Raw genomic sequence first — 56,717 nt, 5'->3', positions numbered from 1 at the left:
CACGTCCGCGTGGGCGCTCACCTGGCGCACGCCCGCCGCGCCGACGGACGCCCGGATCACGCCGTGGTGCTGCTGCGCCTTGCGGAGCTGGCCGGCCGACATGCGCGGTACGGAGAGCATCAGCACTCCCCACACGATCAGTGCGATGCCGATCCCGAGGTCGTCCAAGGGACTGATGACGAGCAGTACCACCCCGATCAGGGCGGCCGTCGCCCCCAGCGCCGGGTGGTACAGCAGCCCTACGAACCCTTTGTGCTTGCGCAGCATCAGCCGGACCGCGTCCGTCATGTCCTGCTGTTCGAGGGTGTACTCCAGCTCGACCACGTCGTCCTGAACGACGTCCCGCCCCATGTCCATGACCATGAGGCGGGATCGTACGGCACCTGCGATCAGCCTTCCTGGCGGCCCTCCATCGCCAGCAGCTCCTCGTTGGGGATGGCGCCGCCGAAGCGGCGGTCGCGGGAGGCGTACTCCAGGCAGGCCCGCCACAGGTCGCGGCGGTCGAAGTCGGGCCACAGCACGTCCTGGAAGACCATTTCGGCGTAGGCGGACTGCCACAGCAGGTAGTTGGAGGTGCGCTGCTCGCCGCTGGGCCGCAGGAACAGGTCGACGTCCGGCATGTCCGGGTAGTACAGGTACTTCGCCAGGGTCTTCTCGTTGACCTTCGACGGGTCGAGGCGGCCCGCCTTCACGTCCTCGGCGAGGGCCTGCGCGGCGTCGGCGATCTCGGCGCGGCCGCCGTAGTTCATGCAGAAGTACAGGGTGAGCCGGTCGTTGCCCCTGGTCTGCTCCTGGGCGATCTGGAGCTCCTTGGCGACGGACTTCCACAGCTTGGGCATGCGGCCCACCCAGCGCACCCGCACACCCAGTTCGTCGAGGGTGTCGCGGGTCTTGCGGATGAAGTCGCGGTTGAAGTTCATCAGGAAGCGGACCTCGTCGGGCGAACGCTTCCAGTTCTCGGTGGAGAACGCGTACAGCGAGATGCTGCCGACGCCGATCTCGATGGCGCCCTGGAGGACGTCCAGCACGCGCTCGGCGCCGACCTTGTGGCCCTCGGTGCGGGGCAGCCCGCGCTCCTTGGCCCAGCGGCCGTTGCCGTCCATGACGATCGCCACGTGGCCGGGGACCAGTTCCCCGGGGAGCTTCGGGGGCCGCGCGCCGGACGGGTGCGGCTCCGGCGTCCTGTACTCACGGCGCTGGCGCCCCAGGAACCCGCGTACGGCCATGTGCTTCTCGTCTCCTTCGGTGTTTCTACTGTTCGACGTACCTCAGGGAACGCAGACCGCGCTCCAGATGCCAGTGCAGGTAGGCGGAGACCAGTCCGCTGCCCTCCCGGACGTACCGCGGCTCGCAGGCGTCCGCGCTCTCCCAGTCTCCCGTAAGCAGCGCACCGAGCAGCGCCAGGGTCTGCGGGGAGGGCACCACGCAGCCGGGCACCCGGCAGTCGACGCACAGGGAGCCGCCGGAGGCGACGGAGAAGAACCGGTTCGGACCGGGCATGCCGCACTTCGCGCAGTCGCTGAAGCTGGGCGCGTAGCCGTTCACGGCGAGCGAGCGCAGCAGGAAGGCGTCGAGGACCAGGTTCGGCGCGTGCTCGCCGCGGGCGAGGGTGCGCAGCGCGCCCACCAGCAGCAGGTACTGCTGGACGGCCGGCTCGCCCTCGTGGTCGGTGAAGCGCTCGGCGGTCTCCAGCATGGCCGTCCCGGCGGTGTACCGGGCGTAGTCGGCGACGATCCCGCCGCCGTACGGCGCGATGGTCTCACTCTGCGTGCACAGCGGCAGGCCCCGGCCCACCAGCTCGCTCCCGCGGGCGAAGAACTGCACGTCGACGTGGGAGAAGGGCTCCAGCCTGGCGCCGAATTTCGACTTGGTCCGCCGCACTCCGCGGGCCACGGCCCGCACCCGGCCGTGTCCGCGCGTCAGCAACGTGATGATGCGGTCCGCCTCACCCAGCTTCTGGGTGCGCAGCACGATGCCGTCGTCGCGGAACAGACTCATGGACCCATTGTGCCCTCACGGCGCACCCGCCAGGACCGGTCACCGGCTGTGCACGACCGTTCACCTCCGTGCCGGCCGGACCCGGCGTGCCCGGATGCCCGCCCTGCGCCCGCAGGGGGGTAAACCCCCGCAGGGACAAGGCTGTTGGCCGGATGGGGCGGCGGGCGCGGTTCCGGGAGGCTCGTCGGCATGACATCGATCAAGCGTCCTGCCGCGCTCGCCGCCGCCTCCGCCGTCCTGCTCTCCCTCGCCACGCCGCTCACCGCGGCCGCCGCCACCGCCGCGCCCGCCGGGCGCGCGGCCCTCGCCTGGGGGCCGTGTCCCGGGGCCGCGCCCGACTCGCGGCAGGAGTGCGCGACCCTCGCCGTCCCGCTGGACCACAGCCGCCCGGGCGGCCCGCTGATCGACCTCGCCGTCTCCCGGGTGCGCAGTGAGAGGCCCGGGGCGCGGCGCGGTGTGCTGCTGATGATCCCCGGCGGGCCGGGCGGCTCCAGCCTGAACGATCCCTCGGGCAAGGGGCGGAAGCTGCCGCAGGCGGTCCGTGACGCCTACGACCTGGTGGGGTTCGCGCCGCGCGGGCTGGCGCCCTCGACGGCCGTCGACTGCGGGCTCGACCACGCCGACCTGGCGATCTCGCGGCTGCGGCCCTGGCCGGCCGCGGACGGCTCGGTCGACGGGAACATGGCCACCGCCCGCCGCATGGCCGACGCCTGCGCCCGCAACGGCGGTGAGCTGCTGCGGCACATGAGCACCGTCGACGAGGCCCGGGACATCGACCGCATCCGGGCCGCGCTGGGCGAGCGGCGCCTCTCGGCGTGGGGTGTGTCGTACGGCACGTATGTCGGCGCGGTCTACAGCCAGTTGTTCCCGCGGCGCACCGACCGCATCGTGCTGGACAGCAACGACGACCCCGATCCCGCCCGGGTCTCGCGGGGCTGGCTCGCGGCGCACGAGCAGGGCGTGGAGGACGTGTTCCCGGAGTTCGCGAAGCGCGTGTCGGCGCCCGGCCACCCCTACCGGGTCGCGGACACACCCGAGGGGGTCCGCCGGGAGTTCCTGCGGCTGGCCGCCGAGCTGGACCGCCGGCCGCTGCCCTGGCCCGGCGCCAACCCGCCGGAGCTGAACGGCAACGTGCTGCGCCAGACCATGCTGGACGACCTGTACGACCCCGACCGGTTCGACGACCTGGCGCGGCTGATGACCGCCGCCCGCGAGGGCACGCTGCCGCCGGCGCCGGCCGGGCCGCCGGACGCGGTGCTGCAGAACGTGGCCGCGGTGGGCGCCGCCACCCTGTGCAACGACGTGGCGTGGCCGTCGGACCCCGCGGTCTACCGGAAGGACGTCGACGTCAGCCGCAAGGCGTACCCGCTGACCGCCGGCATGCCGCGCAACGCGATGGTGTGCGCCGCGTGGCCGTACCCGCCGCGGCAGGCGCCGGTGCGGATCACCGGCCGGGGGCCGTCGAACGTCCTGCTCGTGCAGAATGAGCGCGACGTGGCCACGCCGCTCGCCGGGGCGCGCAGGCTCCGCGAGGCGCTGGGCCGGCGCGCGGTCATGGTCACGGTGGACTCCACGGGCCACGACGCCTACCTCGCCAACGGCAACGCGTGCGGCGACGACACGGTCTCGCGCTTCCTGGCGACGGGTGAGCGCCCGGCCGGTGACGTGTACTGCCGCTGACGCCCGGCCGGTGACGTACGCCGCGCCGAGCGTCTTCCGCCGCCCGGGCAACCGAATCCGCGCGATCGGTGGTCTGGGGGGCGAGGAGGGTGCTTGATGCAGGCCGAACTGGAGGACCGGTTCCATGATTTCGTCGCCGCCAGATGGTCGCACCTGGTGCGGACCGCGTATCTGCTCACCGGCGACGCGCACCACGCCGAGGATCTGACGCAGACGGCGCTGGCGAAGGCGTACCGGTCGTGGCGGCGCGTGGCGCGCAGTGACAACCCGGAGGCGTACGTCCGGCGGATGCTCGTCAGCTGCAACAGCGACCGCTTCCGCAAACGGCGGGTCGCCGAGTCGCTGACGTCGGCGCCGCCGGAGCGGGCGGGGCGGGACGACGTGGCGTGGTCCGACGAGCGGGGTGTGCTGATGACGGCGCTGGCCCAACTGCCGCCCCGGCAGCGGGCGGTGGTGGTCATGCGGTACTGGGAGGACCTGCCGGAGGCGGAGGTGGCCGAGGTGCTCGGCTGCTCGCCGGGCACGGTCAAGAGCCAGGCGTCCAAGGGGCTGGCGAAGTTGCGTACGTATCCGGGGCTGATGGAGTTCGCCGGCGGGTCCGGCGGGCGAGGAGGCGGCAGGTGAGCGGGGAACAGCACGAGCGGGACGGGGCGTTCGAGGAGCGGTTGCGGCAGCTGATGTCGCAGGACGCCTACGAGATCCGTCCGGCGCCGGCGCCGTATCCGCAGATCCGGCGGCAGGGTGCGCTGGAGCGGCGGCGCCGGGTGGCGGCGGCCGGGGCGGCGCTGGTGGTGCTGACGGCGCTGCCGGTGGGCGCGTACGCGCTGGGCGGCGACCGGTCGGGCACGGCGGACACCGCGGCGCCGCGTCCCTCGGTCACCGCACCGGTGAGGCCGGCGCCCGCCCAGTCGCGGGCGCCGTCGGCTCCGGCGGAGCCCGCCGAGCCCGGGCGGCAGCTCCTGGACGGGATCACCTTCGCCCAGGCGTCGGACGGGCTGGACAAGTGCCTCGCGTACGACCGGGAGAGCAACAAGGACCTGCGTGGTCCGGCGCGCGGGACCGACCTGGGGAAGGCCGCCGACTACCGGATCATCCTGGCCATGCACGCCACGGGTGACTCCAACACCCCGGGTGACGGGATGTTCGTCGTCGCCGTCAAGGACGCGCCCCGGCTGACCCGGCTGATCTGCACCGTCAAGGGCGGCGAGGCACAGGGGTTGAACACCAGCGGCGGCGGTGTCGGCGCGGACGACTCCGCGCCCGTGTCGACCGACATGAACGGCGGCAGGCTGTACCAGCAGTCCTTCATCGACAAGGGCAAGTGGAAGCTTCCCTTCCGCTGGGGTTTCATCGGCACGGCGAAGCCGTCGGTGGCCCGGGTGACGGTGTCGTACGGCGGTGCCACGGACGAGGCGGTGCTGGACCACGGCTGGTTCGTGGCCTCGGGCACGCTGCACCGCGAGGTCACCAGGGCGCCGCACGTCAAGGGCTACGACGCCGCCGGCAAGCTCGTCTACGACTCGGACCGCGACCCGACGTACGACAAGACGCTGCCGTAGCCCTTCCCCGGTACGGTCGGACGCGAGGAGGCCGGGTCGCGCCCCGCGGCCCGGTCCGCCGCAGCGTCCCAGGGAGCCGCAGATGACCGTGCCCGCCCCGCTGACCGGTGTGATCCCGCCGGTGTGCACGCCACTGACCGAGGAGCGGGAGGTGGACGTGGACTCGCTGCTGCGGCTGGTCGACCATCTGGTGGCGGGCGGGGTGCACGCGCTGTTTGTGCTCGGCTCGACGTCGGAGGCCGCGTATCTGCCGGACCGGCAGCGGCGGCTGGTCGTCGAGAGTGTCGTGGGACACGTGGGCGGACAGCTGCCCGTGCTGGCCGGGGCGGTCGACATGAGCACGGCGCGGGTGCTGGACCAGGTGGACGCGGTGGTGGCGGCGGGCGCGGACGCGGTCGTGGTCACCGCCCCGTTCTACGTGCGCACCCACCCGGCGGAGACCGAGCGCCACTACCGGGCCGTCGCCGCGGGCAGCCCGGTCCCGGTCCTGGCGTACGACATCCCGGTGTCCGTTCCGGGCCGCCCGCCCGCCGACGTCGTGCTGCGGCTGGCCGCCGACGGGGTGCTGGCGGGACTGAAGGACTCCAGCGGTGACCTGGCCGGTTTCCGGGAGATCGCCGTCGGTGCCCGCGCCCACCCCGGCTTCAGCGTGCTGACCGGCTCGGAGCTGCTCGTCGACGCGGCGCTGGCCCTGGGCGCGCACGGGGCGGTCCCGGGGCTCGCCAACGTCGACCCACACGGCTATGTCCGCCTGGACCGGCTGTGCCGGGCCGGTGACCGGGAGCGGGCCCGGCTGGAACAGGAGCGCCTCGCCGCGCTGTTCGGCCTGGTCCGGGCCGGTGACCCGGCCCGGATGGGGGCCGGTTCCTCGGCTCTGGGCGCGTTCAAGACGGCGCTGCATCTGCGCGGTGTGATCGCCTGTCCGGCGACGGCCCGGCCCCAGGTCCCGCTGTCCCCGCCGGAGGTGCGGACGGTGGAGCGGCACCTGGTGGCGGCGGGGCTGCTCTGATCCCTGCCCCCGGAGCCGTCACCCGTCGGACGGCGTGCGCGCCACGGCGGCGGGGTTGCTCCGGCCTCGCGCCCCGGGAGCGGTCAGGAGGGCGTGCGCGCCTCCTCCAGCAGGCGGGTGACGTCCTGCGTGCACAGGGTCAGCGCGGCCCCGACCGTCGCGAGGGTGTCGCGCTCGGCCGGGGTGTAGGAGCCGTCGGCCAGCGCGATACGGGCGCCGGTCAGCAGGATCGATTCGCGGCCGACGCACGCCAGGTGCGGGGCGAGCGGGTCGAGGGCCTCGTGCAGCTCTATGCCGAGTCCGGCGGTGCCGGGCCGGCCGGGCTGGGCGCGGCCGGTGTCCTCCTCGACCGCCTCGACGAGCGCGGCGAGCTGTTCCTCGGTGCAGTCCGGGAATCCGGCGGCGCGCACGGCGACCGCGGCGGTCTCCAGCGCCGTGCGGGAGGAGGTGCCGCCCGCGCAGAGCACGGCGACGGCGACCGTGTGCACGGCGTCGCGCAGCATCGCCGAGAAGCGGGTCGTGGTGGGGTGGTCGAGCACGTCCGTGCCGAAGTGGCGGTGGCAGGCGGCGCATTCGACGACCGGCCCGGACGCGCCGCGCGGCAGGACGGGCAGACCGAGCAGGGTGAGCCGGCGCCGGCCGGTCAGGCGCTGGTAGTTGCGGTCGCCGCCGCAGCCGGGGCAGAAGAACTCGCCGTCGCCGACGGGCGTCCAGGCGATGCGGGTGCCCAGGATGCGCGTCAAAGCGCCGGCATGGCCGTTGTGTCCCCGGACTGGCAGCACGTCGCACCTCCGTAACCCCACGGCAACATCGCCGAGCGCTTGCGTGATGTTAGCCACATCCATGAGGCGGAGTCAGCACCCTGGACGAGACCTTTCCGTGACCTCGGGGCGAGTTGGCGCGAAAACGACGGGGGCCCCGGCCGCCGTTCCCGGCGGTCGGGGCCCGAAAACTCCCGGTGAGGAGGGTCAGCGAGCGGCGCGGTTGACGGCGGAGACGACCGCCTTCAGCGACGCACGCGTCGTGTTCGCGTCGATGCCGATCCCCCACAGGACCTTGTCGCCGATCGCGCATTCGATATAGGAGGCGGCCTGCGCGGAGGCGCCCTCGCTCATCGTGTGCTCCTGGTAGTCCAGCAGGCGTACGTCCAGGCCCAGGCCCTCCAGGGCGTTGAAGAAGGCCGAGATCGGACCGTTGCCGGAGCCGGTCAGGACGGTGTCCACGCCGTCGACCGTCGCCTCGACCGTGAGCGTGTCCACGCCGTCGGTGTCGGTGGTCGACTGGCCGGTCCTGACCTGGATGCGGCCCCAGGGGTTCTGCGGGTTCGGCAGGTACTCGTCCTGGAAGACCGCCCAGATCTCCTTCGGCGTGATCTCGCCGCCCTCGGCGTCGGTCTTCGCCTGGATGATCCGGGAGAACTCGATCTGCATCCGGCGCGGCAGGTCCAGCTTGTGGTCGTTCTTCAGGACGTAGGAGATGCCGCCCTTGCCGGACTGCGAGTTGACCCGGATGACCGCCTCGTACGAACGCCCCACGTCCTTGGGGTCGATGGGCAGGTACGGCACGGCCCACTCGATGTCGTCGACGGTGACGCCCTTGGCCCTGGCGTCGGCCTCCATGGCGTCGAAGCCCTTCTTGATGGCGTCCTGGTGGGAGCCGGAGAAGGACGTGTAGACCAGGTCGCCCACGTACGGGTGGCGCGGGTGGACCTCCATCTGGTTGCAGTACTCCCACGTACGACGGATCTCGTCGATGTCGGAGAAGTCGATCTGAGGGTCGACGCCCTGGGAGAACAGGTTCATGCCCAGGGTGACCAGGTCGACGTTGCCGGTGCGCTCGCCCTGCCCGAACAGGCAGCCCTCGACGCGGTCGGCGCCGGCCATCACGGCCAGCTCGGCCGCCGCCACGGCCGTGCCGCGGTCGTTGTGCGGGTGGACGGACAGGCAGACGTACTCGCGGCGGGTCAGGTTGCGGTGCATCCACTCGAAACGGTCCGCGTGCGTGGACGGCGTCGAACGCTCCACGGTGGCGGGCAGGTTGAGGATGATCTCGCGGCCCGGGCCCGGCTGGTAGACGTCCATGACCGCCTCGCAGACCTCCAGGGCGAAGTCCAGCTCGGTGTCGGTGAAGATCTCGGGGCTGTACTGGTAGCCGAACTCGGTCTCCGGACCCAGCAGCTTCTCGGCGTACTCCATCACCAGACGCGTGCCGTCGACGGCGATCTGCTTGATGTCGTCCTTGGACCCGCGGAAGACGACCCGGCGGAAGACCGGGGCGGTGGCGTTGTACAGGTGGACGGTCGCGCGCCTGGCGCCCTTCAGCGACTCCACGGTCCGCTCGATCAGGTCCTCGCGGGCCTGGGTCAGTACGGAGATCGTGACGTCGTCGGGGATCGCACCCTCTTCCTCGATGATCGAGCGCACGAAGTCGAAGTCGGTCTGGCCGGAGGCGGGGAAGCCGACCTCGATCTCCTTGTAGCCCATCCTGACCAGCTGGTCGAACATCCGGCGCTTGCGCTCGGGCGACATCGGGTCGATCAGGGACTGGTTGCCGTCGCGCAGGTCGGTGGACAGCCACCGAGGCGCTGCGGTGATCCGCTTCTCGGGCCAGGTGCGGTCGGGGATCTCGACCTGCTCGTAACCGCGGTACTTGTGGATCGGCATCGGGCTGGGCTGCTGGCGGTTCGCCATGATCGCGTGGGCTCCTGAGGTGTGCGGGAAGGTCCCGGTGTCCGGAAGGACGGCCGACGACGCAACGCCAAGCTCCGCGGGGAGGGAGTCGGCCTTTCCTACAGGCCCTCGCCGCGGCAGCTAAGAAGAAGCAGCCCGAAACGCATGATGCTCCGCAGCCTAGCCGAGCCACCCCGGGGACGAGAGGCCTGTCCCAGTATGCGGGACCGGCACCACAAAGGGGACAAAAAGTGCGCTGTACCACATCCCCGCACAGGAGGCCGCGCCGCCGTAGCACAGCGTGACGGTGCGCGGCGTTCACTGTCCCGGTATTTCACCAATCATGGTGGCAGGTAGTGACACGCTCATCACGCAGTGCAAAGGTGCCGTGCATGACGACTCACGGGGGCCACCAGCCCAGCCACCAGCCCGTGTTCTGCACGATCGTCCCGCCGCACATCCTCGACCACCTCGCCCGCCACGAGGACCCCGCGCTCTCCGGACCGGCCCGCCGCTCCCTGCAGCGCGACGCCTTCGAGCGCACCCAGCGGCGCCTGACCACCGTGATCGGCGCGCCGGCCGTCGCCGCGCCGCCCGGAGCCCCGGCCGATCAGCCGCACCGCACCATCTACGACGCCCGGCACACCCAGGACCTGCCCGGCACGAAGGTCCGCGAGGAGGGCGCCGAGCCCGGCTCCGACGCCACCGTCAACCGCGCCTACGCCGGCCTCGGCGCCACCTTCGAGCTGTATCTGAAGGCGTACGGCCGCCACTCCATCGACGGCAACGGGCTGCCGCTGGACGCCACCGTGCACTACGACGAGAACTACGACAACGCCTTCTGGAACGGCGAGCAGATGGTCTTCGGCGACGGGGACAACGAGATCTTCCTGGACTTCACCATCCCGGTCGACGTCATCGGCCACGAGCTGACCCACGGCGTCACGCAGCACACCGCGAACCTGGAGTACTTCGGGCAGTCCGGCGCGCTGAACGAGTCGCTCTCGGATGTCTTCGGCTCGCTGATCAAGCAGTACACGCTCGGCCAGACCGCCGCCGAGGCCGACTGGCTGATCGGCGCCGGCCTGCTGGCGCCGCGCGTCACGGGCGTGGCCCTGCGCTCGATGAAGGCCCCCGGCACGGCGTACGACGACGACGTCCTCGGCAAGGACCCGCAGCCCGGCACGATGGACGGCTATGTGCGCACCGGCCGGGACAACGGCGGGGTGCACATCAACTCCGGCATCCCGAACCACGCCTTCTACCTCGTCGCCACCGCGCTCGGCGGTCACGCCTGGGAGAAGGCCGGGCAGGTCTGGTACGACGTGCTCACCGGCGGCGAGCTGAAGGAGGACGCCCTGTTCGCCGACTTCGCCACGCTGACCGTGAAGGCGGCCCGCGAGCGCTACGGCGCCGGGGACGAACTCCAGGCCGTGCAGAAGGCGTGGGAACAGGTCGGGGTGCGGACGCTGTAGCCGGGTCCGGGTGCGGACACCGGCGTTTGGTACTAGACAGTCCCCCATGCGTATTCATGTGCGGCGCACGGGCGGTTTCGCGGGCATCGAGCGACAGGGCGAGGTGGACACCGCGGGCCGCCCGGACGAGGCGGAGTGGCGGTCACTGGCCGAGCGGGCGCTGGCCGCGGGCCGCTCCACCCCGCCGGCGGGGGTTCCCGACGGCTTCGGCTACCGGATCACGGTCGACGGGACGACGGTGTACGCCGCCGATCCCCACCTCACCGAGGAGCAGCGCACGCTGATCTCGCGGGTGCTGAAGGAGGGTGCCTGAACGCCCTTGTCGCGCAGGGGTGTTGACGTGGGTTACCGCCGGTACGGATGATCCGGCCATGGCGACGGATCCGATGCCGCAGTTCCCGCCCGGCTTTCTGTGGGGCGTGTCCACCTCGGCCCACCAGATCGAGGGGGCCGCCGACGAACGCGCCCCCTCCGTCTGGGACGCGTTCACGGCCGAGCCGGGCCGGGTGAAGGACGGCTCGACGGCCGCGGTGGCCTGCGACCACTACCACCGCCACCGCGAGGACGTCGCGCTGCTGGCCGGCCTCGGCGTGGACGCGTACCGCTTCTCGATCTCCTGGCCCCGGGTGGCCTCGCCCGGCGGCCTCGACTTCTACGACCGCCTGGTGGACGACCTGGGCGCGGCGGGCGTGCGCCCGGTGCCGACGCTCTTCCACTGGGACCTGCCGGTGGACCTGGACTGGCTGGAGCGGGACACGGCGCACCGTTTCGCCGACCACGTCACGACGGTCGCCGACCGCCTGGGTGACCGCGTGCACCAGTGGATCACCCTCAACGAACCGGCCGAGCACACACTGCTGGGCCACGCGCTCGGGGTGCACGCCCCCGGCAAGCGGCTGCTGTTCGACGCGCTGCCGGCCGCCCACCACCAGCTCCTCGCCCACGGTCTCGCGGTCCGGGCGCTGCGGGCGTCCGGCGCGGCGTCGGCCGGTATCGCCAACTCGCACGGACCGACCTGGCCGGCGTCCCCGGCGGAACCCGACCGGGAGGCGGCGGACCTCTACGACGTCCTCCTCAACCGCCTCTTCGCCGACCCCGTCCTGCTCGGCACCTACCCGGAGGGGCTGGCCGAGCTGATGCCCGGGGACGTCGAGGCGGACCTGAAGGTGATCGCCGAGCCGCTCGACTTCTACGGCGTCAACTACTACGCCCCGACGAAGGTGGGCGCCCCGCAGGGCACGGACGACGAGTTCGGCGGGGTGCCGCTGCCGGCCGAACTGCCCTTCTCCGTCCGGCCGATCGAGGGCGTCCCGGTCACCGACTTCGGCTGGCCGGTGGTGCCGCAGGCGCTGACGGAACTCCTCACGGCCTTCCACGACCGCTACGGCGCACGGCTGCCCCCGGTCGTCATCACCGAGAACGGCTGCAGCTACGAGGGCGTCGACGACCAGGACCGCATCGCCTACCTGGACGCCCACATCAGGGCCCTGCACGCGGCCATGGACGCCGGGGTCGACGTCCGCGGCTACTTCGTCTGGTCGCTGCTGGACAACTTCGAGTGGGCCGAGGGGTACGCCCGCCGCTTCGGCCTGGTCCACGTGGACCACACCACCCAGCGGCGGACCCCGAAGGCGTCGTACACCTGGTTCCGGGAGCTGCTGCGGGACCAGCGCTGACGGACGCCGTCCTCGGGGCGGCCGGAAGGCCGGGGACCGAGGCGGCGACCGAAAGGACGCGCCTCGGAGCGGCGACCGGCCTCAGAAGCCCAGCTTGCGCAACTGCTTCGGGTCGCGCTGCCAGTCCTTGGCGACCTTCACGTGCAGGTCGAGGTAGACCGGGGTACCCAGCAGCGCCTCGATCTGGCGCCGGGACTTGATCCCGACCTCCTTCAGCCGCTTGCCCTTGGGGCCGATGATGATCCCCTTCTGGCTGGGCCGCTCGATGTAGACGTTGGCGTGGATGTCCAGCAGCGGCCGGTCCGCGGGGCGGTCCTCGCGCGGGAGCATCTCCTCCACGACCACCGCAATGGAGTGCGGCAGCTCGTCGCGGACGCCCTCCAGCGCGGCCTCCCGGATCAGCTCGGCCACCATCACCTGCTCGGGCTCGTCCGTCAGGTCACCCTCGGGATAGAGCGCCGGGCCCTCCGGCAGCAGCGGGATCAGCAGGTCGGCCAGCAGGTCCACCTGCTTGCCCGCGGTCGCCGAGACCGGCACGATCTCCGCCCATTCGATGCCCAGCTCCTTGCCCAGCTGGTCGATCGCGATCAGCTGCTCGGCGAGGGCCTTGGAGTCGACCAGGTCGGTCTTGGTGACGATGGCGACCTTCGGGGACTTCTTGATCCCGGCCAGCTCCTTGGCGATGAAGCGGTCACCGGGGCCGATCTTCTCGTTCGCCGGCAGACAGAAGCCGATCACGTCGACCTCGGCCCACGTCGTGCGGACGACGTCGTTGAGCCGCTCGCCCAGCAGCGTGCGCGGCTTGTGCAGCCCGGGGGTGTCCACCAGGATCAGCTGGGCGTCCGGCCGGTGCACGATCCCGCGTACCGTGTGCCGCGTCGTCTGGGGCTGGTCCGCTGTGATCGCCACCTTCTGCCCCACCAAAGCGTTCGTGAGGGTGGACTTGCCCGCGTTGGGGCGGCCCACGAAGCAGGCGAAGCCGGCGCGGTGGACGTTGTCGCCCGGCTGCTCGGATGACTGGGTACGAACGCTCATGGCGTTCATTGTCCCTGATCCACGAGGCCCCGCCGTACGCGTGCGCCGGGCCCCGTCCCACGGTGAGCTTCCGGTAACGCTCAGGCAATGAAACGTCGCGGAAACACACCCGTACGCGCCCGGAAACGCACATGGGTGAACCTCTGACGCAGCCCCCGCACCGTTGGAGACGCCCGTGACACTCGCCGCCGCGCACGTCGACACCGGCGACACCGCCTGGCTGCTCGCCGCGACCGCCCTCGTCCTGCTGATGACCCCGGGCCTGGCCCTGTTCTACGGCGGCATGGTCCGCGCGAAGAGCGTCCTCAACATGCTGATGATGAGCTTCGTGTCGATCGCCCTGGTCACCGTGGTCTGGCTGGCGGCCGGCTACTCGCTGGCCTTCGGCGACGACGCCTTCGCCGGGCTCATCGGGGGGCTCGGGCAGGCCGGCATGCGCGGCCTCGGCCCGGGCAGCGTCCACGGCACCGTCCCCACCGTGCTCTTCGCCACCTTCCAGCTCACCTTCGCGATCATCACGGCCGCGCTGATCAGCGGCGCCGTCGCGGACCGGACGAAGTTCAGCGCGTGGCTGGTCTTCGTGCCGCTGTGGGCGCTGCTGGTATACGTTCCCGTCACCCACTGGGTGTGGGGCCCGGGCGGCTGGATCGGGCACGGACTCGGCGCCCTCGACTTCGCCGGCGGTCTCCCCGTGGAGATCACCTCCGGCGCCTCCGGCCTCGCCCTGTGCCTGGTCCTCGGGCCGCGTCTGGGCTTCAAGAAGGACGCGATGCGGCCGCACAACCTGCCGATGGTGGTCCTCGGCGCCGGTCTGCTGTGGTTCGGCTGGTTCGGGTTCAACGCCGGCTCGGCGCTCGGTGCGAACGGTCTGGCGGCCGAGGCGTTCCTGAACACCCTCGCCGCCGGCTGCACCGGCCTGCTCGGCTGGCTCTTCGTCGAGCAGCGGCGCGACGGCCACCCGACCACGCTGGGCGCCGCCTCCGGCGCGGTCGCCGGCCTGGTCGCGATCACCCCGTCCTGCGGGACGGTGTCGCTGCTCGGCTCGCTGGTCGTGGGCCTCGCCGCCGGCGTGGTCTGCTCCTACGCGGTCAGCTGGAAGTTCAAGCTGAACTACGACGACTCCCTGGACGTCGTCGGCGTCCACCTGGTCGGCGGGATCATCGGCACCCTCATGATCGGCCTGTTCGCCGAGAAGGCGATGACCGGCGGCGTCGAGGGACTGCTCCACGGCGGCGGAATCGCCCCGCTCGGCAAGCAGCTGGTCGCCGTGATCGTCGTGGCGGGATACGCCTTCGCGGTCACGTACGGCCTCGGCAGGGCGCTCGACAAGGTCATGGGCCTGCGGGCGGACGAGGAGCAGGAGCACACGGGCCTGGACCTTACGGTGCACGCGGAGACGGCATACGATCACGGCGTCCTGGGCCACGGCGCCCCGGTCGCCCACTCGCTCGTCACCGCCGACCGGAAGGTCACCTCCCAGGCATGAAGCTCATCACCGCGATCGTCAAGCCCTACCGCCTCGACGAGGTCAAGACCGCGCTCCAGGAGCTGGGCATCCAGGGCCTGACCGTGAGCGAGGCGAGCGGCTACGGCCGCCAGCGCGGCCACACCGAGGTGTACCGGGGCGCCGAGTACCAGATCGACCTGGTGCCCAAGGTGCGGATCGAGGTGGTCGTCGAGGACGCGCTGGCCGAGGACGTCATCGACGCGATCGTGAAGGCCGCGCAGACCGGCAAGATCGGCGACGGCAAGGTGTGGGCGCTGCCCGTCGACACGGTCGTCCGGGTCCGCACCGGCGAGCGCGGACCCGACGCCCTGTAGCCCTGACGCCCCGCAGACCTTCTCAGCCCGCCGAGACGGTCTGCCGGACCTCGCCGTCGGGGCCCGCCAGCAGCACCGGCGTCCCGGCCCCGCCGAGGTCACGTACGGCGGCCAGGTCCTCCGCGGTCGCCGACTCCGCGTCCGTCACCACCGCCGCCGCCTCCAGCGACTTGGCGCCGGACGCCACGGCCATGGCGACGGCCGTGCGCAGCGCGCTCAGCTTCAGCGAGTCCAGCGCGACGGTCCCGGCCACGTACGTACGGCCGGTGTCGTCGCGGACGGCGGCACCCTCGGGCACACCGTTGCGGGCCCGGGCCGATCGGGCCAGGGTGACGATCTTGCGGTCCTCGGGGTCGAGCGCGTTGGTGTCGGTCATGCCCCGAGCATACGAACAAGCTGACGGCACGTCCGGCCATGGGGTCCCTCGCCGGGGCACCGCCGCAGTTCCGGGGTCAGGGCCGGTCCAGCCGCAGGCGCTCCGCGCGGGGCAGGCCGGCCACGACCAGGTCGTAGGAGTCCTCCACCAGCTCGCGGACCAGGCGGTCGGGGAGGCCGCCGTCCACGGTGACCGTGTTCCAGTGGCGCTTGTTCATGTGCCAGCCCGGCACGATCAGTCCCTCGTGCTCGCGGCGCAGCCGGATCGCGTCCTCCGGGTCGCACTTGAGGTTGACCGTCAGGGGCCGCGCGTCCAGCTGGGTCAGCGCGAACATCTTGCCCAGCACCTTGAACACCGAGACCTCGGGACGGAACGGGAAGTCCTCCTCGGCCTCGTTGAACGACAGGCACAGGGCGCGCAGCTCCTTGGGGGTCACTCCGCCCTCTCCTCCTCGCCGCCGGGCTCGTCCGCCGGGGCGACCGGCTCGACCAGCACCGTGACGATCTTGTTGCGGCGGCCGGCCGCGGACTCGGCCGTCAGCCGCAGCTTCCGGCCGTCGGGCAGTTCGACGACGCTGGAGGCGCCGGCGATGGGCACGCGGCCGAGGGCCTTGGCGAGCAGACCGCCGACGGTCTCCACGTCCTCGTCGTCGAAGGCCTCCAGGCCGTACAGCTCGCCGAGGTCGCCGATGTCGAGACGGGCGGTGACCCGGAAGCGGTCGGCGCCCAGCTCCTCCACGGGCGGCAGCTCCCGGTCGTACTCGTCGGTGATCTCGCCGACGATCTCCTCGAGGATGTCCTCGATGGTGACGATGCCGGCCGTGCCGCCGTACTCGTCGATGACGACGGCGACGTGGTTGCGCTCCTTCTGCATCTCCCGCAGCAGGTCGCCGGCGTTCTTGGTGTCCGGGACGAACACGGCGGGGCGCATCGCCGTGGAGACCAGCTCGCTCTCGGCGTCCCGGTTGATGTGCGTCTTGCGGGTCAGGTCCTTCAGATAGACGATCCCGACGATGTCGTCCTCGTTCTCGCCGGTGACCGGGATGCGGGAGAACCCCGAGCGCAGGGCGAGGGTGAGGGCCTGCCGGATCGTCTTGTACCGCTCGATCGTGACCAGGTCGGTGCGCGGCACCATGACCTCGCGCACGAGCGTGTCGCCCAGCTCGAACACCGAGTGGACCATGCGCCGCTCGTCGGCCTCGATCAGCGACTCGGCCTCGGCGAGGTCGACCAGCGCGCGCAGCTCCGCCTCGGAGGCGAACGGGCCGCGGCGGAAGCCCTTGCCGGGGGTGAGCGCGTTGCCGATGAGGATCAGCAGCGACGGGATGGGGCCCATGACCCGGGCGAGCGGCAGCAGGACGTACGCCGCCGCGGTCGCGGTGTTCAGCGGGTGCTGGCGGCCGATGGTGCGCGGGGAGACCCCGACGGCGACGTACGACACGAGCACCATCACGGCGATGGCGACGAGCAGCGCGGTGGCGGTGCCCTCGAACTCCTGCAGGCAGGCGTAGGTGATCAGCGCGGCGGCGGCCATCTCGCAGGCGACGCGGACCAGCAGCGCCACGTTGAGGTAGCGGGTGGGGTCGGCGGCGATCTGGGCGAGCCTGTCGCTGCCGCGCCGGCCGGACTTGACGGCTTCCTCGGCGCGGAAGCTGGAGACCCGCGCCAGGCCCGCCTCCGCGCAGGCGGCGAGCCAGGCGACGACGACCAGGGCGATCGCGCCGAGCACGAGCTGTGGACTCATGGGCCTACGACACGGTGGGCGCCGGCGACGGGCCGGTCATGCCCCGCTCCGCGCGCCAGCCGTCCACGATGGCCGCCTGCAGGCCGAACATCTCGGCCTTCTCGTCCGGCTCCTCGTGGTCGTAGCCCAGCAGGTGCAGCACTCCGTGGACGGTGAGCAGCTGGAGCTCCTCGTCCATGGAGTGCTGCGTCGGCGCGTCGGCGCCCTGCTTGGCGGCGACCTCCGGGCACAGCACGATGTCGCCGAGCAGGCCCTGCGGGGGCTCGTCGTCGTCCTTGGACGGCGGCCGCAGCTCGTCCATCGGGAAGGACATGACATCGGTGGGTCCGGGCAGGTCCATCCACTGCACATGGAGCTGCTCCATGGCGTCGGCGTCCACGACGATCACCGAGAGCTCGGAGAGCGGGTGGATGCGCATCCGTGCGAGCGCGTAGCGGGCGATGTCGAGGATCGCCTGCTCGTCGACCTCGGTTCCGGACTCGTTGTTGACGTCGATCGACATGGTGCTGTGTGTGTCTACTTCCCCTTGTGCCCGGACTTGCCCCGGCCGGGCTTGTGCCCGCCGTTCTCGGTGCCGTGCGTGCTGTCGTACTTCTCGTACGCGTCGACGATACGGCCGACCAGCTTGTGCCGGACGACATCCTGCGACGACAGCCGGGAGAAGTGGACGTCCTCGACGCCCTCCAGGATCTCCTGGACCTGGCGCAGGCCGCTCTTGGTGCCGTTGGGCAGGTCGACCTGCGTCACGTCACCCGTGATCACGATCTTCGAGTCGAAGCCGAGGCGGGTGAGGAACATCTTCATCTGCTCGGGCGAGGTGTTCTGGGCCTCGTCCAGGATGATGAAGGCGTCGTTGAGCGTACGGCCGCGCATGTAGGCGAGCGGGGCGACCTCGATCGTCCCGGCGGCCATGAGCCGCGGGATGGAGTCGGGGTCGAGCATGTCGTGCAGGGCGTCGTACAGCGGGCGCAGGTAGGGGTCGATCTTCTCGTAGAGCGTGCCCGGCAGGAAGCCGAGCCGCTCGCCGGCCTCGACGGCCGGGCGGGTGAGGATGATCCGGTTGACCTGCTTGGACTGCAGGGCCTGCACGGCCTTGGCCATGGCGAGGTACGTCTTGCCCGTACCGGCCGGGCCGATGCCGAAGACGATCGTGTGCTGGTCGATCGCGTCGACGTACCGCTTCTGGTTGAGGGTCTTGGGGCGGATGGTGCGTCCGCGCGAGGACAGGATGTTCTGCGTGAGCACCTGGGCCGGGGTCTCCGGCCCGTCGTTCGTCCCGGCGTCGCTCGCCTTGAGCATGGCGATCGAGCGTTCCACGGCGTCCTCCGTCATCGGCTGCCCGGTGCGGAGCACGAGCAACATCTCCTCCAGCACGCGCGAGATCAGGGCGACGTCCGCGGGGTCGCCGGCAGCGCTGATCTCGTTTCCCCGGACGTGGATGTCGGCCGCCGGGAAGGCCTTCTCGATCACGCGCAGCAGGGAGTCGCCGGAGCCCAGAACGGTCACCATGGGGTGCTGGGCGGGGACGGTGAACTGTGCCTTCGCCTGCCCCTGCGCGGGGGTGTGAGTGGTGGGTGTCTGAGTCATGGGCCGGCGCCGCGCGCCTGCGATTCCTCCTCGTCACGGCCGCGCATGGCTTCGAGCGGCCTCGCGATATCAAGAGTACGACGGGGGGCTGACAACACCGAAGGGCTTTTCGCCCACGGCCAAGGGGCGCACGCGTCCGCGGCCGGGTGGTGGCCCGCTCGCGCGGTTCCCCGCGCCGCGCTGCTGCATGGTGGGCCGGCTGCGCTGCCGTCGGCCCGGACCTCGGGAGGCCCGGCCGGCCGCGGCGCCCGGTGCCGTGTCACGGCGCCTCGGCCGGCCGCGGCGCCGGGTGCCGTCACGGCACGTGGCGGAAGCCGATGGTCGGGACCGCGCGGCGCAGCGGCCAGCACGCCGTCTGCTCGTCGGGTACCAGTCCCTCCAGGAAGGCGTAGCGCCGCAGGGCCGCCGGGCTCTGGCCGTCGACCGAGCGGACCGTGCGCCACCACGCGCCGATCTCGGCCCAGCCCGGCGCCGAGAGCGAGCCGCCGAACTCCTGCACCGACAGCGCCGCGGTGAGCCCCGCGAAGGCGAGGCGGTCGGCGAGCGGCCAGCCGGCGAGCGTGCCGGTGACGAAGCCCGCGACGAAGACGTCCCCCGCACCGGTCGGGTCCAGGGCTTCCACGGCGATCGCCGGGACCTCCGCGGACTCCCCGGTGCGCCGGTCCACCGCGTACGCCCCCTCAGCGCCGAGCGTGACGACCGCGACCGGCACATGGCGGGTGAGCGCGTGGGCCGCCGCCCGCGGGCAGTCCGCGCCGGTGTAGCGCATCGCCTCCTCCGCGTTGGGCAGGAACGCCTCGCAGTGCTCCAGGTCGGCGAGGCCCGCCAGGTCCCACGCCCCGGTGTCGTCCCAGCCGACGTCGGCGAAGATGCGGGTGCCGCGGCTCGCGGCCGTGGCGATCCAGGGGGCGCGCCGGCCCGGCGTGAGGGAGGCGACGGCGGCGCGGGCGTAGGGCGGATGGTCCGGGGCGGGCTCCTGCGGGGGCGGTTCGTGACCGTGGGAGACCATCGTGCGCTCCCCCTCGTACGCCATCGACACGGTGACCGGCGAGTGCCAGCCGGGGACGGTCCGCGACGGTGTGAGGTCGATGCCCTCGCCCTGCTCCAGCGCGTCCCAGCAGTACTCGCCGTAGTGGTCGTCGCCGAAGGCCGCGGCCAGGGAGGTCCGCAGTCCGAGCCGGGCGAGCGCGGTGGCCATGTTGGCGACGCCGCCGGGGCTGGAGCCCATGCCCCGCGCCCAGGACTCCGTCCCGCGGACGGGCGCGGAGTCGAGTCCGGTGAAGACGATGTCGAGGAAGACGGTTCCCGTCAGGAAGACGTCCCACGGTGGATCGCCCGCCGTGCGCAGCTCGGCGAGCGGGTCGATCCGGGGCCGGCGGTCGCGGTCCTCTCCCATGGATCCCATCGGTCCCATGGCTCCGGTGGACGGGGTCACGGTGCGCTCCCTGACGTGGTGCGGTTCTGGCCAGTCTGCACCACGGCACCGGCAACGCGCCGCTTCCGGACGGCAACGCACCGGCCTCACCCGCGGCGGACCGGTGTCAGGCCGGTGCCGCCGGGGAGACGGGGAAGATCACCAGCGCGGGACCGACGGCGTGACCCAGCGGGGGTCCGCGGCCCGCATCGCGGCCGCGTCGTCGCGGTCGCGCAGCCCGCCGTCGTCGTCGAGCCAGCGCCGGTGCAGGAACGCGAGCCTGCCGGGGTCGAGTTCCACGCCGAGGCCCGGAGCGTCCGACACGGCGACGCATCCGCCGTGGAACACGGGCCGCTCGGTGAGGACGTCCTCCGACTGCCAGGGGTAGTGCGAGTCGCAGGCGTGGTGGAGGTTTGGCACGGTGGCCGCGACGTGGGTCATCGCGGCCAGGGAGATGCCGAGGTGCGTGTTGGAGTGCATGGACACCCCGACACCGAAGGTGCGGCACAGCGCGGCGAGCTGCTGGGTGTTGCGCAGGCCGCCCCAGTAGTGGTGGTCGGAGAGGACGACCTGCACGGCGTCGCGCGTGAACGCCTCCTTGATCTCCGCGAACGTCGTCACGCACATGTTGGTGGCGAGCGGCACGTCGGTGTGCCGGGCCACCTCGGCCATGGCCGGGGTGCCGAGCGCGGGGTCCTCCAGGTACTCCAGGACGTCCGCGAGTTCTCCGGCGAACCTCAGCGAGGTCTCGACGGACCAGGCGCCGTTGGGGTCGAGCCGCAGCGGGCGGCCGGGGAAGGCCTCGGCGAGCGCGCGGATCGCCGCGACCTCCTGCTCGGGCGGGAAGACACCGCCCTTGAGCTTGTAGGAGGTGAACCCGTACCGCTCGGTGAACAGCCGCGCCTGCGCGACGATCCCGGCCGGATCCAGGGCCGCCCCCCAGTCGTCCTTCTCCGCCGCCACACCCTCGGGGTGCTCGGCCCACTTGTAGAACAGGTACGCGCTGTACTCGACGGCGTCGCGCACCTTGCCGCCGAGCAGCGCGTGCACGGGCAGCCCGAGCGTCTTGCCGAGGGCGTCCAGGCAGGCGACCTCGAAGGCGGAGACGACGGACAGACGCAGTTTGCCGGCCGTCTGCACACCGCGCAGTCCGCCGACGCCGACCTGGCCGGAGACCCGGGAGGAGTCGACGGCGATGTCGTCGGCGACGGTGAACAGGCCGTTCAGGTCGCTGACCGAGCGGCCGACCAGCCGCCGAGCGAACGGCCGGGCCAGTTCCAGGTACTTGGTGTCGCCGTACGTCTCGCCGACGCCGGTGATCCCGTCGGCGGTGACCACCTCCACGATCAGCCGGGGGGTGTACGGCTGGTGGACGCCCTGGGTGTTCAGCAGCGGCGGGTCGGCGACCAGGATCGGCGTGAGGCGGACGTCGGCGACGGTCAGGTTCACGGGGCGGCTCCTACGAGGTCGAGTCCGGCGGCGAGCAGGGCCGACAGGCCGGCCAGGTCGGCGGCCGAGGGGTCGGTGAGCGGGGCACGTACGGGCCCGACGGGCGCGCCGCGCAGCCGGGCGGCCGCCTTGACCAGGGACACGGCGTATCCGGGGACGCGGTCGCGCAGTTCGACGAAGGGGACGTAGAAGCCGCGCAGCAGCTGGTCGGCGGTGGAGTGGTCGCCGGCGCGCAGGGCGGTGAGGAAGGCGTGCGCGATCTCGGGGGCGAAGGCGTGGACGGCGGAGGAGTAGGCGGGCACCCCGACGGCGGCGTAGGCGCGGGCCTGGATCTCGGCGGTGGCGGCGCCGTTGAAGAACAGGAAGTCCTCGGGTGCGGCGAGGGTGAGGCGCTGGAGCCTGTCCAGGTCGCTGTGGCCGTCCTTGAGGCCGATGACGCCGGGGATGCCGGCGATGCGCCGCAGGGAGGCGGCGGTGTAGGCGACCTGGCCGCGCTGGTAGGCGATCAGCGGCAGCGCGGTGCGGGCGGCGAGCTGCTCGAGGTGGGCGACGAGCCCGTCCTGTGCGGCGTCGACCAGGTAGTGCGGCAGGACGAGCAGGGCGTCGGCGCCGGCCTCCTCGGCGATCCGCGCGAAGCGGGCGGCCTGGGCCCAGCCGTAGCCCGTGCCGGCGACGACGGGCACGCGCCCGTCCGCCTCGGTGACGGCGACGGTGACGACCTGCCGGTACTCGTCCTCGTCGAGCGAGAAGAACTCGCCGGTGCCGCAGGCGGGGAAGAGCGCGCCGGGCCCGGCGGCGAGCTGCGCGGCCACGTGCGCCCGGCAGCCGTCCGGATCGAGGGTGCCGTCGTCGTGGAAGGCGGTGAGCGGGAAGGACAGCACGCCGCCCGCCATCCCGGCCCGCAGCCTGCGCGCCGCGTCCGTGCGCCGGTCGTCGGCCACCGGCCTCATCTCCCCCTGCGAACGTCGTCCATGTATGCAGACAGAGATTATGAATGCGAACGGCCGGCGTCAATGGGCCGACGCCCCCGAGCGGCCCCGCAGGGACGCGACGGGCTCACCCCGCAGACGGGAACGGCACCTCCCACGGGCGAAAACGCGCACTTGTACCCGCCTCCACCTACGGCAAACCACACCGTGCGCCACATCACACCCCCCGCCCTTCTTCCGGGCCGCCGCACTTGATACAAATTCTGCGCGCGTTCCTGTCCGTCGACGGTCGTCGCCCATCCCCCCTTCTGTGCCGCTCCTTTCGCATGCCCTGGGAACGCCCGTGTCCGCCCCCCGCACCACGCCCTGGCCCCTCGTCGCCCTTTTCACGGCCGGGTACCTCGCCCCCTACCTGCTGCCGACCACCGTCGGCCGCCTCGACTCCGGCCTGCCGCTGACGGCCACTCAGGCCGGCGCGGTCGGCAGCGCCCTGCTGCTCGGCTCGGCCACCGCCGGCTTCCTCCTCGCCTCCCGCGTGGAGCGGATCGGCGCCCGGCTCCTGGCCCGGCTCGGCCTCACGCTCGCGCTGCTCGGCTACGGCGGCGCCGCGCTCACCACCGCCGTACCGGCCGTCGTGGCCGGCGCGGTGATCGGCGGCTTCGGCTCGGGCACGATCACGGCGGTCGCCGCCACCGGGATCGCCGCCCAGAGGGACCCGCACCGCACGACGACGGTGGGTCTCCTCGGCGTCTCGGCCCTGGCCGCCGCTCTGTGCCTGACGATCCCTCACCTCGGCCCGGGCCACGCCCAGCCGCTGGCGGCGATCGCCCTCACCGCGCTCGCGGTCTGGCCCCTGACGAGCCGTCTGCCCGTCCGCACCGCCGCCCCCGCGCACCCGCGCCGCGCCCCGGCCGCCCGCCTGCCCCAGCTGCGGGCCGGTCTGCTGCTGGCCGCCGCGATGCCGTGCTGGTCCCTCGCGCAGAACGCGCTGTGGGGGGTGAGCGGCCGCATCGGCCTCACGCAGGCCCACCTGTCGGAGTCGGCGGTCGGCGCCGTGTTCGCCGTGGCGCTCGTCGCGGGCCTGCTCGGCGTGACGGGGGCGGGAGCGATCGGCCCGCGCTTCGGCCGCACCGCGCCCATCGGCGCCGGCACGGTCCTGATCGCCGGCTGCATCGCGCTGAGCGCGTCCGCGACCGGCCTGACGTCCTTCGCGGCCGGTGAGATCGCATGGAACGCGTTCTACCCGATCGTGCTGTCGTACCTCATCGGGCTGGCCGCCTCCCTCGACCCGCAGGGCCGCTGGGCGGTGCTGGTCGGTTCGGCCTCGTCCCTCGGCACGGCGGCGGGCCCGCTCACCGGCAGCGTGCTGGCCGCGCAGGCCGGGTTCCCGGTGATGGGAGCGGTCCTGGCGGCCGGCCTGCTGGTGATCGCCGTACCGATGACGGTGGTCGCCCGGTCGGCGGGCCGGCGCACGCTGCCGGTGGTCGAGGTCCCCGTGGAGAGCCCGGCCGTGGTCGAGATCCCCGTGCAGAGCCCGGCCGTGGTCGAGATCCCCGTGCAGAGCCCGGCCCCGCTGGCCCACGAGACGACCCCGGCCGCCTGACGACCGCGCCCGGCGCCTGCCGGGCGTACTACCGGGCGTACTGCCGGGCGCACGTCCTCAGAAGACGTACGCCTCCACCTCGGCGAGGTAGCGTGCCCGGCGCTCCTCGTCGTCGTCCAGGAAGGACGCGAGGAAGGAATTGCGGGCCAGCTCGCGCAGCCGGTCCTCGCTCAGGTGCAGGTCCCGCCGCACGGCGTCGAAGTTGTCCCCGGCGTAGCCGCCGAAGTAGGCGGGGTCGTCGGAGTTGACTGTGCACATCAGCCCGGCGTCGAGCATCGCGGGCAGCGGGTGCTCGGCGAGGACGTCCACGGCCCGCAGCCGGACGTTGGACAGCGGGCACAGCGTCAGCGGCACCCGCTCACGCACCAGCCGCTCCACCAGCGCCGGGTCCTCCATGCAGCGCAGCCCGTGGTCGACGCGCTCGACGCCGAGGACGTCCAGGGCCTCGGTGATGTACTCCGGCGGCCCCTCCTCCCCCGCGTGCGCGACGCGGCGCAGCCCGAGCGCGGCGGCGGCCTCGTACACCTCGCGGAACTTCACCGGCGGGTGCCCGACCTCGGCGGAGTCGAGCCCGATCCCCGTGATCCGGTCCAGATGGGGCTTCGCGGCGTCCAGGGTCGCAAGGGCCGACTCGGCGGACTCGTCACGCAGGAAGCACATGATCAGCCGGGTGGAGACGCCATGACGGGCCTCGCTGTTCCCGAGCGCGCGCCACAGCCCCTCCACCACGGTGCCCATCGGCACGCCCCGCGCCAGATGGGCCTGCGGATCGAAGAAGATCTCCGCGTGCCGCACGCCCTGGGCGGCGGCGCGCGCGAGATAGGCGTCGGCGAGGTCCTCGAAGTCCCGCTCGGTGAGCAGGACGGCCATCAGGGCGTAGTACAGGTCGAGGAAGGACTGCAGGTCCTCGAACCGGTACGCCTCGCGCAGGGCGTCCTCGTCGGCGTACGGCAGCTGGACCCCGTTGCGCCGGGCCAGCGCGAAGGCCAGCTCGGGCTCCAGGGTGCCTTCGATGTGAAGGTGCAGTTCGGCTTTGGGTAGCGGCATCAAAACATGCTACGGCGAATTCACCGACGCTTCGGAACCGGTACCCGGAGCAGATCATGGGCCACGGTCAGCTCCCCCTCGAACCCGGCGGCCCGCGCCTGCCGCTCGAACTCCTCCGGCTCCGCGTAGCGCTGGCTGAAGTGGGTGAGCACCAGATGGCGCACCCCGGCGTCCCGGGCCACCCGAGCCGCCTGACCGGCCGTCAGGTGCCCGTGGTCCGCGGCGAGCCGGGCGTCCTCGTCGAGGAAGGTGGACTCGATGACGAGCAGGTCGCACCCCTCGGCCAGGGCGTGCACGCCGTCGCACAGCCGGGTGTCCATCACGAAGGCGAACCGCTGCCCGCGCCGGACCTCGCTGACGTCCTCCAGCCGCACCCCGCCGAGCACCCCCTCGCGCTGGATGCGCCCGACGTCCGGCCCCTTGATCCCGTGCGCGGCGAGCCTTACGGGCAGGATGCGCCGCCCGTCGGGCTCGACGACCCGGTAGCCGAAGGACTCCACGGGGTGGGAGAGCCGGCGCGCCTCGAGCGTGTACGCGTCCGTCCGAGCGATCACGCCGTCCCCGGCCACCGGCGCCTCGGTGATCCGCACGGTCTCCCGGTAGGCCGTGGCGTACCGCAGCCGGTCGAAGAACCGCTGCCCGGAGCGCGGGTAGTGGGCGGTGACGTCGTGCGGCACCTGGTCGAGGTTGATCCGCTGGATCACCCCGGCCAGGCCCAGCGAGTGGTCCCCGTGGAAGTGCGTGACGCACAGCCGGTTCAGGTCGTGGGCGGCGACCCCGGCCCGCAGCATCTGCCGCTGGGTGCCCTCACCGGGATCGAAGAGGATGCCCTCGCCGTCCCAGCGCAGCAGATAGCCGTTGTGGTTGCGGTGCCGGGTCGGGACCTGGCTGGCCGTGCCGAGGACGACGAGTTCGCGTACGGACACGGCGGCTACCCGGGCGGCCAGTTCAGCCCGCGCCCGCCGAGGACGTGGGCGTGCGCGTGCCAGACGGTCTGCCCGGCGCCGCTGCCGGTGTTGAACACCGTCCGGTAGCTCTCCAGCTTTTCCTCGTCGGCCACCGCCTGCGTCTCGCGCAGCACGTCCGCGGCCAGCTCGGGCGCTTCGGCGGCGAGCGCGGCGGCGTCCTTGTGGTGGGCCTTGGGGATCACCAGGACGTGGGTGGGCGCCTGGGGGTTGATGTCACGGAAGGCGATGGTCGTCTCCGTCTCACGGACGATCGTCGCCGGGACGCTGCCCGCGACGATCTTGCAGAACAAGCAGTCGTCCTGCGGCTCCCCTGCCATGCGTGTGCCTCCTCGCGCCGGGATGATCGCGTACGAAGGCATCGTAGCGAGTGGCTACGGCGGCGCAGGCGCCCTCACTTGCCCTGGACGGGCCAGCAGGTCGGATCGCCCTGGCACCAGATGGTCCGCGTGACGGTCACGGTGACCGTCGGCCGCGCCGGACCGGGGCCGTTCCCCGGCGGCCCGACGGGGGACGGGGTGGCGTCGCAGTTGCCGAGCCCGCTCACGTGGAACACCTGTTTCCCGCCCACCTCGGCGGTCAGGTCCCCGCGCACACAGGCCCCGTCGACGGCCCGGGTCACCTTCCCCTTGACGGTGATGTCCCGGCCGTCCTTGGTCTGTCCCCGGCAGTCGACGGTGACGACGGTGCCCGCGCCGGCCGAGGGCGTGGCCCCCCTGTCGCCGTAGTCGGCGGTACAGGTCAGCCATCGCACGTCCACGTGCCGGCGCTGAAGCTCCTTGGTCGCGGTCTGGTCGGTGGTGTAGGCGACGGCGGCCGAACCGAGCCCGCCGGGATCACAGGCCACGACTCCACCGACGGCCACGACGAGAAGGCCGGCGGCGCCGAAGATACGCCTCAACGCGCCCATGCCCAGCAGCGTGCCACTCCGTCACGACGGGCGGTAGTACGCATACGGCCACAACCCGCCTCCCCCGCACCGGTGTTCCCGCGCGGACCGCCCCGGCACGCGCGCGGGGGCTACCCCCGCAGCAGCAGCCACTCCTGCAACTCCACCAGGTTCCCCTCGGGATCCTTGAGGTGAGCCACCCGCATCCGGTCCGTCATCGCCGCGGGCCCCTGCAGCAGCACCGCTCCGCGCCCGGCGATCTCCTCGCAGTACGCGTCCAGGTCGTCCACCCGCAGCACCACCAGCGAACGGTGCCCCGTCGCCGTCTCCCCCAGCTCCCCGAGCACGGACGCCATCATCGCCCGGTCCTGCAGGGCGATCCCCGCGGACCCCACCGTCGGGCTGAACTTCTCGTACGGCCCCGACGCCGCCCCCGACTGCGGCTTCAGCCCCAGCACGTCGGCGTAGAAGCGGTAACACGCGGCGAAGTCGGTGACCAGCAGCCGCACTTGAGCCAGTTCCACGAGGCAGCAACCCCCCAGGTCAGGACCACCGTCCGGTGCGGCCGAGGAGGAGCGCCGCAGCCGCCGTCCCGGCGGTCGACGTACGCAACACCGTAGGCCCCAGCACGTACGGCACGGCACCCGCCTGACGAAACAGTTCCAACTCGTCCCCGGCCACGCCCCCTTCGGGACCGACGACCAGCACGATCTCCCCGGACGCGGGCAACTCGGCTCTCGCCAGCGGCTCGCTCGCGACGCCGAAGTCCGAGTGCAGGACGCCGGCGAAGTCCGCCGTCGCCAGAAGTGCGGCGACCTGCTTGGTGGTGGCCGCGTCCGCGACCTGGGGGAACCGCACCCGCCGGGACTGCTTGCCCGCCTCCCGGGCGGTGCTGCGCCACTTGCCGAGCGCCTTCAGTCCCCGCTCGCCCTTCCACTGGGTGATGCAGCGCGCCGCCTGCCACGGCACGATCGCGTCCACCCCGACCTCGGTCATGGTCTCCACCGCCAGCTCGCCCCGGTCCCCCTTGGGCAGGGCCTGCACCACGGTGATCCGGGGCGCCGGCGCGGGCTCCTCCTCGACGGAGGGCACATCGACGATCAGCCGGTCCTTGCCCTCCACGCCGGTCACCGGGCACACCGCGTACCGCCCGGCGCCGTCCGTGAGGACGACCTCCTCGCCCACCTGGAGCCGCTTGACCGAGACGGCGTGCCGCCCCTCCGGCCCGTCCAGGACGAAGCGGCCCCGGTCCGTCCCGAACGACTCGACGACGAAGACGGGCGCCGTCATCGCACCTCACCCCCGTGAGTTCCGGCCGACAACGCTGTCCTCGCCGCATGGAGTTCACCGGCCAGCAGCTCCACCAACCGCCCGGCCGGCAGGGTCCGGGCCAGCCGGTGCCCCTGCCCCGCCCACAGCGCCATGCCCTGCGCGTCGTCCGCCTTCGCCGCGGCCTTGCGCAGCGGCGCGGTCAGATGATGGATCTGCGGATACGCGGCCGGCGCGTACGGGCCGTGCTCGCGCAGGAACCGGTTGACCAGCCCGCGCGCCGGTCTCCCGGAGAACGCCCGGGTCAGCTCGGTCCGCACGAACAGCGGGTTGGTCAGCGCGTCCTTGTGCACCGCGTGCGCCCCGGACTCCTCCGTCGCGAGGAACGCCGTGCCCAGCTGGGCGGCGCTCGCCCCCGCCGCGAGCACCGCGGCGATCTGGCTGCCCCGCATCAGCCCGCCCGCGGCGACCACCGGGATCGACACGGCCTCCCGCACCTGCGCCAGCAACGCCAGCAGCCCGATCCCGGAGCCGTCGTTCTCCGGCACGTCCCGGTGCGTGCCCTGGTGGCCGCCGGCCTCCACGCCCTGCGCGATCACCGCGTCCGCGCCGGAGCGCTGCACGGCGACCGCCTCGTCGGCCGTGGTGGCGGTGACCCAGACGAAGGTGCCGACCCGGTGCAGGGAGTCGACGACCTCACGGCTCGGGACGCCGAAGTGGAAGGAGACCACGGGCACCGGGTCGTCGCGCAGCACCGCGAGCTTCGCGTCGTAGCCGTCGTCCCGGCCGCTGTCGGGGTCGCCCAGCTCGGTGTCGTACCAGGTGGCCTCCCCGGCCAGCTGGTGCGCGTAGACCTCGACGGCGCCGGTCTCGGCACCGTCCGGCTGCGGCATGAACACATTGACCCCGAAGGGACGGTTCGTCAGGCTCCGCAGCTGCTTGATCTCCTGGTACATCCCGTCGGCGGTCTTGTACCCGGCGGCGAGGAAGCCCAGCCCGCCCGCCTCGCAGACGGCAGCGGCGAGGGGCGGGACGGAGACGCCGCCCGCCATGGGAGCCTGCACGATCGGATGGGGGAAGAGATCGGTCAGGGAGGACATGACCGCATGGTGTCACGTCCCCCGGACAAGTCCGAATCCACCCGCCCCGCGGGCACGGGCCACCGGCAGAGCCGGCGGCCCCACGCCTCACCGTCCGTTGAACGCGTCCTTCAGCCGCGAGAACAACCCCTGCTGCCCGGGCTGGAACTGGCCCGTGGGGCGTTCCTCGCCGCGGAGCTTGGCCAGCTCGCGCAGCAGGCGCTCCTGCTCGGGGTCGAGCTTGGTCGGCGTCTGGACCTCGACGTGCACGATCAGGTCGCCGCGTCCGCCGCCGCGCAGATGCGTGACACCGCGGTTGTGCAGCGGGATCGACTGGCCGGACTGAGTGCCGGGCCGGATGTCGACCTCCTCCATGCCGTCCAGCGTCTCCAGCGGCACCTTCGTGCCGAGCGCCGCCGCCGTCATCGGGATCGTCACCGTGCAGTGCAGATCGTCACCGCGCCGCTGGAACGTCGGGTGCGGCAGCTCGTGGATCTCGACGTAGAGGTCACCGGCGGGACCGCCGCCGGGCCCGACCTCGCCCTCACCGGCGAGCTGGATGCGGGTGCCGTTGTCGACACCGGCCGGGATCTTCACCGTCAGCGTCCGCCGCGAGCGCACCCGGCCGTCACCGGCGCACTCCGGGCACGGGTTCGGCACGATCGTGCCGAAGCCCTGGCACTGCGGGCACGGCCGCGAGGTCATGACCTGGCCCAGGAAGGACCGGGTGACCTGCGAGACCTCACCACGGCCGCGGCACATGTCACACGTCTGCGCGGAGGTGCCCGGCGCGGCGCCCTCACCCGAGCAGGTGGAACAGACGATCGCGGTCTCGACCTGGATGTCCTTCGTGGTGCCGAAGGCCGCCTCGTCGAGTTCGACCTCGACCCGGATCATCGCGTCCTGGCCCCGGCGGGTACGCGAGCGCGGTCCGCGCTGCGACGCCGTACCGAAGAACGCGTCCATGATGTCCGAGAAGTTCCCGAAGCCGCCCGCGCCGAAGCCGCCCGCGCCGGCGCCGCCGGACTGCGAGAGCGGGTCGCCGCCGAGGTCGTAGACCTGCTTCTTCTGCGGGTCCGACAGCACCTCGTAGGCGGCGTTGATCTCCTTGAACCGCTCCTGCGTCTTCGGATCGGGATTGACGTCCGGGTGCAGCTCGCGAGCGAGCCGCCTGAACGCCTTCTTGATCTCATCCTGCGACGCGTCGCGGCGCACGCCGAGTACGGCGTAGTAGTCCGTGGCCACCTACGACTCCGCCAGGATCTGTCCGACGTACCGTGCCACTGCGCGTACCGCTCCCATCGTTCCCGGGTAGTCCATGCGGGTCGGTCCGACCACGCCGAGCTTGGCGACAGCCTCGCCGCCCGAACCGTAGCCGACCGACACGACGGACGTGGAGTTGAGTCCTACGTGGGCGTTCTCATGACCGATACGGACGGTCACGCCCGGATCCTTCGCCTCGCCGAGCAGCTTCAGGAGGACGACCTGCTCCTCCAGAGCCTCCAGCACCGGCCGGATCGTGAGGGGGAAGTCGTGCGAGAAACGCGTCAGATTGGCGGTGCCGCCGATCATCAGCCGTTCCTCGTTCTCCTCGACGAGCGTCTCCAGCAGCGTGGACAGCACCGTCGAGACCGTGCCGCGGTCCTCCGGGTCGAAGGCCTCCGGCAGGTCCTCCACCAGCTTCGGCACGTCCGTGAACCGGCGGCCCGCGATCCGGCTGTTCAGCCGGGCCCGCAGATCCGCCAGCGAGGTCTCGCCGAAGGGTGCCGGGCAGTCCACCATCCGCTGCTCCACCCGGCCGGTGTCGGTGATCAGCACCAGCATCACCCGGGCGGGCGCGAGCGACAGCAGCTCCACGTGCCGCACGGTCGAGCGGGTCAGCGACGGGTACTGCACGACGGCCACCTGCCGCGTGAGCTGCGCCAGCAGCCGCACGGTACGGGCCACCACGTCGTCGAGGTCGACGGCGCCCTCGAGGAAGTTCTGGATCGCGCGCCGCTCCGGCCCGGTCATCGGCTTCACACCGGCCAGCTTGTCGACGAACAGCCGGTAGCCCTTGTCGGTGGGGATGCGCCCCGCGCTGGTGTGCGGCTGCGCGATGTACCCCTCGTCCTCCAGGGCCGCCATGTCGTTGCGGACGGTCGCCGGGGAGACGCCGAGGTTGTGCCGCTCCGTGAGTGCCTTCGAACCGACCGGCTCCTCGGTGCCCACGTAGTCCTGGACGATGGCGCGCAGCACCTGAAGCCGTCGTTCACTCAGCATGGCGCACACCTCCAGAGCCTTCCCTCGAATCGTCCCTGGCACTCTGCGCGTCCGAGTGCCAGACGTCCCCGGGCCAGTGTACGGCGGTGGGGTACGCCCCCGGCAAGGCTGGTCGTCCGCGCGCGGCCGGTACGGCTAGCGTCGCGGTATGACGGTTACTTGGGAAGAGCTCGGGTGGGAACGGCTGGCGGCCGGGGTCGGACGGTGCCGGCTGCCGGGCTGGGACTGCACGACGGGGCTGATCGTCGGCGCGGGCACGGCACTGATGGTCGACGCCGGGTCGAGCCTCGCGGAGGGCGCCCGGCTGCGTGCCGAGGCGGAACGGCTCACCGGGCACGGTGTGACCCATCTCGCGTTCACCCACCCCCACTTCGACCACGTCCTCGGTGCCTCCGCGGTGCGGGCCGCCGAGATCTTCGGCGCGGTCGGCATCGAGTCCGCGTTCACCCCGCGCGGCCGGGAGGAGCTGCGGGCGGACGCGGTGACGGCCGGCCTGGACCCGGAGGCCGCCGAGGAGGCCGCGGGGGTGCCGGTGCCGGTCGGCCACCTGGTCAGCGGCGAGTGGACGCTCGACCTCGGCGGCGGCCGCCAGGTGCTGCTCGCCAACGTGGGTCCCGGGCACACCGCCCACGATCTCGCCGCGCTGGTCCCGGGCGAGCGGGAGGTGGTGTTCTGCGGTGACCTCGTCGAGGAGTCCGGCGAGCCGCAGGCGGGCCCGGACGCCGTACCGTCGCACTGGCCGGACGCGCTGGACCGGTTGCTGGCGCTCGGCGGCGACGACGCGCTGTACGTGCCCGGTCACGGAGCGGTGGTGGACGCGGCGTTCGTGCGGGCGCAACGGGACGCGCTGGCGGCCCGCTTCGGCGTGTCGCGCTGATCGGGGCCCCCGGGGGCGCGGGTTCTCCTATCGTCATCCGAATGCGGCAGTACTCCCCCGACCTGACCCCGCCCTGGAAGAAGAAGCCCGCTCCGGCGCCCGAGGTGGCGGCCGAGCCGGGCCTGGTGGTGGAGGAGCCCGGCAGCGGCTTCTGCGGGGCGGTGATCCGCTGCGAGGCCGGCACCGTCACGCTGGAGGACCGCTTCGGCAAGCACCGGGTCTTCCCGCTCCAGCCGCGCGGCTTCCTGCTGGAGGGCCGTGTGGTGACGCTGGTCAGGCCCGCCTCGGCGGCTCCGGCACGGCCCGCTCGTACCGCGTCCGGATCGGTGGCCGTGCCCGGCGCCCGCGCGCGGGTCGCCCGCGCCGGGCGGATCTACGTCGAGGGACGGCACGACGCCGAGCTGGTGGAGAAGGTGTGGGGCGACGACCTGCGCATCGAGGGCGTGGTCGTGGAGTATCTGGAAGGCGTCGACGACCTGCCGGCGATCGTGGAGTCCTTCGCCCCGGGTCCGGACGCCCGTCTGGGCGTCCTGGTGGACCATCTGGTGCCGGGCACGAAGGAATGGCGGATCGCCGAGGCCGTGACGAGTGAGCACGCGCTGGTGGTGGGCCACCCGTACATCGACATCTGGCAGGCGGTGAAGCCGTCGGCGCTGGGCATCGAGGCGTGGCCGGTGATCCCGCGCGGCCAGGACTGGAAGACGGGCGTGTGCCGGGCCCTCGGCTGGCCGGAGAACACGGGCGCGGCCTGGCAGGCGATCCTCGGCCGGGTGCGGTCGTACCGGGACCTGGAGCCGGAGCTGCTGGGCTGTGTCGAGCGCCTCATCGACCACGTGACCGTGCCCTGAGAGCTACCTGATCGTTGCCTCGGCGGGACCGGTGGACTGCTCTCCGCCGTCGCGGAGGTGGTCCGTCGATGAGCTGGTCCACGTGGCCCAGCAGTTCGTGCTCCCCGCCGACGCGGGGTCGGCCCCTCAGTCCACCAGGTCCCGCACCACCGCGTCCGCGAGCAGGCGTCCGCGCAGGGTCAGTACCGCGCGGCCCCCGGCGTACGGCTCGCTCTGGAGCAGCCCGTCCGCCAGGGCCCGGCCGGCGGCCCGGCGGCCGTCCGCCTTCAGCAGGTCCAGCGGTACGCCCTCGCGCAGCCGCAGCTCCAGCAGGATGCGCTCCACGCGGCGGTCCTCCTCGCTCAGGAGCTCCCGCCCGGCGCCCGGGGAGCGGCCTTCGGCCAGGGCCGCCGCGTAGGCGCCCGGGTGCTTCACGTTCCACCAGCGCACCCCGCCGACGTGGCTGTGGGCACCCGGGCCCGCGCCCCACCAGTCGGCGCCGCGCCAGTACAGCTCGTTGTGCAGGCAGCGGCCCGCCTCGGAGGTGGCCCAGTTGGACACCTCGTACCACTCGAAGCCCGCCGCGGAGAAGGTCTCCTCGGCGATCAGGTAGCGGTCGGCGTGCACGTCGTCGTCGGTCATCGGGACCTCACCGCGCCGGATGCGCCGGGCGAGCTGCGTGCCCTCCTCGACGATGAGGGCGTACGCGCTGACATGGTCGGGGCCGGCGCCGATCGCGGCGTCCAGCGAGGCCCGCCAGTCGTCGTCGGACTCTCCGGGCGTGCCGTAGATCAGGTCGAGGTTGACGTGCTCGAAACCCGCCGCGCGCGCCTCGGCCACGCACGCCTCGGGGCGGCCCGGGGTGTGGGTGCGGTCGAGGATCTTCAGCACGTGCTGCCGGGCGCTCTGCATGCCGAAGGAGATCCGGTTGAAGCCGCCCTCGCGCAGGGTGGCGAGGTAGGCCGGGTCGACGGACTCCGGGTTCGCCTCCGTGGTGATCTCCGCGTCCGGCGCGAGCCCGAACTCGTCCCGGATCGCCGCCAGCATCCGCACCAGGTCACCGGCGGCCAGCAGGGTGGGCGTACCGCCGCCGACGAACACCGTGCGCACCGGGCGCGGATCGTCGCCGAGCACCTTGCGGGCCAGGCGGATCTCGTCGGTCAGGGTGTCGGCGTAGTTGTCGCGGGAGGCCAGCACTCCGCCGGTGGAGCGCAGCTCGGTCGCGGTGTAGGTGTTGAAGTCGCAGTAGCCGCAGCGGGTGGCGCAGTAGGGCACGTGCAGATAGAACCCGAGGGGCCGCTCGGCGGCGCCGGCGAGCGCGGACGCGGGCAGCGCGCCGTCGTCGGGGACGGGCTCGCCGTCGGGGAGTGCTGAAGGCATGTCTCCCATTGTCCAGGACCGCGGAGGGTTACTCCGCCTGGAGGACGAGCAGCGCCAGATCGTCCTCCGGCGGCTGCCCGCCGAAGTCGTGCACCAGCCGGCTGATCCGCTCGGCGACGAGGCCGGCGTCGAGACCCGCGCACCCGGCGAGCGCGCGGGCCAGCCCGTCGCCGTCGTCGAACTGGTCGGGGCCGTTGCGCCGCTCGGTGACCCCGTCGGTGACGCAGAGCAGGGTGTCGCCGGACCGCAGCTCGATGGTCTCGCTGGTGTACGTCTCGTCCTCGACGACCCCCAGCAGGGTCTGCGGGCGCGCGGCGGTGCGGACGTCGCCGCCGGGGCCGAGGACCAGCGGCAGCGGGTGTCCGGCGGAGGCCAGGGTGCAGCGGACCCCGCCCTCGTACGGCACCAGCTCGCCGTAGAGCAGGGACAGGAAGCGGGTCTGCGGGCCGTCTCCGGGGGCGACGGGGCCGGCGAAGGCGCGGGCGGCGGCGTCGGCGGCCTCGGTGGCGTCGTCGAGGAGGAGCTGGTTGAGGCGGTCGAGGACGTCGGCGACGCCGTAGCCCTCGCGGGCCAGCAGCCGCAGCCAGGGCCGGGCCAGGCCGATGACGACGGCGGCCTCGGGGCCCTTGCCCTGGACGTCGCCGACGGCGAAGCACCAGCGGCCGTGGCCGGCCGGGAAGACGTCGTAGAAGTCGCCGCTGGGACCGCCCTTGTCGCAGGGCTCGTAGACGAGCGCGGTGCGCACGCCGGGGATCTCGGCGACGGCGCCGGGCAGCAGGCCGCGCTGGAGGACGGCGCTGATGGTGGCCTGGCGGGCGTACTGGCGGGCGGCGCCGATGGCGAGCGCGACGCGGCGGCTGAGGTCCTCGACGAGCCCGGTGACCTCGTCGGGGAAGCGGAGCAGCCCGGTGCGGCCGATGACGAGGGTGCCGAGCGGGCGGCCGCCCGCGACGAGGCGGTAGGCGAGGGCCGCGCCGTGCGGGCCGAGCACGGCGCCCGGCCACGGGTAGGGCAGCGGGCCGTGGGAGGCGGGGCCGGGCGGGCGGGGCGGTTCCTTCTCCAGGGCGTGGCGCAGCTCCTCGACGAGGTGTTCTCCGCTGTGCCACACCCGGGCGGGCCGTACGCCCGGTCCGCCGCCGTCGGCCCAGCCGCGCCCGCTGACCTCGTCCTCCAGCCACACGGCGCACCAGTCGGCGAGGCGGGGCACGACGAGCTGGCCGGTGAGGGACGCGACGAGGTCCTCGTCGAGCTGTCCGGCGAGCAGATCGGAGGCCTCGGCGAGGAAGGACAGGGCGCCGCGCCCGAGCCAGTCCCGGTCGCCGTCGGCGCCGCGCGGCTCGGGGGCGAGGATCCCGGCGAGCTGGAGGGCCTCGCCGAGGGCCCGGTCACCGGGGTGGGTGAGGTCGTCGTGGAGCGGGCGGTCGTCGGGGTGGGGGCGGTCGTCGGTCTCCGGGGTGAGCCGGGCCCAGACCGTCTTGGCGGTGCGGCGGTAGGTGACGCCCCAGGACTCGGCGAGCGCGGCGACCAGGCGCAGTCCGCGCCCGTACTCCGGTTCCGGTGTGCCGTCGTCGGCCGTGGTGTCGCGCGGGGCGCGGGTGGGGTGCCGGTCGGTGACCTCGACGACCACGGCTCCGGCCGGCTCCAGCCGGCAGTGCAGTTCGACGTCGGTGCCCGCGTGCACGACCGCGTTGGTGACCAGCTCGCTGACGAGGAGCGCCGCGTCCTGGGCGAGGCGCTCGGTGAGCCGTTCGGCACCGGGCAGGGCGAGGCCGGTCCACTCGCCGAGCGCCGCGCGGACCATGCCGCGTGCGGTGCCGGGCGCGAGTTCGCTGCCGGGCAGGAGGGCGTGCGCCCGCGCGCGGCTGTCGGTGTGCGCGGGCGCAGCACCGGTCAGGACCTCGGTCTCGCGCTGCGTCGGTACGACCCCCATCGACAACTCCCCGAGCGGTTCGGCTGGACATCTGTCGGGCGTTGGCGACAGGGTGACAGACCGGACCGGCGCATAAGCGTGGAGTTACCGAACTGGGTCGCGATGAGCGAGAACCAGGGCGTATGAATGCCCGGATCCGGACAGAAAGAGTTCGGATCCGGGCATTCCGCGTTCACAAGGCGTCCGCCGCTGGACTATGCCAAACATGTCCCCGGCGTCACCGGTCTACGCCTCGCGCGTCCCCGCGTACATCTCGTCGATGAGGTGCTTGTACTCGCGCTCCACGACCGGCCGCTTCAGCTTCAGGCTCGGGGTGATCTCGCCGTGCTCGACGTCGAGGTCGCGGGGCAGGAGGCGGAACTTCTTCAGGGTCTGCCAGCGCTGCAGGCCCTCGTTGAGCTCCTTGACGTAGCCGTCGATCAGCTCGACCGTCTGCGGCGCGGCGACCACCTCGGCGTACGCCTTGCCCTCCAGTCCGTTGTCCTTGGCCCAGTCGAGGATGGCCTGCTCGTCCAGGGCGATGAGGGCGGTGCAGAAGTTCCGGTCGGCGCCGTGCACCAGGATGTTGGAGACGTAGGGGCAGATCGCCTTGAACTGGCCCTCGACCTCGGCCGGCGCGACGTACTTGCCGCCGGAGGTCTTGATCAGGTCCTTCTTGCGGTCGGTGATGCGCAGATAGCCGTCGGGCGACAGCTCGCCGATGTCGCCGGTGTGGAACCAGCCGTCGCTCTCCAGCACCTCGGCGGTCTTCTCGGGCAGCTTGTGGTAGCCCTGCATGATGCCGGGGCCGCGCAGCAGGATCTCGCCGTCCTCGGCGATCCGGACCTCGGTGCCGGGCAGCGGCTTGCCGACGGTGCCGGTGCGGTAGGCCTCGCCGGGGTTGACGAAGGAGGCCGCGGAGGACTCGGTGAGGCCGTAGCCCTCCAGGATGTGGATGCCGGCGCCGGCGAAGAAGTAGCCGATCTCCGGGGCGAGCGCGGCGGAACCGGAGACACAGGCGCGCAGCCGGCCGCCGAACGCCTCGCGGATCTTGCTGTAGACCAGCGTGTCGGCGACCTTGTGCTTGGAGGCGAGGCCGAAGGGCGCGGAGCGGTTGCCGGTGCGCTTGAAGTTGTCCTGGGTGACCTTGGCGTACTCGCGGGCGACCTCGGAGGCCCACTGGAAGATCTTGTACTTGGCGGCGCCGCCGGCCTTCGCCTTGGCGGCCACACCGTTGTAGACCTTCTCGAAGATGCGCGGGACGGCGGCCATGTACGTCGGCTGCACGAGCGGCAGATTCTCGATGATCTTGTCCACGCGGCCGTCGACGGCGGTGACGTGACCGACCTCGATCTGGCCGGAGGTGAGCACCTTGCCGAAGACGTGCGCCAGCGGCAGCCACAGGTACTGCACGTCGTCCGGGCCGACCAGCCCGGTCGCGGCGATCGCCTTGGCCATGTACGACCAGTTGTCGTGCGGCAGGCGCACACCCTTGGGGCGGCCGGTGGTGCCGGAGGTGTAGATGAGGGTGGCGAGCTGGTCGCGGGTGATCTTGCCGACCCGCTCCTTGACCAGCTCCGGGTCCTGCGCGAGGCGGGCGGCGCCGCGCTGCTCCAGCTCGGCGAGGGTGAGCACCCAGTCGCCGCTCTCCACGCCGGCCGGGTCGATCACCACGACATGGGTGAGGTCGGGCAGCTCGGCGCGCCTCTCCACCGCCTTGGCGAGCTGGGCGGCGTTCTCCGCGATGAGGATCTTGCTCTCGGAGTCGGAGAGGATGAACGCCGACTCCTCGGCGTTGGTCTGCGGGTAGATCGTGGTGGTGGCCGCGCCGGCGCACATGATGCCGAGGTCGGCGAGGATCCACTCGAGGCGCGTGGAGGAGGCGAGCGCGACGCGCTGCTCCGGCTGGACACCCAGCTCGATCAGACCGGCCGCGATGGCGTGCACCCGCTCGGCCGCCTGGGCCCAGCTGAGGGACTTCCAGTCGTCCGGGCCCTCACCGGAGGCGGCCGGTACCGGATACCGGTAGGCCTCGGCGTCCGGCGTGGCCGCCACGCGCTCCAGGAAGAGGCCCGCCACGGACGGCGGACGGTTCTCGATCAGGGTAGTTGCGTCGCTCACGACATCCTCCGGGGCCCGCGACAGTGCGGCTGGCGCGACAGTGCGGCTGGTTCCTACCCACGAGACGTTGTTTAACTCTCGAGTAACTATCGGGCAGGGACAGAGTAGAGCCCGACCGCCGCCTGCGTAAGAGCTGACGCCCGGTGGTTTGCCTGCCGAGTGACCGACGGAACACACAGGGGCCCGGCGCACTTTCGTACGACGGACCCCTGTGTGACCGGTTTTGCCGGGCCGGCGGGCTACGGTCGCCGGTTACTTCTTGCCCTTGGCCGATGCCCCGCTGTCATCGCTGGACAGGACGGCGATGAAGGCCTCCTGCGGAACCTCCACAGAACCGACCATCTTCATCCGCTTCTTGCCTTCCTTCTGCTTCTCCAGCAGCTTCCGCTTACGGGAGATGTCACCGCCGTAGCACTTGGCGAGGACGTCCTTGCGGATGGCGCGGATGGTCTCGCGGGCGATCACCCTCGAGCCGATGGCGGCCTGCACCGGCACCTCGAAGGCCTGCCGCGGGATCAGCTCCTTGAGCTTGGCGACGAGCCGCACACCGTAGGCGTACGCCTGGTCCTTGTGGGTGATCGCGGAGAACGCGTCCACCTTGTCGCCGTGCAGCAGGATGTCGACCTTGACCAGGGAGCTGGTCTGCTCGCCGGTGGGCTCGTAGTCGAGGGAGGCGTAACCGCGGGTCTTGGACTTCAGCTGGTCGAAGAAGTCGAAGACGATCTCCGCGAGCGGCAGCGTGTAGCGGATCTCGACGCGGTCCTCGGAGAGGTAGTCCATGCCGAGCAGGGTGCCGCGCCGGGTCTGGCACAGCTCCATGATCGAGCCGATGAACTCGGTGGGCGCGAGGATGGTGGCCCGCACGACCGGCTCGTAGACCTCGTTGATCTTGCCTTCGGGGAACTCGCTCGGGTTGGTGACCGTGTGCTCGCTGCCGTCCTCCATGACCACGCGGTAGACCACGTTGGGGGCGGTGGCGATCAGGTCGAGGCCGAACTCGCGCTCGAGGCGCTCGCGGATCACGTCCAGGTGCAGCAGGCCGAGGAAGCCGACGCGGAAGCCGAAGCCGAGCGCGGCGGAGGTCTCGGGCTCGTAGACCAGCGCGGCGTCGTTCAGCTGGAGCTTGTCCAGGGCCTCGCGCAGCTCGGGGTAGTCCGAGCCGTCCAGCGGATACAGACCGGAGAAGACCATCGGCTTCGGGTCCTTGTAGCCGCCGAGCGCCTCGGTGGCACCCTTCGCCTGGCTGGTGACGGTGTCACCGACCTTGGACTGGCGCACGTCCTTCACACCGGTGATCAGGTAGCCCACCTCGCCGACGCCGAGGCCGTCGGCCGGGAGCATCTCCGGCGAGTTGGTGCCGATCTCCAGCAGCTCGTGGGTGGCGCCCGTCGACATCATCTTGATGCGCTCGCGCTTGTTGAGCTGGCCGTCGATGACACGGACGTACGTCACGACACCGCGGTAGGAGTCGTAGACCGAGTCGAAGATCATGGCGCGCGCGGGGGCATCCTTGACGCCGACGGGCGCCGGGATCTCCGCCACCACCTTGTCGAGCAGCGCGTCGACGCCGACGCCGGTCTTCGCGGAGACCCTGAGCACGTCGTCGGGGTCGCAGCCGACCAGGTTGGCGAGCTCCTCGGCGAACTTCTCGGGCTGCGCGGCCGGCAGGTCGATCTTGTTCAGCACGGGGATGATCGTGAGGTCGTTCTCCATCGCCAGGTAGAGGTTGGCGAGGGTCTGCGCCTCGATGCCCTGGGCGGCGTCGACGAGGAGGATGGTCCCCTCGCAGGCGGCGAGCGACCGCGAGACCTCGTAGGTGAAGTCGACGTGCCCCGGGGTGTCGATCATGTTGAGGATGTGCGTGTTGCTCTTGTCATGGGTCGGGGCCCACGGCAAACGCACCGCCTGGGACTTGATCGTGATGCCACGCTCGCGCTCGATGTCCATCCGGTCGAGGTACTGAGCACGCATCTGCCGCTGCTCGACGACGCCGGTCAGCTGGAGCATCCGGTCGGCGAGCGTGGACTTGCCGTGGTCGATGTGCGCGATGATGCAGAAGTTGCGGATCAGAGCCGGGTCGGTACGGCTCGGCTCGGGCACATGGTTAGGGGTCGCGGGCACGCAGGGTCCTGTCTCTTGAGGCGCCTTATGCCTCGGGTCGGATCGATACGTAGCTTCCATGGTCCCACGGGTGGGGCGCGGCGACCGGTTTGGGCCACTCGAAGGGCCGCTGGTAGTGTAGGGGGCTGTGTCTCATGCCCTCTCAGCGCGAGGCACATCCAAGAAATCACCTGGCACGGGTCCGGGGGTTCTCTCGTGGAATCCCTTCCAGTCCCGTGCCTGAACCTGAAAAGGCTCATTCGTGGCGAACATCAAGTCCCAGATCAAGCGGATCAAGACCAACGAGAAGGCCCGGCTGCGCAACAAGGCCGTCAAGTCCTCCCTGAAGACCGCGATCCGCAAGGCCCGCGAGGCCGCTGCCGCGGGTGACGTCGAGAAGGCCACCGAGCTGCAGCGCGCCGCGGCGCGTGCGCTGGACAAGGCCGTCTCCAAGGGCGTCATCCACAAGAACCAGGCCGCCAACAAGAAGTCGGCGCTTGCTTCCAAGGTCGCTTCCCTCCAGGGCTGAGCACCTCCTTTGATCTGACGGGTCCCGGTACGGGGCCCACTCGCCGGAGGGACCCAGAGCGGGCCCTCTCTCATCCGCTCCCGTCCGGCACCCCGAGCCTGTTCGCGGCCTGCGTTCGCCACGCGGGAACGGGCTCACCCGCTTCATCCGACGGCCCCGCCGCCACGCCCTTCCCCAGGGCGGGCGACGGGGCCGTTCGGCGTGTCGGTCCCGCGCCTGCGGCCTTGCGCCGATCAACGGGCGCGGTTGCGGGCGCCGGTCGCGGGCGCGCCGGGGGCGTCACGTCCAGAAGTCGTTGTCCTTGTCGATGTCGGCGGAGCACTGGTCGAGATCGGTGATCTTGTCCCCGACCACGCGGAAGACGATGGTCCCGTCCTCGTCCAGACGCTTGCCGTTGCGCTCCGCGGTGATGTGCTGCAGGGCGACGGCGTGTCCTCGCCCGTCGACGAAGATCTGGCGCAGGTCGACGTTCAGGGAACCACCGGTCTCCTCGAAGAGCCGGCCGTACATCTGGATGACCGCGTCCTGGCCCTTGAAGTCGCCGGCCATCGGGTGACTGCCCGGCACATGGTGGGTGCAGTCCGCCGTCATGATCTCGCGCAGGGTGTCCATGTCCCCCCGGACGAACGCCTCGTACCCTCTGCGAACCAGCGCTGCGTGCGGATGCTCAGCCATGGCGATCGCCACCTTTCCGTCATTCGGCGAGGTACGGCTGACGCGTCCGATTCTCCTCCGGCGGGCGGCTATCGGCCCCTGGAGCGAGCGGCCCGCGCGATGGTCACCACGGCCTTCTCCAAGGCGTACTCCGGGTCGTCGCCGCCGCCCTTCACCCCGGCGTCCGCCTCGGCCACCGCGCGCAGCGCGACGGCCACCCCGTCCGGGGTCCAGCCCCGCATCTGCTGGCGCACCCGGTCGATCTTCCACGGCGGCATGCCCAGCTCACGGGCCAGGTCGGCGGGGCGTCCGCCGCGCGCGGAGGACAGCTTGCCGATCGCCCGCACGCCCTGCGCCAGCGCGCTGGTGATCAGCACCGGCGCGACACCCGTGGCGAGCGACCACCGCAGCGCCTCCAGCGCCTCGGCCGCCCGTCCCTCCACCGCCCGGTCGGCGACGGTGAAGCTGGAGGCCTCCGCGCGGCCGGTGTAGTACCGGCCGACGACGGCCTCGTCGATCGTCCCCTCCACGTCGGCGACCAGCTGCGAGACGGCGGACGCCAGCTCCCGCAGGTCGCTGCCGATCGCGTCGACCAGCGCCTGGCACGCCTCGGGCGTCGCCGAGCGCCCCACGGCCCGGAACTCCTGCCGTACGAAGGCCAGCCGGTCGGCCGGCTTCGTCATCTTCGGACAGGCGACCTCCCGCGCGCCCACCTTGCGGGCGGCGTCCAGCAGTCCCTTGCCCTTGGCGCCGCCGGCGTGCAGCAGGACCAGCGTGATCTCCTCGGCGGGCGCCGACAGATACGCCTTGACGTCCTTGACGGTGTCGGCCGACAGATCCTGCGCGTTGCGTACGACCACGACCTTGCGCTCGGCGAAGAGCGAGGGAGAGGTCAGCTCGGCGAGCGTACCCGGCTGCAACTGGTCCGGGGTCAGGTCCCGCACATCCGTATCGGCGTCGGAGGCCTTGGCGGCGGCCACCACCTCCTGCACGGCACGGTCGAGCAGGAGGTCCTCCTGGCCCACGGCGAGCGTCACGGGGGCGAGAGGGTCGTCATTCGCAGTCTTCCTGGCCATCGGCACAAGCATGGCACGGGCCACCGACAACGCGGGTCACGCCCGGCGGCCGGCAACGCGGGTCACGCCCGTTTCACGACGACCGTGACCGGGCGCCGTCACGGCCGCCGTCGGCTCAGGGTTCCTCCCGCCAGCCGTCCCACTCCCCCGCGAACGCGTCCAGCGCCCCCGGGTCGAGCCGCTCGTGCTCGTCGCGCAGCACCACCAGCCACTGCGCGTCCTCCGCGTCGTCCTCCCCCGCCAGCGCGTCGCGGACGAGCCGTGGCTCCTCGTCGATGCCGAACCGCTCGGCGAGCGCCTCAGCGGCCTCCTGCGCCGCGTCGCGGTCGGGCAGCACCAGCACATGTCTCACATCGCTCACGCGCCCATTTTCCGGCAACCGACCGGAGACCGGACGGCGGGGGCCCGGCGACCAACCCCTCCGGGCCCCCGCCGTGCAGCCGACCCGAGACCGGACGGCGCGAGCCCCTCCGGGCCCACACCGCGCAACCGACCCGAGACCGAGCGGCGGGAGCCCGGCGACCAACCCCTCCGGGCCCCCGCCGCGCGGCGCGTCTCAGGAGTTCCCGCTCGCCTCCCGCACCACGGGCACGCTGCCCAACTCGATCCCGAACAGGTCCCGGTACGCCGCCAGCACCTCGGCGTCCCCCTCCAGCTCCCGTTCCCGCCGCGCTCCGTCGGCCGCGGTGGTGGTCAGCCGCCGCCCGCCGAGCGTCACCCGCCCGCCGTCGTCCGTGAGCCGCGAGCACACCAGCGACTGCACGAAGTGCGAGCGCGGCGAGGTGCTGTGCCACCAGGCCCCGGTGACGAAGTCGCCGAGCACCCGGGGCCGCGCCTCCAGCCGGTACTGCGGGCGGCCGTCCCGCAGTACGTCCAGGTCGGCCGCCCCGCCCGGCCCCTCGGCGCTCCCGCGGACCCCGGCCGCGTCGGGGCCCGCCTCCGCGATCCGGAACACCCCGCCGGGATCCGGCTGCTCGCCCCGCTCGCCGAACCGCAGCGGAAGGTGACTGTGCGCCCCGAACCCGACGTCGGCCAGCCAGTCGCCGCCGTCCGCCGTGCGCACCCGCAGCGCCAGGTGGTCGTAGGGGATGCCGGTCCGCTCGCCGTCCCCGTACACCCGCGCCGCGAGCAGCGTCACCTCGAAGCCGAGCGCCGTCAGCAACGCCCCGAAAGCGCCGTTGAGTTCGTAGCAGAAACCTCCTCTCTTCGCCCCCACGACCTTGTCCACCAGCCGCTTCTCCTCCAGCACGATCTCCTCTCCCAGGTGGATCGAGAGGTTCTCGAAGGGCACGGTGCGCAGATGCCGCAGGTGCAGTTCCCTCAGGGCGTCGTCGGTGGGCCGGGCCGGGCGCCGGGCGCCCAGCCGGCGGAGATAGGCATCGGCCTGTGCGGAGTCCATGCCCTCAGTCTGGCGCCACCCGCAGCGCCCCGTCCGCCCCCGGGCCCTTCGGACCCGCCGACCCCAGCACGGCCAGGGATCCGTCCCGGTCGGTCCGCAGGACCGCCGCTCCCGCGGCCCGCAGTGCCTGGACGGTCACCGGAGCGGGATGGCCGTAGGGGTTGTCCGCGCCGACGGACACCAGCGCCAGCCGCGGGGCGGCCATCCGTATCAGGTCCGGGTCCTGGTACGCGGAGCCGTGATGGGCCACCTTCAGCACGTCCACGTCCCGCAGCGACGCGGCGGCCGGTGACCGTGCCAGCGCCTGCTGCGCAGGCGGTTCGAGGTCTCCCAGCATCAGCACCCGCAGTCCCGCCGTCCGCACGAGCAGGGTCACGCTGGCGTCGTTCGGACCGTCCACCGCCGGCCCGGGACCGGGCCGCGGCCACAGCACCTGCCAGGACAGCCCGCCGATCCGTCGCTCCTCCCCGGCGGCGGCCCGGGTGAGCGGGATGTGCCGCGCGGACGCCTCCCTCCTGACGAACCGCACCTGGTCCGCCGGCTCGTCCAGACCGGTCGTCTCGATCGCCCCCACCGCCCGGCCGCGCAGCACTCCCGGCAGCCCGGCGACGTGGTCGGCGTGGAAGTGCGTGAGCACGACGAGCGGGACCCGGGTGACGCCGAGGGTCCGCAGGCACCGGTCCACCCGGCGGGGTTCGGGTCCGGCGTCCACGACCACGGCGCGGCCCTCGCCCGCCGCGAACACCGTCGCGTCGCCCTGCCCCACGTCGCACATCACCAACCGCCAGTCCGGCGGCGGCCAGCCCGTGACCACCCGGGTCAGCGGCTGCGGCCGCACCACGAACAGCAGGAGCAGCACCCCGCACGCCCCGCACAGCCAGGGGTGACGCAGCAGCCTCCGACCGACGGGCACCGCGAGCGCGATGACGAGCGCGAGGAGCAGCGCCCCCGTCCAGTCGCCCGGCCAGCCCACGGCCCCGCCGGGCAGTGCCGCCCCTTCCCGCGCCACGCCGGCGATCCACGCGGCCGGCCAACTCGCGCACCAGGCAACCGCCTTGGCCAGCGGCATCGCGAACGGTGCCGTCGCCAGCGCGGCGAATCCGAGTACCGTCGCCGGTGCGACCGCGACCTCCGCGAGCAGATTGCAGGCCACCCCGACCAGGCTCACCCTCGCGGACAGCACCGCCACGACCGGTGCGCACAGCGCCTGGGCGGCGGCCGCCGTCGCCAGCGCCTCGGCCAGCCGCGGCGGCACCCGGCGTCGCCGCAGCGCGGCACTCCACCGGGGCGCGACGGTGAGCAGGGCTCCGGTGGCCAGCACGGACAGCAGGAAGCCGTAACTGCGGGCGAGCCACGGGTCGTACAGGACGAGCAGCAGTACCGCTGTCGCCAGCGCCGGGATCAGCGTTCTGCGGCGTCCGGTGGCCAGCGCGAGCAGGGCGACGGATCCACAGGCCGCCGCACGCAGCACGCTCGGGTCGGGCCGGCACACCACCACGAAGGCGAGCGTCGCCGCCGCTCCCAGCAGGGCCGTCGTCCGCAGCGGGAGCCCCAGGTGGGGCGCCAGCCCCCGTCGTTCGGCCCGCTGGGCCAGACCGGGCGGGCCGAGGAGCAGCGCGAGGAGGATGGTGAAGTTCGCACCGGACACGGCCAGCGTATGGGTGAGGTCGGTCTCCTTGAACGCCTCATCCAGCTCCGGTGTGATCCGGGAGGTGTCCCCGACGACCAGCCCGGGCAGCAGGGCCCGCGCGTCCGCCGGCAGGCCGTCGGTCGCCTCGCGCAGCCCGGCCCGCAACCGCCCCGCCAGCCGCTGCGGCCCCGACGGCTTCCCCACCACCGGCGGCTGCGCGGCGCCCCGCACCCTCAGTACGGCCGCCACCCGGTCCCCGCCGAGGGCGGGCGGAGCGAGCCGGCCGCTCACCCGGAGCGTGGTGGTCGGCAGCAGCTCCAGCCACGCGGAGGGCGCGTCTCGGCGTGCGGCGGCCGGGCGAGGAGCCTGCCCGTCCCCGCGTCCCGTGTCCACGATCAGCAGCACGGGCGCCCGTGTCGCCACCCGCCGCCCGCCGCTGTGCTCCACCGACCGCACCTCCGCCTCGATCACCACGGAGGGCGAGGTGACGTGGTCGCCGCGCACCCGGGGCCGGGTGAGGCGGGCGTCGGAGGTGATCTCCACGTCGGCGGTCACCGTCGCGTACTGCCGGGCCAGCACCGGCACCGGCCCCCTGCGCAGATCCGCTCCGTGCAGCCCGGCGGAGGCGGCCGCTGCCGCGACACACAGGAGGACAGCGGCGAGCGTCACGCCCGTTCCCCCGAGCCCCCTGGGCAACGGGCCGGGAGCCGGCCCCGTTGCCCCGCGTCCCTTGGACCGCGAGCCAGGGGTCACGCCCGCCCCCGTGCGCCCGTTGCCCCACGGCACCCATCCCAGCCGCCTCGGTGCGTTCGCCGCGCGGGCCGCGCCCCGCCCGACCGCCAGCAGAGCGGTGCCCAGGGCCAGTCCGGCAGCCGTCACGGTCACGACCACCCAGGGCGGGGCATCCAGCATCAGGGCTGCGGTCGCCCAGGACGCCAGCGCGGGAGGGACCAGCCGGAGGTCCACCGGCCCCTCCTGCCGGGGGTGGGCGTCCCCGAGCCGGTTCCCGGACGCGGCGTGCACCGGGTTACGGGGTGTCCCGGCAGGGCCTTCCTGGGCCGCCGTCCCGCGCTGCTCATCGGGCCGGGCGCCCGGGCCGGCCCTCATGGCCGCACCAGTTCGCGCAGGTCGGAGAAGCGGCGGTCACCGATGCCGTTGACCTCGCGCAGTTCGTCCACCGAGCGGAAACCACCGTGCTGGGTGCGGTAGTCCACGATGTGCCGCGCCAGGACGGGGCCGACCCCCGGCAGGGCGTCCAGTTGGTCCACCGTGGCCGTGTTGAGCGAGACGGGCCCGGCGGGTGCGCCCCCGCCCACGGCTCCCGCCGACCCGCCGCCCCCGCCGGGCCAGGTGCCCGCGCCGCTCGTGCCGGGACCGGCGGCGGGCTGGGGGCCACCGACGACCACCTGTTCGCCGTCGATCAGGAAGCGGGCGCGATTGAGGCCCTGGGTGTCGGTCCCGGGCCGTACCCCGCCGGCCGCGCTGAGCGCGTCGACGACCCGGGATCCGGCCGGCAGTCGGTGGATGCCGGGCCTGCGGACCTTGCCGCTGACGTCGACCACGATCTCGGGCCCGGCGGTCGCCGCGGGCCGGGGCGGGGCCGCGCGGATGTCCGGCGCGGCCGGCTCGGCGGTCCGGGGGGCCGCCGCGCGCACCACTTCGGGCGCGCTCACGGTCTCGGTGCGGCCCGTCCAGAAGTGCTGCACCGCGAGGACGGCCGCCACGGCGAGCAGTACGCCCAGCGCGAGAACGCTGCGGCGTTCCAGACCGCACCGGGTCTGCACCCACACCGGCATCCGCTCGCGCAGCGCCGGTCCGATTCCCGACCACCGGCGGCCGTCCCGTTGCTCGGGCGTCGCCGGCTCCGCCTGCGCCTGGTGCGCCGGCTGCGCGTCCGGTGACCTCGCCACGCCGGGCGTGGGTGGTGCGGCCCCCGACTCCGGTCCGGCACCGGCGCGTTGGGCGAAGACGATCCGTGCGCGCCGGCGCAGTTCCTCCGCCGGCGCCTGCCGCTTGTGGTGGCGGCGGGCGCGCCCGCCCGGGCGCCGGTCGCGCAGACGGCCGTCGGAGGCCGGGCCCCGGCCGGGCCCACTGGTCGCATGAGGGGGACGTGTGCGTTCTCGAAGTGCCATGCCACGAGCATCGGCGGATCCGCCGATTCGCGATGATCTTGCCCGAATTCCGTGGACAGCAACCGAGTTGTGGATATCCCGGCCACTCACACGAGTGAATCACCGCGGCCCAGCCGACGGCTCACGTGGCCCAGCCATCGGGCCACTTCGACCCAGCCGACGGCTCACGTGGCACAGCCATCACGCGGCACAGCCATCGGGTCACCGCCGCCCAGCCGACGGCTCACGCGGCACAGCCGACGGGCTACCCCGGCCCAGCCGACGGCTCACCGCGGCGAGACCACGACCCCCAGCAGGCCCGGCCCCGTGTGCGCGCCGATGACCGCGCCGACCTCGCTCACATGCAGGTCGGCCAGCCCCGGCACCCGTCCCCGCAACCGCTCCGCCAGCGCCGACGCCCGGTCGGCGGCGGCGAGATGGTGGACGGCGACATCGACCGGCGCGCTGCCCGCCCGCTCGGCGACGATCTCCTCCAGACGCGCGATCGCCCTGGTCGCCGTGCGCACCTTCTCCAGCAGCTCGATCCGGCCGCCTTCCAGTTGCAGCAGCGGCTTCACCGCGAGCGCGGAGCCCAGCAGGGCCTGCGCGGTCCCGATCCGCCCGCCCCGGCGCAGGTAGTCGAGGGTGTCGACGTAGAAGTAGGCGGCCGTGCCGGCGGCCCGCTTCTCCGCGGCCGTGACGGCCTCGTCCATGGTGCCGCCGCTCTCCGCCGTCTCGGCGGCGGTGAGCGCGCAGAAGCCGAGGGCCATCGCGACCATGCCGGTGTCCACCACCCGCACCGGCACCGGCGCCTCGCGCGCGGCGCAGACGGCCGCGTCGTAGGTGCCGGACAGTTCGCCGGACAGGTGGAGGGAGACGATGCCGGTGGCGCCGGACGCGGCGACCTCGCGATAGGTCTCGGCGAACAGCTGGGGGCTGGGGCGGGAGGTAGTGACGGGCCGTCGCTTCTGCAGGGCCTGGGCGAGGGAGCGGGTCGAGATCTCGGTGCCCTCGTCGAGGGCCTGACCGCCGAGCACCACCGTCAGCGGCACCGTGGTGATGCCGTGCCGCTCTCTCGTCCGGGGCGGCAGGTAGGCCGTGGAATCGGTGACGATCGCGACATGGCGGGACATGAGCTGGAGGTTACCTGCCGTAGCGCGCGGACGGCAGTCCGGGCCCTTGCACCTGGGAATGCCTTGACCGAATCAGGTCGTGCTCTCCGGGCGCGGCCTCTTCTGCCAGGGGTAGGACGGGCGCGCGGTGGGCGGGGTGATGGCGGGCCGGGCCGGCTCCTCGCGGGTGCGGGCCGCGGGCTCCTCGGGCCAGGTCTGCCCGCGGTCCGTACCGGCGGCGGGGGTCTCGGGCCAGGAGGCGGGCGGCGGGGTCGTGGACTGCGTCGTCGTCCAGTGCCGCAGGGCGCCCGTCTCCACGTCGATCTGGGCGCTGAGCGCGTCGAGGTCGTCGTCGGCGAGGTGGTTCGCCCGGTCGCGGGCCGCCCAGCGCAGGGAGTCCGCGGAGTGCACGATGCGCTCGGTGCGCTCGCGCAGCCGGGGCAGCCGCTCGCTGAGGGTGGCCCGGTCCGGCTCGGACTCCAGGCGCCTGAGGTCGTCGTCCAGTTCGTGCCCGTGGGCGCTGAGCCGCTCGAACAGGCCGAGGGACTCCTTCAGCGACTCGTCCCCGGCCACGCCCGCGTGCAGCGCGTCCTGCGTGGCGCGCATCGAGGTGCGCAGCTTCAGCCTGAGCTGGGCGATCTCCCCTGCGGGGCCCGGCCGGCCGAAGGACTTGGCCCGCAGCGTGTGGTCCTCGACCGTGCGGCGGGCCTGGGTGACGGTGCGGTCCACGCCGCGCTTGGCGGCGCCGATCGCCTTCACCGCGGCGTAGGAGCCGAGGGCCACGAAGAGCACGAAAAGCAGGGCGAAGACTGCGATCACTGCTTCCACGACGCTCCTCCTCCAGCCCGCTGCGGCACGCTGCCGCACCTCCACGGTAAACGCACCGGGCAGGCCCGGAGTTCCGGAAGAACCCCGAACCTGCCCGCAGACGACCGCGCCCGACCCGTAAGGGTCCACCCCGAGCGGGCCCCCAGCCGCAAGGGTCTGCGCGAGCGCGCCCTTCCTTCAGGGGGCCGCCCCGGGGTCAGGCCGGGACGATGTTCACCAGCTTCGGCGCGCGCACGATGACCTTGCGGATGCCGGCGCCGTCCAGCGCCGCGACGACCTTCTCGTCGGCCAGCGCCACCTTCTCCAGGTCCTCCTCGGAGATGGCCGGCGGCACCTCCAGACGGGCCTTGACCTTGCCCTTGATCTGGACGACGCAGGTCACGGTCTCGTCCACGACGTACGCCGGGTCGGCGACCGGGAAGTCGACGTGGACGACGGAGCCGGTGTGGCCCAGCCGGCGCCACAGCTCCTCGGCGATGTGCGGGGCCAGCGGGGCGATCAGCAGCACCAGCGGTTCGGCGACGCCGCGCGGCACCGGCTTGCCCGCCTTGGTCAGGTGGTTGTTCAGCTCGGTGACCTTGGCGATGGCGGTGTTGAACCGCATGCCCTCGAAGTCCTGGCGGACGCCGTCGATCGCCTTGTGCAGGGCGCGCAGCGTCTCCTCGTCGGGCTCGGCGTCGACGACGGTGACCTCGCCGCTGTTCTCGTCGACGATGTTGCGCCACAGCCGCTGCAGCAGGCGGAACTGGCCGACCACCGCGCGGGTGTCCCACGGCCGCGATACGTCCAGCGGGCCCATCGCCATCTCGTACAGGCGCAGGGTGTCCGCGCCGTACTCGGCGCAGATCTCGTCCGGCGTCACCGCGTTCTTCAGGGACTTGCCCATCTTGCCCAGCAGGCGGCTGACCTTCTCACCCTGGTGGTAGTAGGCGCCGTCGCGCTCCTCCACCTCGGCGGCGGGCACCGCGATACCGCGGCTGTCGCGGTAGACGTAGGCCTGGATCATGCCCTGGTTGAACAGCTTGTGGAACGGCTCGCGGGACGAGACGTGCCCCAGGTCGTACAGCACCTTCGACCAGAAGCGCGCGTACAGCAGGTGCAGCACCGCGTGCTCGGCACCGCCGACGTACAGGTCGACACCGCCGTGCGGCTTGCCCTCGCGCGGGCCCATCCAGTACTGCTCGATCTCCGGGTCGACCAGCCGCTCGCTGTTGTGCGGGTCCAGGTAGCGCAGCTCGTACCAGCAGGAACCGGCCCAGTTGGGCATGGTGTTGGTCTCGCGGCGGTACTTCTTCGGCCCGTCGCCCAGGTCCAGGGTGACGTTGACCCAGTCCTCGTTGCGCGACAGCGGCGTCTCGGGCTGGGTGTCGGCGTCGTCCGGGTCGAAGGTGCGCGGGCTGTAGTCCTCTACCTCGGGCAGCTCCAGCGGCAGCATCGACTCGGGCAGCGCGTGGGCGACGCCGTCCTCGTCGTACACGATCGGGAAGGGCTCGCCCCAGTAGCGCTGGCGGCTGAACAGCCAGTCGCGCAGGCGGAAGTTGACGGTGCCCTCGCCGATACCGCGGGACTCCAGCCATTCGGTGATGCGCGCCTTGGCCTCGGCGACGCCCAGGCCGTCCAGCGTCACGCCCTCACCGGTGGAGTTGACGATCTTCGCGTCGTAGGAGACGAAGGCGTCGTCCCACGCGGCGGTGTCCTGGTCGCGGCCGTCGGTCGGCGCGACGACGCAGCGGATCGGCAGCTCGAAGGCGCGCGCGAAGGCGAAGTCGCGGCTGTCGTGCGCCGGGACGGCCATGATGGCGCCGGTGCCGTAGCCCATCAGGACGTAGTCGGCGATGAAGACGGGGATCTGCTCGCCGTTGACCGGGTTGGTGGCGTAGGAGCCGATGAAGACGCCGGTCTTGTCCTTGGCCTCGGCCTGCCGCTCGACGTCGGACTTGCCGGCGGCCTGCGCGCGGTAGGCGGCGACGGCCTCGGCGGGCGTGGCGTGACCGCCGGTCCACACGTCGTGGGTGCCCTCGGGCCAGGCGTCGGGGGTGAACTTCTCCACCAGCGGGTGCTCGGGCGCCAGCACCATGTAGGTGGCGCCGAACAGGGTGTCGGGGCGGGTGGTGAAGACGGTGATCTTCTCGCCGTCGATCGGGAACTCGACGCGGGCGCCCTCGGAGCGGCCGATCCAGTTGCGCTGCTGCAGCTTGATGGCCTCGGGCCAGTCCAGCGCGTCCAGGTCCTCCAGCAGCCGGTCGGCGTAGGCGGTGATGCGCATGTTCCACTGGCGCAGCTTGGCCTTGAAGACGGGGAAGTTGCCGCGCTCGGAGCGGCCCTCGGCGGTGACCTCCTCGTTGGCCAGGACGGTGCCCAGGCCGGGGCACCAGTTGACCGGCGCGTCGGAGGCGTAGGCCAGCCGGTACTCGCTCAGGACGTCGGCCTTCTCGGCGGCGCTCAGCTCGCTCCACGCGCGCGTGTGGCCCGGGACGGGGCGCTCACCGGACTCGAACTGCGCGACCAGCTCGGAGATCGGGCGGGCCTTCCTCGCCTCGTGGTCGTACCAGGAGTTGAAGATCTGCAGGAAGATCCACTGGGTCCACTTGTAGTAGTCCGGGTCGATCGTCGCGAACGAGCGGCGCTTGTCGTGGCCCAGGCCCAGCCGGCGCAGCTGGGCCTTCATGTTCTCCATGTTGGCCTCGGTGGACACGCGCGGGTGCGTGCCGGTCTGCACGGCGTACTGCTCGGCGGGCAGGCCGAAGGCGTCGAAGCCCAGGGTGTGCAGGACGTTGTGACCGGTCATCCGCTGGAAGCGGGCGAAGACGTCGGTGGCGATGTAGCCCAGCGGGTGACCGACGTGCAGGCCCGCACCGGAGGGGTACGGGAACATGTCCATGATGAACTTCTCGGGCCGGGCGGCGGCGTCTCCCGCCAGGTCGCCCTTGGGGTTGGCCGCGGCGTAGGTGCCGTCGGCGTCCCAGAAGTCCTGCCAGCGTGCCTCGATCTCGGCGGCCATCGCGGCCGTGTAGCGGTGCGGCGCGGCCGCCTCCGAAGAGGCGGCGGGGTTCGTCTCGCTCATGATCCTCAAAGCTCCATCGATCGTCTCTGCCAGCGGCTTCCTCATCCGGAAACGAAAAATCCCCTCGCACAGGAGGGGACGCCGCGCCGATTCCGACCCCGTTCTCACCGGCGGTCGGGACTGATCAGCGCGGCTCGCTAAGCAGAAGGCGTACGGCACGCATGGCGCCAGAGTACCGCACCCCTTGAGCAAGCCGCGACGCGCTTCCGTACGTGTGGGGTAGCACGCCACACACGGACCGAAGGCCATGGATTACCCGGCGTAACAGCCACTAAAGGACATCACAACAAGCCCATTGTCATTTGATAACAGCGCAATAACTCAAACCTCGTACTCGCCGGTATGGCGCCACCTAGAGTGCGGCAACGGGACCGCTTTCCCGAACTGCTCGGAGTTGCCCCCATGAACCGTCGTCGTAGTACCCCCTCGCTCCCCCGGCCCGGCCGCTCGGCCTACGGGGTGGCGTCGGCCGTCGTCCTGCTCCTCATCCCCCTGATCGTGCTGGTGGGAGGTGACCGGGTCCGCGACTTCCTCAACTTCGGCGCGGGCGTGCTCTCGCTCGTCTCGCTCAGCTGCTCGGTGATCTGGGGCCTGGTCGCCCAGGACCGGATCCTTCTCAACACCCGCCAGCGGATCGTCGGACAGGCCGTGCACCGCACGACCGCGGTCGCCTCGATCGCGTTCCTGCTGCTGCACATCACCACCAAGCTCGCCCTCGACCACACGGTGCTGATCGCCGCGGTGATCCCGTTCTCGCTGGGCCTCACCGGCAGCGCCGGCCTGATCGGGCTCGGTTCCGCCGCCGGGCTGCTGATGATCTTCGTGGGCGTCACCGGCGCGCTGCGCAGCCGGTTCGCCTCCCCCGCCCCCGTCGCGGCGCGCTGGCGGGCGATGCACATGCTGGCCTACCCGGCCTGGTGCGCCGCCCTGGTGCACGGCCTCTACGCGGGTCGATCCGCCAAGCCGCTCTTCGTCTTCCTGTACGGCCTGGCCCTGCTCGGCGTCATCGCCGCCCTGGCGCTGCGCGCGGCGCCGCGCCCGGTCAAGCGCCGCTTCGCCGACACGGTCGCCGCCCTGCTGGGCACGGAGGAACGCGGCGGCCGCGAGGAACTGGAGGCGAGCCGGACCCGCGCGGCCGAGCAGGAGGGCCGCACCCCGGCAGCGGGGAGCGCCGCCGCGCTGCCCGGCTACGACATCCCGCGCCGGCGCACCGGCAGCGCCCCGGACGCCGCGGCCTTCGACCCGCCGAGCCCCGAGCCGGCCCGCGGCTTCGCGGCGGCCTACCGGGCCGTCTCCGCACGCACGCGTGCGACGCAGCCGTTCACCACGGACCAGTCCTACGCCACGGGTCGGACCGCGGACCCGGCCTACGCCACGGGCCAGACCTTCGCCGCCGACCAGCCCTTCGCCACCGACCCGTCCTACGCCACCGGTCAGGGCGTGGCCGCCGACCACGCCTTCGCCACCGACGAGACCTTGATCGCCGGTGCGTCCTACGCCGGCGACCGGACCGGGCGCACGGACGTCCCCTCGTACGCGCGCGTGGATCTGCCGCCGGACCCGCAGCCCACCCAGGCGATGCCCCGCATGGACGGCGGCAGCGGCCCCGCCGGGGGCTGGCCGATCCCGTCCCCGCCACCGGTCGGCGAGGCGCCCCCGTCGGCGTACGACCCGCTGCGCGACACCGGCTACACCGTCCCGGCCTACGGCGGCGCGGACAGCGCCGGCTACGGCGGACGTGACCCGTACGACACCGGTGAGACGAACCCCTTGGCCGGCGCGTACCCATCGAACGACATGTACACCAGCGGTCCCGCCACGGAAACCCTGCCCGGCGCGTCCTTCGACGCCCCGGGTTCCGGCGAGCCCTGGAACACGCCTTCCGGAGGCTACAGGTGAACGAGGCCCTGCCCGACGTCCCCGAGGTCCGCGTGGTCGGACTTCCGCAACTCACGTCGGGTTTCGACCTTGTCGAGCGACTCGATCTGCCGATGCACCTCAAGGTGCACGGGCCGCTCGAACCCATGGGCGGCGAGCAGCTCGCGCAGCTCACCGAGCGCATCAACCTCCGGGGCCGCGGCGGCGCGGGCTTCCCCTTCCACAAGAAGCTGCGCTCGGTCGCCGAGTCGGCGATCCGCCGCGGGGTGCGCCCGGTCGTCGTCGTCAACGGCAGCGAGGACGAACCGGCCTGCCGCAAGGACACGGTCCTCATCAACCGTGCCCCGCACCTCATCCTGGACGGCGCTCTGCTGTGCGCGGAGGCCCTCGGTGCCCGCACGCTCGTGGTGGGGGTCACACGGGAGTCCACGCAGCGCTCCATGGAGGCCGCGCTCGCCGAGCGCGGCCTGAACAACGGCCGTAGATCCGCGCTCCGCGCGCGCGTGCAGCGCAACCCGGTGCGCATGGTCACCGGTGCGGCCGCCTCGCTGATCCGCTCGATCGACGGCGGTCCGGCGATTCCGCCCGGCCGCAAGATCAGCGCCTCGCAGAGCGGCGTGGGCGGCGCACCGACCCTGCTGTCCAACGCGGAGACGTTCGCGCAGATCGCGATCGCGGCCCGCATCGGCCCGGAGCGCTACGGCAACACCGGCCTGTACGACGAGCCGGGCACCGTCATGCTCACCGTCTCCGGCGCGGTCGCCCGCCCCATGGTGATCGAGGTCCCCACGGGCGTGCCGCTGCGCTATGTGCTGCAGCTCGCGGGCGCCCCGCCGGTGCCGCAGGGCGTGCTGACCGGCGGCTACCACGGCAAGTGGATCGACGCGGCGACCGTGGACGAGGCGATCGTCTCGCGCAACTCCCTGGAGGCGGTGGGCGGTTCGATCGGCGCCGGGGCGATCCTGCCGATCAGTCAGGAGACCTGTCCGCTGGGCGAGTCGCTGCGGGTGGCGCAGTGGCTGGCCGAGGAGAGCGCCGGCCAGTGCGGCCCCTGCTACCTCGGTCTGCCGGCGGCCGCGCGGGGCCTCGCGGACATCCTGAACGGGGGCGGTCCGGCCGCCCTGGAGGCGGTGAAGCAGGTCGCACGGAACGTCAAGCGCCGTGGGGCGTGTTCACACCCGGACGGCTCGGCGATGTTCCTGGAGTCGACCATCAAGGCGTTCACCGACGACCTCGCCGCGCACGTCCTCGGCAACGGCTGCGGGCGGCCCGTACAGGGCGTCCTGCCGCTCTTCGAGGGGGGCAGGGGGCCGACGGGCCTCCCGGGCGCCGCGGCGGCCGAGGAGACCGGGCCCAGCCGGCAGAAGATCTACGTCGACTGGACGCTGTGCCGGGGCCACGGCCTGTGCGCGGACATCCTGCCGGAGGTGTTCGAGCTGGGCGCCGACGGCTTTCCGACGGTCGCGCAGGCGTCGGTGCCGCGCTACGCGGAGGCGAAGGCACTGCGCGCGGTGCGCCGTTGCCCGGCGCTGGCGCTGCGCATCGAGGAGGACACCCGCACGGAGCCCTCGCCCCGCCGCAACCTGCCGGTGCTGTCGCAGGGGCGGGGCCGGCGGGCGCTCGGCCGCTGACAGCCGGCGGGGGGGGCGCCGGCCGGGGGCGGGCCCCGCCCCGCGGGGGCGGCCCCC

Annotated in this window: 51 protein-coding genes (1 of these 51 running past the window's edge); 15 read left to right on the top strand and 36 right to left on the bottom strand. The window is 72.7% G+C overall.

All coding sequences use genetic code 11. From position 1 onward, the window contains the following. The 3 genes in view from AB0E88_RS29765 to recO are tightly spaced (at most 26 nt apart) and all read right to left on the bottom strand, a layout consistent with a single transcriptional unit that may run on beyond the window. Positions 1-363, bottom strand: partial view of a hypothetical protein gene (locus tag AB0E88_RS29765; protein ID WP_361636942.1) — the 5' portion only. Its footprint begins 174 nt before the window's first position; the window shows 363 of its 537 coding nt (coding positions 1-363); it begins with the start codon at positions 361-363; its stop codon lies beyond the left edge, outside the window. A gap of 26 nt (positions 364-389) precedes the next feature. After that, positions 390-1,226, bottom strand: coding sequence for an isoprenyl transferase (locus AB0E88_RS29760; RefSeq protein WP_361636939.1), 837 nt, complete (start codon positions 1,224-1,226; stop codon positions 390-392). Between the two features lie 25 nt (positions 1,227-1,251). Next, positions 1,252-1,998, bottom strand: coding sequence for a DNA repair protein RecO (gene recO, locus AB0E88_RS29755; protein ID WP_361636936.1), 747 nt, complete (start codon positions 1,996-1,998; stop codon positions 1,252-1,254). Positions 1,999-2,187: 189 nt separating this feature from the next. On the opposite strand from recO, the gene AB0E88_RS29750 reads away from it, so the two are divergent. From AB0E88_RS29750 to AB0E88_RS29735, 4 genes are all read left to right on the top strand, one after another. Further along, the gene (locus AB0E88_RS29750; RefSeq protein ID WP_361636933.1) at positions 2,188-3,678 is read left to right on the top strand and encodes an alpha/beta hydrolase; all 1,491 of its coding nucleotides are present in this window, start codon (positions 2,188-2,190) and stop codon (positions 3,676-3,678) included. 96 nt (positions 3,679-3,774) lie between these two features. Next, positions 3,775-4,302, top strand: coding sequence for a SigE family RNA polymerase sigma factor (locus tag AB0E88_RS29745; protein WP_361636930.1), 528 nt, complete (start codon positions 3,775-3,777; stop codon positions 4,300-4,302). Next, entirely contained in the window at positions 4,299-5,237 is a 939-nt protein-coding gene (locus AB0E88_RS29740; RefSeq protein ID WP_361636927.1) for a hypothetical protein, read from the top strand. Before AB0E88_RS29745 ends, AB0E88_RS29740 begins: the two co-directional genes overlap by 4 nt. A gap of 82 nt (positions 5,238-5,319) precedes the next feature. Beyond that, complete coding sequence (locus tag AB0E88_RS29735; RefSeq protein ID WP_361636925.1) at positions 5,320-6,246, top strand: dihydrodipicolinate synthase family protein; 927 nt, start codon at positions 5,320-5,322, stop codon at positions 6,244-6,246. An 83-nt stretch (positions 6,247-6,329) separates the two neighbouring features. On the opposite strand, the gene AB0E88_RS29730 is transcribed toward AB0E88_RS29735, so the two are convergent. Next, positions 6,330-7,028 carry a TerB family tellurite resistance protein gene (locus AB0E88_RS29730; protein WP_361636922.1) on the bottom strand — a complete coding sequence of 233 codons (699 nt, stop codon included), beginning with the start codon at positions 7,026-7,028 and terminating at the stop codon, positions 6,330-6,332. Between the two features lie 186 nt (positions 7,029-7,214). Further along, positions 7,215-8,936 (bottom strand): 2-isopropylmalate synthase, encoded by a 1,722-nt coding sequence (gene leuA, locus AB0E88_RS29725; RefSeq protein WP_361636919.1) that lies wholly within the window; start codon positions 8,934-8,936, stop codon positions 7,215-7,217. Positions 8,937-9,307: 371 nt separating this feature from the next. On the opposite strand from leuA, the gene AB0E88_RS29720 reads away from it, so the two are divergent. From AB0E88_RS29720 to AB0E88_RS29710, 3 genes are read left to right on the top strand one after another with little or no spacing between them, the layout of a single operon-like run. Further along, complete coding sequence (locus AB0E88_RS29720) at positions 9,308-10,390, top strand: M4 family metallopeptidase (protein WP_361636916.1); 1,083 nt, start codon at positions 9,308-9,310, stop codon at positions 10,388-10,390. A gap of 46 nt (positions 10,391-10,436) precedes the next feature. Beyond that, positions 10,437-10,703 carry a protealysin inhibitor emfourin gene (locus tag AB0E88_RS29715; protein ID WP_361636914.1) on the top strand — a complete coding sequence of 89 codons (267 nt, stop codon included), beginning with the start codon at positions 10,437-10,439 and terminating at the stop codon, positions 10,701-10,703. Positions 10,704-10,761: 58 nt separating this feature from the next. After that, positions 10,762-12,066: a GH1 family beta-glucosidase gene (locus AB0E88_RS29710; protein ID WP_361636911.1), complete on the top strand. Its 1,305-nt coding sequence runs from the start codon at positions 10,762-10,764 to the stop codon at positions 12,064-12,066. Positions 12,067-12,147: 81 nt separating this feature from the next. Here the strand turns inward: AB0E88_RS29710 and era are convergent, their stop codons facing one another. Further along, positions 12,148-13,101 (bottom strand): GTPase Era, encoded by a 954-nt coding sequence (gene era / locus AB0E88_RS29705; protein ID WP_361636908.1) that lies wholly within the window; start codon positions 13,099-13,101, stop codon positions 12,148-12,150. A 175-nt stretch (positions 13,102-13,276) separates the two neighbouring features. On the opposite strand from era, the gene AB0E88_RS29700 reads away from it, so the two are divergent. After that, positions 13,277-14,587, top strand: coding sequence for an ammonium transporter (locus tag AB0E88_RS29700; RefSeq protein WP_361636905.1), 1,311 nt, complete (start codon positions 13,277-13,279; stop codon positions 14,585-14,587). Beyond that, the gene (locus AB0E88_RS29695) at positions 14,584-14,922 is read left to right on the top strand and encodes a P-II family nitrogen regulator (protein WP_103785321.1); all 339 of its coding nucleotides are present in this window, start codon (positions 14,584-14,586) and stop codon (positions 14,920-14,922) included. Before AB0E88_RS29700 ends, AB0E88_RS29695 begins: the two co-directional genes overlap by 4 nt. Positions 14,923-14,944: 22 nt before the next feature. On the opposite strand, the gene AB0E88_RS29690 is transcribed toward AB0E88_RS29695, so the two are convergent. The 8 genes from AB0E88_RS29690 to AB0E88_RS29655 all read right to left on the bottom strand — a co-directional run bounded on the left by AB0E88_RS29690 (position 14,945) and on the right by AB0E88_RS29655 (position 22,384). Continuing rightward, positions 14,945-15,298: a cytidine deaminase gene (locus tag AB0E88_RS29690; RefSeq protein WP_361636903.1), complete on the bottom strand. Its 354-nt coding sequence runs from the start codon at positions 15,296-15,298 to the stop codon at positions 14,945-14,947. A 76-nt stretch (positions 15,299-15,374) separates the two neighbouring features. Continuing rightward, positions 15,375-15,734, bottom strand: a complete 360-nt coding sequence (locus AB0E88_RS29685; RefSeq protein WP_361636900.1) for an MmcQ/YjbR family DNA-binding protein — start codon at positions 15,732-15,734, stop codon at positions 15,375-15,377. Next, complete coding sequence (locus AB0E88_RS29680) at positions 15,731-17,041, bottom strand: hemolysin family protein (protein WP_361636898.1); 1,311 nt, start codon at positions 17,039-17,041, stop codon at positions 15,731-15,733. Before AB0E88_RS29680 ends, AB0E88_RS29685 begins: the two co-directional genes overlap by 4 nt. A gap of 4 nt (positions 17,042-17,045) precedes the next feature. Further along, a complete protein-coding gene (gene ybeY, locus AB0E88_RS29675; RefSeq protein WP_361636895.1) occupies positions 17,046-17,543 on the bottom strand; it encodes an rRNA maturation RNase YbeY in 498 nt (165 codons plus the stop codon). 14 nt (positions 17,544-17,557) lie between these two features. After that, a complete protein-coding gene (locus AB0E88_RS29670; protein WP_361636892.1) occupies positions 17,558-18,628 on the bottom strand; it encodes a PhoH family protein in 1,071 nt (356 codons plus the stop codon). A 295-nt stretch (positions 18,629-18,923) separates the two neighbouring features. Further along, on the bottom strand, positions 18,924-20,042 hold the full coding sequence (locus AB0E88_RS29665; protein ID WP_361636966.1) for a PfkB family carbohydrate kinase: 1,119 nt from the start codon (positions 20,040-20,042) through the stop codon (positions 18,924-18,926). A 159-nt stretch (positions 20,043-20,201) separates the two neighbouring features. Next, positions 20,202-21,491, bottom strand: a complete 1,290-nt coding sequence (locus AB0E88_RS29660; RefSeq protein ID WP_361636889.1) for a glucarate dehydratase family protein — start codon at positions 21,489-21,491, stop codon at positions 20,202-20,204. Beyond that, positions 21,488-22,384: a 5-dehydro-4-deoxyglucarate dehydratase gene (locus AB0E88_RS29655; RefSeq protein WP_361636963.1), complete on the bottom strand. Its 897-nt coding sequence runs from the start codon at positions 22,382-22,384 to the stop codon at positions 21,488-21,490. Before AB0E88_RS29655 ends, AB0E88_RS29660 begins: the two co-directional genes overlap by 4 nt. A 379-nt stretch (positions 22,385-22,763) precedes the next feature. Between AB0E88_RS29655 and AB0E88_RS29650 the strand changes: the two genes are divergently transcribed. Continuing rightward, entirely contained in the window at positions 22,764-24,023 is a 1,260-nt protein-coding gene (locus AB0E88_RS29650; RefSeq protein WP_361636886.1) for an MFS transporter, read from the top strand. Between the two features lie 57 nt (positions 24,024-24,080). Here AB0E88_RS29650 and AB0E88_RS29645 read toward each other — a convergent pair whose 3' ends face one another. The 9 genes from AB0E88_RS29645 to hrcA form a co-directional block, all read right to left on the bottom strand. Continuing rightward, positions 24,081-25,070: an adenosine deaminase gene (locus AB0E88_RS29645; RefSeq protein WP_361636883.1), complete on the bottom strand. Its 990-nt coding sequence runs from the start codon at positions 25,068-25,070 to the stop codon at positions 24,081-24,083. A gap of 20 nt (positions 25,071-25,090) precedes the next feature. Continuing rightward, complete coding sequence (locus AB0E88_RS29640; RefSeq protein WP_361636880.1) at positions 25,091-25,996, bottom strand: ribonuclease Z; 906 nt, start codon at positions 25,994-25,996, stop codon at positions 25,091-25,093. Positions 25,997-26,001: 5 nt separating this feature from the next. Continuing rightward, entirely contained in the window at positions 26,002-26,355 is a 354-nt protein-coding gene (locus AB0E88_RS29635) for a histidine triad nucleotide-binding protein (RefSeq protein ID WP_361636877.1), read from the bottom strand. 74 nt (positions 26,356-26,429) lie between these two features. Beyond that, a complete protein-coding gene (locus AB0E88_RS29630; RefSeq protein WP_361636874.1) occupies positions 26,430-26,945 on the bottom strand; it encodes a hypothetical protein in 516 nt (171 codons plus the stop codon). 110 nt (positions 26,946-27,055) lie between these two features. Next, a complete protein-coding gene (locus AB0E88_RS29625; protein WP_361636871.1) occupies positions 27,056-27,448 on the bottom strand; it encodes a VOC family protein in 393 nt (130 codons plus the stop codon). Positions 27,449-27,467: 19 nt separating this feature from the next. Then, a complete protein-coding gene (locus AB0E88_RS29620) occupies positions 27,468-28,214 on the bottom strand; it encodes a 16S rRNA (uracil(1498)-N(3))-methyltransferase (protein ID WP_361636868.1) in 747 nt (248 codons plus the stop codon). Beyond that, positions 28,211-29,293, bottom strand: a complete 1,083-nt coding sequence (locus AB0E88_RS29615; RefSeq protein ID WP_361636865.1) for a nitronate monooxygenase — start codon at positions 29,291-29,293, stop codon at positions 28,211-28,213. The genes AB0E88_RS29620 and AB0E88_RS29615 overlap by 4 nt, the downstream gene beginning before the upstream one ends. Before the next feature lie 87 nt (positions 29,294-29,380). Further along, the gene (gene dnaJ, locus AB0E88_RS29610; RefSeq protein WP_361636862.1) at positions 29,381-30,517 is read right to left on the bottom strand and encodes a molecular chaperone DnaJ; all 1,137 of its coding nucleotides are present in this window, start codon (positions 30,515-30,517) and stop codon (positions 29,381-29,383) included. Beyond that, positions 30,518-31,534 carry a heat-inducible transcriptional repressor HrcA gene (gene hrcA, locus AB0E88_RS29605; RefSeq protein ID WP_361636859.1) on the bottom strand — a complete coding sequence of 339 codons (1,017 nt, stop codon included), beginning with the start codon at positions 31,532-31,534 and terminating at the stop codon, positions 30,518-30,520. Between the two features lie 148 nt (positions 31,535-31,682). Between hrcA and AB0E88_RS29600 the strand changes: the two genes are divergently transcribed. Beyond that, positions 31,683-32,411, top strand: a complete 729-nt coding sequence (locus tag AB0E88_RS29600) for an MBL fold metallo-hydrolase (RefSeq protein ID WP_361636856.1) — start codon at positions 31,683-31,685, stop codon at positions 32,409-32,411. Positions 32,412-32,452: 41 nt separating this feature from the next. Continuing rightward, the gene (locus AB0E88_RS29595) at positions 32,453-33,259 is read left to right on the top strand and encodes a DUF3097 domain-containing protein (protein ID WP_361636853.1); all 807 of its coding nucleotides are present in this window, start codon (positions 32,453-32,455) and stop codon (positions 33,257-33,259) included. A gap of 126 nt (positions 33,260-33,385) precedes the next feature. Here AB0E88_RS29595 and hemW read toward each other — a convergent pair whose 3' ends face one another. The 4 genes from hemW to lepA form a co-directional block, all read right to left on the bottom strand. Beyond that, positions 33,386-34,618 carry a radical SAM family heme chaperone HemW gene (gene hemW, locus AB0E88_RS29590; protein WP_361636850.1) on the bottom strand — a complete coding sequence of 411 codons (1,233 nt, stop codon included), beginning with the start codon at positions 34,616-34,618 and terminating at the stop codon, positions 33,386-33,388. Positions 34,619-34,646: 28 nt separating this feature from the next. Continuing rightward, entirely contained in the window at positions 34,647-36,548 is a 1,902-nt protein-coding gene (locus AB0E88_RS29585) for a SpoIIE family protein phosphatase (protein WP_361636847.1), read from the bottom strand. A 225-nt stretch (positions 36,549-36,773) separates the two neighbouring features. Then, positions 36,774-38,648, bottom strand: coding sequence for a long-chain fatty acid--CoA ligase (locus AB0E88_RS29580; protein ID WP_361636844.1), 1,875 nt, complete (start codon positions 38,646-38,648; stop codon positions 36,774-36,776). 252 nt (positions 38,649-38,900) lie between these two features. Beyond that, positions 38,901-40,769, bottom strand: coding sequence for a translation elongation factor 4 (gene lepA / locus AB0E88_RS29575; RefSeq protein WP_361636841.1), 1,869 nt, complete (start codon positions 40,767-40,769; stop codon positions 38,901-38,903). Positions 40,770-41,010: 241 nt separating this feature from the next. Between lepA and rpsT the strand changes: the two genes are divergently transcribed. Then, entirely contained in the window at positions 41,011-41,277 is a 267-nt protein-coding gene (rpsT, locus tag AB0E88_RS29570) for a 30S ribosomal protein S20 (RefSeq protein ID WP_055710488.1), read from the top strand. A 279-nt stretch (positions 41,278-41,556) separates the two neighbouring features. Here the strand turns inward: rpsT and AB0E88_RS29565 are convergent, their stop codons facing one another. From AB0E88_RS29565 to leuS, 9 genes are all read right to left on the bottom strand, one after another. Continuing rightward, the gene (locus AB0E88_RS29565; RefSeq protein WP_361636838.1) at positions 41,557-41,952 is read right to left on the bottom strand and encodes a nuclear transport factor 2 family protein; all 396 of its coding nucleotides are present in this window, start codon (positions 41,950-41,952) and stop codon (positions 41,557-41,559) included. A 68-nt stretch (positions 41,953-42,020) separates the two neighbouring features. After that, a complete protein-coding gene (holA, locus tag AB0E88_RS29560) occupies positions 42,021-43,007 on the bottom strand; it encodes a DNA polymerase III subunit delta (RefSeq protein WP_361636835.1) in 987 nt (328 codons plus the stop codon). Positions 43,008-43,122: 115 nt separating this feature from the next. After that, the gene (locus tag AB0E88_RS29555; RefSeq protein WP_361636832.1) at positions 43,123-43,368 is read right to left on the bottom strand and encodes a hypothetical protein; all 246 of its coding nucleotides are present in this window, start codon (positions 43,366-43,368) and stop codon (positions 43,123-43,125) included. Between the two features lie 195 nt (positions 43,369-43,563). Then, on the bottom strand, positions 43,564-44,406 hold the full coding sequence (locus AB0E88_RS29550) for an arylamine N-acetyltransferase (protein WP_361636829.1): 843 nt from the start codon (positions 44,404-44,406) through the stop codon (positions 43,564-43,566). A gap of 4 nt (positions 44,407-44,410) precedes the next feature. Continuing rightward, entirely contained in the window at positions 44,411-47,143 is a 2,733-nt protein-coding gene (locus tag AB0E88_RS29545) for a ComEC/Rec2 family competence protein (protein ID WP_361636826.1), read from the bottom strand. After that, positions 47,140-48,168: a ComEA family DNA-binding protein gene (locus AB0E88_RS29540; RefSeq protein WP_361636824.1), complete on the bottom strand. Its 1,029-nt coding sequence runs from the start codon at positions 48,166-48,168 to the stop codon at positions 47,140-47,142. Before AB0E88_RS29540 ends, AB0E88_RS29545 begins: the two co-directional genes overlap by 4 nt. Positions 48,169-48,434: 266 nt before the next feature. Further along, entirely contained in the window at positions 48,435-49,280 is an 846-nt protein-coding gene (locus AB0E88_RS29535) for a DegV family protein (protein ID WP_361636821.1), read from the bottom strand. A 72-nt stretch (positions 49,281-49,352) separates the two neighbouring features. Then, positions 49,353-50,087, bottom strand: a complete 735-nt coding sequence (locus tag AB0E88_RS29530; protein ID WP_361636818.1) for a hypothetical protein — start codon at positions 50,085-50,087, stop codon at positions 49,353-49,355. A gap of 196 nt (positions 50,088-50,283) precedes the next feature. After that, complete coding sequence (leuS, locus tag AB0E88_RS29525; protein ID WP_361636815.1) at positions 50,284-53,151, bottom strand: leucine--tRNA ligase; 2,868 nt, start codon at positions 53,149-53,151, stop codon at positions 50,284-50,286. 402 nt (positions 53,152-53,553) lie between these two features. Here leuS and AB0E88_RS29520 point away from each other — a divergent pair, with 402 nt between their 5' ends. Both AB0E88_RS29520 and AB0E88_RS29515 read left to right on the top strand, forming a co-directional pair. After that, the gene (locus AB0E88_RS29520; protein WP_361636812.1) at positions 53,554-55,050 is read left to right on the top strand and encodes a cytochrome b/b6 domain-containing protein; all 1,497 of its coding nucleotides are present in this window, start codon (positions 53,554-53,556) and stop codon (positions 55,048-55,050) included. Continuing rightward, a complete protein-coding gene (locus AB0E88_RS29515; RefSeq protein WP_361636809.1) occupies positions 55,047-56,660 on the top strand; it encodes an NADH-ubiquinone oxidoreductase-F iron-sulfur binding region domain-containing protein in 1,614 nt (537 codons plus the stop codon). The genes AB0E88_RS29520 and AB0E88_RS29515 overlap by 4 nt, the downstream gene beginning before the upstream one ends. Positions 56,661-56,717 lie beyond the last annotated feature (57 nt).

It is taken from the genome of Streptomyces sp. NPDC028635 (assembly GCF_040637635.1).
In the GTDB taxonomy this organism is placed as follows: domain Bacteria; phylum Actinomycetota; class Actinomycetes; order Streptomycetales; family Streptomycetaceae; genus Streptomyces.
Note: the sequence above shows the minus strand (reverse complement) of the source record. Positions and strands in the feature narration are given on the sequence as shown.

Excerpts from the sequence above, each read along its gene's own strand:
- AB0E88_RS29665 (WP_361636966.1), bottom strand. The coding sequence starts at position 20,042 with ATGGGACCGATGGGATCCATGGGAGAGGACCGCGACCGCCGGCCCCGG.
- AB0E88_RS29745 (WP_361636930.1), top strand. The coding sequence starts at position 3,775 with ATGCAGGCCGAACTGGAGGACCGGTTCCATGATTTCGTCGCCGCCAGA.
- AB0E88_RS29735 (WP_361636925.1), top strand. The coding sequence starts at position 5,320 with ATGACCGTGCCCGCCCCGCTGACCGGTGTGATCCCGCCGGTGTGCACG.
- AB0E88_RS29670 (WP_361636892.1), bottom strand. The coding sequence starts at position 18,628 with ATGACTCAGACACCCACCACTCACACCCCCGCGCAGGGGCAGGCGAAG.
- AB0E88_RS29645 (WP_361636883.1), bottom strand. The coding sequence starts at position 25,070 with ATGCCGCTACCCAAAGCCGAACTGCACCTTCACATCGAAGGCACCCTG.
- AB0E88_RS29615 (WP_361636865.1), bottom strand. The coding sequence starts at position 29,293 with ATGTCCTCCCTGACCGATCTCTTCCCCCATCCGATCGTGCAGGCTCCC.
- leuS (WP_361636815.1), bottom strand. The coding sequence starts at position 53,151 with ATGAGCGAGACGAACCCCGCCGCCTCTTCGGAGGCGGCCGCGCCGCAC.
- AB0E88_RS29630 (WP_361636874.1), bottom strand. The coding sequence starts at position 26,945 with ATGGGCGCGTTGAGGCGTATCTTCGGCGCCGCCGGCCTTCTCGTCGTG.
- AB0E88_RS29655 (WP_361636963.1), bottom strand. The coding sequence starts at position 22,384 with ATGGCGGGCGGCGTGCTGTCCTTCCCGCTCACCGCCTTCCACGACGAC.
- AB0E88_RS29680 (WP_361636898.1), bottom strand. The coding sequence starts at position 17,041 with ATGAGTCCACAGCTCGTGCTCGGCGCGATCGCCCTGGTCGTCGTCGCC.
- AB0E88_RS29535 (WP_361636821.1), bottom strand. The coding sequence starts at position 49,280 with ATGTCCCGCCATGTCGCGATCGTCACCGATTCCACGGCCTACCTGCCG.
- AB0E88_RS29620 (WP_361636868.1), bottom strand. The coding sequence starts at position 28,214 with ATGACGGCGCCCGTCTTCGTCGTCGAGTCGTTCGGGACGGACCGGGGC.
- AB0E88_RS29545 (WP_361636826.1), bottom strand. The coding sequence starts at position 47,143 with ATGAGGGCCGGCCCGGGCGCCCGGCCCGATGAGCAGCGCGGGACGGCG.
- recO (WP_361636936.1), bottom strand. The coding sequence starts at position 1,998 with ATGAGTCTGTTCCGCGACGACGGCATCGTGCTGCGCACCCAGAAGCTG.
- AB0E88_RS29550 (WP_361636829.1), bottom strand. The coding sequence starts at position 44,406 with ATGGACTCCGCACAGGCCGATGCCTATCTCCGCCGGCTGGGCGCCCGG.
- hemW (WP_361636850.1), bottom strand. The coding sequence starts at position 34,618 with ATGCCTTCAGCACTCCCCGACGGCGAGCCCGTCCCCGACGACGGCGCG.
- AB0E88_RS29540 (WP_361636824.1), bottom strand. The coding sequence starts at position 48,168 with ATGGCACTTCGAGAACGCACACGTCCCCCTCATGCGACCAGTGGGCCC.
- AB0E88_RS29715 (WP_361636914.1), top strand. The coding sequence starts at position 10,437 with ATGCGTATTCATGTGCGGCGCACGGGCGGTTTCGCGGGCATCGAGCGA.
- AB0E88_RS29750 (WP_361636933.1), top strand. The coding sequence starts at position 2,188 with ATGACATCGATCAAGCGTCCTGCCGCGCTCGCCGCCGCCTCCGCCGTC.
- AB0E88_RS29635 (WP_361636877.1), bottom strand. The coding sequence starts at position 26,355 with ATGGCAGGGGAGCCGCAGGACGACTGCTTGTTCTGCAAGATCGTCGCG.
- AB0E88_RS29565 (WP_361636838.1), bottom strand. The coding sequence starts at position 41,952 with ATGGCTGAGCATCCGCACGCAGCGCTGGTTCGCAGAGGGTACGAGGCG.
- era (WP_361636908.1), bottom strand. The coding sequence starts at position 13,101 with ATGAGCGTTCGTACCCAGTCATCCGAGCAGCCGGGCGACAACGTCCAC.
- AB0E88_RS29710 (WP_361636911.1), top strand. The coding sequence starts at position 10,762 with ATGGCGACGGATCCGATGCCGCAGTTCCCGCCCGGCTTTCTGTGGGGC.
- leuA (WP_361636919.1), bottom strand. The coding sequence starts at position 8,936 with ATGGCGAACCGCCAGCAGCCCAGCCCGATGCCGATCCACAAGTACCGC.
- AB0E88_RS29520 (WP_361636812.1), top strand. The coding sequence starts at position 53,554 with ATGAACCGTCGTCGTAGTACCCCCTCGCTCCCCCGGCCCGGCCGCTCG.
- AB0E88_RS29760 (WP_361636939.1), bottom strand. The coding sequence starts at position 1,226 with ATGGCCGTACGCGGGTTCCTGGGGCGCCAGCGCCGTGAGTACAGGACG.
- AB0E88_RS29695 (WP_103785321.1), top strand. The coding sequence starts at position 14,584 with ATGAAGCTCATCACCGCGATCGTCAAGCCCTACCGCCTCGACGAGGTC.
- ybeY (WP_361636895.1), bottom strand. The coding sequence starts at position 17,543 with ATGTCGATCGACGTCAACAACGAGTCCGGAACCGAGGTCGACGAGCAG.
- AB0E88_RS29720 (WP_361636916.1), top strand. The coding sequence starts at position 9,308 with ATGACGACTCACGGGGGCCACCAGCCCAGCCACCAGCCCGTGTTCTGC.
- AB0E88_RS29595 (WP_361636853.1), top strand. The coding sequence starts at position 32,453 with ATGCGGCAGTACTCCCCCGACCTGACCCCGCCCTGGAAGAAGAAGCCC.
- AB0E88_RS29600 (WP_361636856.1), top strand. The coding sequence starts at position 31,683 with ATGACGGTTACTTGGGAAGAGCTCGGGTGGGAACGGCTGGCGGCCGGG.
- holA (WP_361636835.1), bottom strand. The coding sequence starts at position 43,007 with ATGGCCAGGAAGACTGCGAATGACGACCCTCTCGCCCCCGTGACGCTC.
- hrcA (WP_361636859.1), bottom strand. The coding sequence starts at position 31,534 with ATGCTGAGTGAACGACGGCTTCAGGTGCTGCGCGCCATCGTCCAGGAC.
- AB0E88_RS29690 (WP_361636903.1), bottom strand. The coding sequence starts at position 15,298 with ATGACCGACACCAACGCGCTCGACCCCGAGGACCGCAAGATCGTCACC.
- AB0E88_RS29585 (WP_361636847.1), bottom strand. The coding sequence starts at position 36,548 with ATGGGGGTCGTACCGACGCAGCGCGAGACCGAGGTCCTGACCGGTGCT.